The organism is Paracoccus tegillarcae (assembly GCF_002847305.1).
Lineage (GTDB): Bacteria > Pseudomonadota > Alphaproteobacteria > Rhodobacterales > Rhodobacteraceae > Paracoccus > Paracoccus tegillarcae.
In genome coordinates, this window is record NZ_CP025408.1 from 392,681 (window position 1) to 448,341 (window position 55,661).

At 60.8% G+C, this 55,661-nt stretch carries 54 protein-coding genes, 1 tRNA gene and 2 pseudogenes (2 of these 57 running past the window's edge); 30 read left to right on the plus strand and 27 right to left on the minus strand.

Going from position 1 to position 55,661, the window contains the following annotated elements; translation table 11 throughout:
• The 3 genes in view from CUV01_RS01965 to CUV01_RS01975 are tightly spaced (each overlapping or abutting the next) and all read left to right on the plus strand, a layout consistent with a single transcriptional unit that may run on beyond the window.
• A protein-coding gene (locus CUV01_RS01965) for an enoyl-ACP reductase FabI (protein WP_101458998.1) crosses the window boundary here: on the plus strand, positions 1-90 show its end. It extends 696 nt beyond the left edge of the window; 90 of the gene's 786 nt are visible here — the last part of the coding sequence; the start codon falls outside the window, past its left edge; the stop codon is at positions 88-90.
• Positions 87-728: a haloacid dehalogenase type II gene (locus CUV01_RS01970; protein WP_101458999.1), complete on the plus strand. Its 642-nt coding sequence runs from the start codon at positions 87-89 to the stop codon at positions 726-728. The genes CUV01_RS01965 and CUV01_RS01970 overlap by 4 nt, the downstream gene beginning before the upstream one ends.
• A complete protein-coding gene (locus tag CUV01_RS01975) occupies positions 728-1,555 on the plus strand; it encodes an alpha/beta fold hydrolase (protein WP_101459000.1) in 828 nt (275 codons plus the stop codon). Before CUV01_RS01970 ends, CUV01_RS01975 begins: the two co-directional genes overlap by 1 nt.
• Positions 1,556-1,586: 31 nt before the next feature.
• Here CUV01_RS01975 and nagA read toward each other — a convergent pair whose 3' ends face one another.
• The 3 genes from nagA to CUV01_RS01990 are packed head-to-tail and all read right to left on the minus strand — an operon-like array spanning position 1,587 to position 4,524.
• Positions 1,587-2,729 carry an N-acetylglucosamine-6-phosphate deacetylase gene (nagA, locus tag CUV01_RS01980; protein WP_101459001.1) on the minus strand — a complete coding sequence of 381 codons (1,143 nt, stop codon included), beginning with the start codon at positions 2,727-2,729 and terminating at the stop codon, positions 1,587-1,589.
• Positions 2,729-3,754 carry an SIS domain-containing protein gene (locus CUV01_RS01985; RefSeq protein WP_101459002.1) on the minus strand — a complete coding sequence of 342 codons (1,026 nt, stop codon included), beginning with the start codon at positions 3,752-3,754 and terminating at the stop codon, positions 2,729-2,731. The genes nagA and CUV01_RS01985 overlap by 1 nt, the downstream gene beginning before the upstream one ends.
• Positions 3,751-4,524, minus strand: a complete 774-nt coding sequence (locus CUV01_RS01990) for a GntR family transcriptional regulator (RefSeq protein WP_101459003.1) — start codon at positions 4,522-4,524, stop codon at positions 3,751-3,753. Before CUV01_RS01990 ends, CUV01_RS01985 begins: the two co-directional genes overlap by 4 nt.
• Positions 4,525-4,697: 173 nt before the next feature.
• On the opposite strand from CUV01_RS01990, the gene CUV01_RS01995 reads away from it, so the two are divergent.
• From CUV01_RS01995 to CUV01_RS02020, 6 genes are all read left to right on the plus strand, one after another.
• A complete protein-coding gene (locus CUV01_RS01995) occupies positions 4,698-5,576 on the plus strand; it encodes an N-acetylmuramic acid 6-phosphate etherase (RefSeq protein ID WP_101459004.1) in 879 nt (292 codons plus the stop codon).
• Between the two features lie 38 nt (positions 5,577-5,614).
• The gene (locus tag CUV01_RS02000) at positions 5,615-6,868 is read left to right on the plus strand and encodes an ABC transporter substrate-binding protein (protein WP_422385859.1); all 1,254 of its coding nucleotides are present in this window, start codon (positions 5,615-5,617) and stop codon (positions 6,866-6,868) included.
• Positions 6,869-7,026: 158 nt separating this feature from the next.
• Entirely contained in the window at positions 7,027-7,968 is a 942-nt protein-coding gene (locus tag CUV01_RS02005; RefSeq protein WP_101459005.1) for a carbohydrate ABC transporter permease, read from the plus strand.
• Positions 7,969-7,978: 10 nt separating this feature from the next.
• Positions 7,979-8,818, plus strand: coding sequence for a carbohydrate ABC transporter permease (locus tag CUV01_RS02010; RefSeq protein ID WP_101459006.1), 840 nt, complete (start codon positions 7,979-7,981; stop codon positions 8,816-8,818).
• Positions 8,815-9,852, plus strand: coding sequence for a Gfo/Idh/MocA family protein (locus CUV01_RS02015; protein ID WP_198731865.1), 1,038 nt, complete (start codon positions 8,815-8,817; stop codon positions 9,850-9,852). The genes CUV01_RS02010 and CUV01_RS02015 overlap by 4 nt, the downstream gene beginning before the upstream one ends.
• On the plus strand, positions 9,849-10,850 hold the full coding sequence (locus CUV01_RS02020; protein WP_101459007.1) for an ABC transporter ATP-binding protein: 1,002 nt from the start codon (positions 9,849-9,851) through the stop codon (positions 10,848-10,850). The genes CUV01_RS02015 and CUV01_RS02020 overlap by 4 nt, the downstream gene beginning before the upstream one ends.
• 83 nt (positions 10,851-10,933) lie before the next feature.
• Here CUV01_RS02020 and CUV01_RS02025 read toward each other — a convergent pair whose 3' ends face one another.
• Together CUV01_RS02025 and CUV01_RS02030 are read right to left on the minus strand one after the other, a co-directional pair.
• Entirely contained in the window at positions 10,934-12,148 is a 1,215-nt protein-coding gene (locus CUV01_RS02025; RefSeq protein ID WP_101459008.1) for a CaiB/BaiF CoA transferase family protein, read from the minus strand.
• The gene (locus CUV01_RS02030; protein WP_101459009.1) at positions 12,141-13,094 is read right to left on the minus strand and encodes a hydroxymethylglutaryl-CoA lyase; all 954 of its coding nucleotides are present in this window, start codon (positions 13,092-13,094) and stop codon (positions 12,141-12,143) included. The genes CUV01_RS02025 and CUV01_RS02030 overlap by 8 nt, the downstream gene beginning before the upstream one ends.
• A gap of 145 nt (positions 13,095-13,239) precedes the next feature.
• On the opposite strand from CUV01_RS02030, the gene CUV01_RS02035 reads away from it, so the two are divergent.
• From CUV01_RS02035 to CUV01_RS02045, 3 genes are read left to right on the plus strand one after another with little or no spacing between them, the layout of a single operon-like run.
• Entirely contained in the window at positions 13,240-14,205 is a 966-nt protein-coding gene (locus CUV01_RS02035; RefSeq protein WP_101461802.1) for a Bug family tripartite tricarboxylate transporter substrate binding protein, read from the plus strand.
• Positions 14,202-14,633: a tripartite tricarboxylate transporter TctB family protein gene (locus CUV01_RS02040; protein WP_157994756.1), complete on the plus strand. Its 432-nt coding sequence runs from the start codon at positions 14,202-14,204 to the stop codon at positions 14,631-14,633. Before CUV01_RS02035 ends, CUV01_RS02040 begins: the two co-directional genes overlap by 4 nt.
• A gap of 1 nt (position 14,634) precedes the next feature.
• A complete protein-coding gene (locus CUV01_RS02045) occupies positions 14,635-16,140 on the plus strand; it encodes a tripartite tricarboxylate transporter permease (protein WP_101459011.1) in 1,506 nt (501 codons plus the stop codon).
• A gap of 155 nt (positions 16,141-16,295) precedes the next feature.
• On the opposite strand, the gene CUV01_RS02050 is transcribed toward CUV01_RS02045, so the two are convergent.
• The 11 genes and pseudogenes from CUV01_RS02050 to CUV01_RS02100 all read right to left on the minus strand — a co-directional run bounded on the left by CUV01_RS02050 (position 16,296) and on the right by CUV01_RS02100 (position 25,230).
• Positions 16,296-16,371: transfer RNA gene (locus CUV01_RS02050), tRNA-Phe, on the minus strand.
• A gap of 72 nt (positions 16,372-16,443) precedes the next feature.
• Positions 16,444-16,614, minus strand: a complete 171-nt coding sequence (locus tag CUV01_RS02055) for a DNA gyrase inhibitor YacG (RefSeq protein WP_101459012.1) — start codon at positions 16,612-16,614, stop codon at positions 16,444-16,446.
• Entirely contained in the window at positions 16,614-17,678 is a 1,065-nt protein-coding gene (locus tag CUV01_RS02060) for a ribonuclease E/G (protein WP_101459013.1), read from the minus strand. The genes CUV01_RS02055 and CUV01_RS02060 overlap by 1 nt, the downstream gene beginning before the upstream one ends.
• Positions 17,675-18,295: a Maf family protein gene (locus tag CUV01_RS02065; protein WP_101459014.1), complete on the minus strand. Its 621-nt coding sequence runs from the start codon at positions 18,293-18,295 to the stop codon at positions 17,675-17,677. The genes CUV01_RS02060 and CUV01_RS02065 overlap by 4 nt, the downstream gene beginning before the upstream one ends.
• Before the next feature lie 7 nt (positions 18,296-18,302).
• The gene (gene infA / locus CUV01_RS02070) at positions 18,303-18,521 is read right to left on the minus strand and encodes a translation initiation factor IF-1 (protein ID WP_010397442.1); all 219 of its coding nucleotides are present in this window, start codon (positions 18,519-18,521) and stop codon (positions 18,303-18,305) included.
• 89 nt (positions 18,522-18,610) lie between these two features.
• A complete protein-coding gene (locus tag CUV01_RS02075; RefSeq protein WP_101459015.1) occupies positions 18,611-19,858 on the minus strand; it encodes a FliM/FliN family flagellar motor switch protein in 1,248 nt (415 codons plus the stop codon).
• Between the two features lie 88 nt (positions 19,859-19,946).
• Entirely contained in the window at positions 19,947-22,610 is a 2,664-nt protein-coding gene (locus CUV01_RS02080; protein ID WP_101459016.1) for an ATP-binding protein, read from the minus strand.
• On the minus strand, positions 22,600-22,869 hold the full coding sequence (locus tag CUV01_RS02085) for a hypothetical protein (RefSeq protein WP_198731866.1): 270 nt from the start codon (positions 22,867-22,869) through the stop codon (positions 22,600-22,602). The genes CUV01_RS02080 and CUV01_RS02085 overlap by 11 nt, the downstream gene beginning before the upstream one ends.
• Positions 22,870-22,896: 27 nt before the next feature.
• Positions 22,897-23,256, minus strand: coding sequence for a response regulator transcription factor (locus tag CUV01_RS02090; protein WP_232962429.1), 360 nt, complete (start codon positions 23,254-23,256; stop codon positions 22,897-22,899).
• Between the two features lie 254 nt (positions 23,257-23,510).
• A pseudogene (locus CUV01_RS02095) lies at positions 23,511-24,044 on the minus strand (LysE family translocator).
• A gap of 56 nt (positions 24,045-24,100) precedes the next feature.
• A protein-coding gene (locus CUV01_RS02100) for an IS3 family transposase (RefSeq protein WP_101458713.1) occupies positions 24,101-25,230 on the minus strand; the annotation gives its coding sequence in 2 pieces (ribosomal slippage) (positions 24,101-24,996 and positions 24,996-25,230; 1,131 coding nt in all).
• Positions 25,231-25,447: 217 nt separating this feature from the next.
• Between CUV01_RS02100 and CUV01_RS02105 the strand changes: the two genes are divergently transcribed.
• From CUV01_RS02105 to CUV01_RS02120, 5 genes and pseudogenes are all read left to right on the plus strand, one after another.
• Entirely contained in the window at positions 25,448-26,473 is a 1,026-nt protein-coding gene (locus tag CUV01_RS02105; RefSeq protein ID WP_157994757.1) for a type II restriction endonuclease, read from the plus strand.
• Between the two features lie 107 nt (positions 26,474-26,580).
• Positions 26,581-26,706: pseudogene (locus CUV01_RS20200) on the plus strand (transposase); the annotation flags it as partial.
• A 15-nt stretch (positions 26,707-26,721) separates the two neighbouring features.
• Entirely contained in the window at positions 26,722-27,069 is a 348-nt protein-coding gene (locus CUV01_RS02110) for a hypothetical protein (RefSeq protein ID WP_101459018.1), read from the plus strand.
• Between the two features lies 1 nt (position 27,070).
• Entirely contained in the window at positions 27,071-27,463 is a 393-nt protein-coding gene (locus tag CUV01_RS02115; RefSeq protein ID WP_101459019.1) for a hypothetical protein, read from the plus strand.
• Between the two features lies 1 nt (position 27,464).
• Positions 27,465-28,085: a hypothetical protein gene (locus CUV01_RS02120; protein WP_101459020.1), complete on the plus strand. Its 621-nt coding sequence runs from the start codon at positions 27,465-27,467 to the stop codon at positions 28,083-28,085.
• Between the two features lie 715 nt (positions 28,086-28,800).
• Here CUV01_RS02120 and CUV01_RS02125 read toward each other — a convergent pair.
• The 3 genes from CUV01_RS02125 to CUV01_RS02135 all read right to left on the minus strand — a co-directional run bounded on the left by CUV01_RS02125 (position 28,801) and on the right by CUV01_RS02135 (position 32,634).
• Positions 28,801-30,144: a radical SAM protein gene (locus CUV01_RS02125; RefSeq protein ID WP_101459021.1), complete on the minus strand. Its 1,344-nt coding sequence runs from the start codon at positions 30,142-30,144 to the stop codon at positions 28,801-28,803.
• Complete coding sequence (locus tag CUV01_RS19570) at positions 30,141-30,752, minus strand: hypothetical protein (RefSeq protein ID WP_157994758.1); 612 nt, start codon at positions 30,750-30,752, stop codon at positions 30,141-30,143. Before CUV01_RS19570 ends, CUV01_RS02125 begins: the two co-directional genes overlap by 4 nt.
• A gap of 532 nt (positions 30,753-31,284) precedes the next feature.
• Positions 31,285-32,634, minus strand: coding sequence for a DUF7986 domain-containing protein (locus tag CUV01_RS02135; protein ID WP_101459023.1), 1,350 nt, complete (start codon positions 32,632-32,634; stop codon positions 31,285-31,287).
• A 699-nt stretch (positions 32,635-33,333) separates the two neighbouring features.
• Here CUV01_RS02135 and CUV01_RS02140 point away from each other — a divergent pair.
• Positions 33,334-33,759: a hypothetical protein gene (locus CUV01_RS02140; RefSeq protein WP_232962431.1), complete on the plus strand. Its 426-nt coding sequence runs from the start codon at positions 33,334-33,336 to the stop codon at positions 33,757-33,759.
• 16 nt (positions 33,760-33,775) lie between these two features.
• Here the strand turns inward: CUV01_RS02140 and CUV01_RS02145 are convergent, their stop codons facing one another.
• Complete coding sequence (locus CUV01_RS02145; RefSeq protein WP_101459024.1) at positions 33,776-35,041, minus strand: tyrosine-type recombinase/integrase; 1,266 nt, start codon at positions 35,039-35,041, stop codon at positions 33,776-33,778.
• A 553-nt stretch (positions 35,042-35,594) separates the two neighbouring features.
• Between CUV01_RS02145 and CUV01_RS02150 the strand changes: the two genes are divergently transcribed.
• The 5 genes from CUV01_RS02150 to CUV01_RS02170 are packed head-to-tail and all read left to right on the plus strand — an operon-like array spanning position 35,595 to position 38,098.
• Positions 35,595-35,852: a helix-turn-helix transcriptional regulator gene (locus tag CUV01_RS02150; protein ID WP_101459025.1), complete on the plus strand. Its 258-nt coding sequence runs from the start codon at positions 35,595-35,597 to the stop codon at positions 35,850-35,852.
• Positions 35,852-36,088 carry a hypothetical protein gene (locus CUV01_RS02155; RefSeq protein WP_101459026.1) on the plus strand — a complete coding sequence of 79 codons (237 nt, stop codon included), beginning with the start codon at positions 35,852-35,854 and terminating at the stop codon, positions 36,086-36,088. The genes CUV01_RS02150 and CUV01_RS02155 overlap by 1 nt, the downstream gene beginning before the upstream one ends.
• Positions 36,085-36,480, plus strand: a complete 396-nt coding sequence (locus tag CUV01_RS02160; protein ID WP_101459027.1) for a VRR-NUC domain-containing protein — start codon at positions 36,085-36,087, stop codon at positions 36,478-36,480. Before CUV01_RS02155 ends, CUV01_RS02160 begins: the two co-directional genes overlap by 4 nt.
• Positions 36,477-37,427 (plus strand): helix-turn-helix domain-containing protein, encoded by a 951-nt coding sequence (locus CUV01_RS02165; protein WP_101459028.1) that lies wholly within the window; start codon positions 36,477-36,479, stop codon positions 37,425-37,427. The genes CUV01_RS02160 and CUV01_RS02165 overlap by 4 nt, the downstream gene beginning before the upstream one ends.
• The gene (locus CUV01_RS02170) at positions 37,424-38,098 is read left to right on the plus strand and encodes a hypothetical protein (protein WP_101459029.1); all 675 of its coding nucleotides are present in this window, start codon (positions 37,424-37,426) and stop codon (positions 38,096-38,098) included. The genes CUV01_RS02165 and CUV01_RS02170 overlap by 4 nt, the downstream gene beginning before the upstream one ends.
• Before the next feature lie 84 nt (positions 38,099-38,182).
• Here the strand turns inward: CUV01_RS02170 and CUV01_RS02175 are convergent, their stop codons facing one another.
• Genes CUV01_RS02175 through CUV01_RS02195 form a run of 5 tightly spaced genes read right to left on the minus strand, consistent with a single transcriptional unit; the run spans position 38,183 to position 45,329 of the window.
• Entirely contained in the window at positions 38,183-41,284 is a 3,102-nt protein-coding gene (locus CUV01_RS02175; protein ID WP_101459030.1) for an HsdR family type I site-specific deoxyribonuclease, read from the minus strand.
• The gene (locus CUV01_RS02180) at positions 41,277-42,455 is read right to left on the minus strand and encodes an AAA family ATPase (protein WP_101459031.1); all 1,179 of its coding nucleotides are present in this window, start codon (positions 42,453-42,455) and stop codon (positions 41,277-41,279) included. Before CUV01_RS02180 ends, CUV01_RS02175 begins: the two co-directional genes overlap by 8 nt.
• Complete coding sequence (locus tag CUV01_RS02185; protein WP_198731868.1) at positions 42,452-43,603, minus strand: restriction endonuclease subunit S; 1,152 nt, start codon at positions 43,601-43,603, stop codon at positions 42,452-42,454. Before CUV01_RS02185 ends, CUV01_RS02180 begins: the two co-directional genes overlap by 4 nt.
• Positions 43,600-45,144: a type I restriction-modification system subunit M gene (locus tag CUV01_RS02190; RefSeq protein ID WP_101459032.1), complete on the minus strand. Its 1,545-nt coding sequence runs from the start codon at positions 45,142-45,144 to the stop codon at positions 43,600-43,602. Before CUV01_RS02190 ends, CUV01_RS02185 begins: the two co-directional genes overlap by 4 nt.
• Complete coding sequence (locus CUV01_RS02195; RefSeq protein ID WP_074556260.1) at positions 45,141-45,329, minus strand: helix-turn-helix domain-containing protein; 189 nt, start codon at positions 45,327-45,329, stop codon at positions 45,141-45,143. The genes CUV01_RS02190 and CUV01_RS02195 overlap by 4 nt, the downstream gene beginning before the upstream one ends.
• 519 nt (positions 45,330-45,848) lie before the next feature.
• On the opposite strand from CUV01_RS02195, the gene CUV01_RS02200 reads away from it, so the two are divergent.
• A complete protein-coding gene (locus CUV01_RS02200; RefSeq protein WP_101459033.1) occupies positions 45,849-47,102 on the plus strand; it encodes a DNA methyltransferase in 1,254 nt (417 codons plus the stop codon).
• A 161-nt stretch (positions 47,103-47,263) separates the two neighbouring features.
• Entirely contained in the window at positions 47,264-49,057 is a 1,794-nt protein-coding gene (locus tag CUV01_RS02205) for a DUF262 domain-containing protein (RefSeq protein ID WP_101459034.1), read from the plus strand.
• A gap of 90 nt (positions 49,058-49,147) precedes the next feature.
• Here CUV01_RS02205 and CUV01_RS02210 read toward each other — a convergent pair whose 3' ends face one another.
• Together CUV01_RS02210 and CUV01_RS02215 are read right to left on the minus strand one after the other, a co-directional pair.
• Complete coding sequence (locus CUV01_RS02210; protein WP_101459035.1) at positions 49,148-49,681, minus strand: DUF3489 domain-containing protein; 534 nt, start codon at positions 49,679-49,681, stop codon at positions 49,148-49,150.
• A gap of 100 nt (positions 49,682-49,781) precedes the next feature.
• The gene (locus tag CUV01_RS02215) at positions 49,782-50,009 is read right to left on the minus strand and encodes a hypothetical protein (protein ID WP_101459036.1); all 228 of its coding nucleotides are present in this window, start codon (positions 50,007-50,009) and stop codon (positions 49,782-49,784) included.
• A gap of 122 nt (positions 50,010-50,131) precedes the next feature.
• Here CUV01_RS02215 and CUV01_RS02220 point away from each other — a divergent pair, with 122 nt between their 5' ends.
• The 5 genes in view from CUV01_RS02220 to CUV01_RS02240 are tightly spaced (at most 3 nt apart) and all read left to right on the plus strand, a layout consistent with a single transcriptional unit that may run on beyond the window.
• The gene (locus tag CUV01_RS02220) at positions 50,132-50,719 is read left to right on the plus strand and encodes a hypothetical protein (RefSeq protein WP_101459037.1); all 588 of its coding nucleotides are present in this window, start codon (positions 50,132-50,134) and stop codon (positions 50,717-50,719) included.
• Positions 50,667-52,709, plus strand: a complete 2,043-nt coding sequence (locus CUV01_RS02225) for a phage terminase large subunit family protein (RefSeq protein ID WP_101459038.1) — start codon at positions 50,667-50,669, stop codon at positions 52,707-52,709. The genes CUV01_RS02220 and CUV01_RS02225 overlap by 53 nt, the downstream gene beginning before the upstream one ends.
• Positions 52,710-52,712: 3 nt before the next feature.
• Positions 52,713-52,925 (plus strand): phage head-tail joining protein, encoded by a 213-nt coding sequence (locus CUV01_RS02230; RefSeq protein WP_101459039.1) that lies wholly within the window; start codon positions 52,713-52,715, stop codon positions 52,923-52,925.
• A gap of 3 nt (positions 52,926-52,928) precedes the next feature.
• A complete protein-coding gene (locus tag CUV01_RS02235; RefSeq protein WP_101459040.1) occupies positions 52,929-54,446 on the plus strand; it encodes a phage portal protein in 1,518 nt (505 codons plus the stop codon).
• A protein-coding gene (locus CUV01_RS02240; protein ID WP_101459041.1) for a S49 family peptidase crosses the window boundary here: on the plus strand, positions 54,446-55,661 show its 5' portion. It continues 194 nt past the right edge of the window; the window shows 1,216 of its 1,410 coding nt (coding positions 1-1,216); the start codon lies at positions 54,446-54,448; its stop codon lies beyond the right edge, outside the window. The genes CUV01_RS02235 and CUV01_RS02240 overlap by 1 nt, the downstream gene beginning before the upstream one ends.

The window sequence follows — 55,661 nt, forward strand, 5'->3', positions numbered from 1 at the left end:
AGCGATTGGGGCGCCAGCACCACGGGCGAGATCGTGATGGTCGATGGCGGCTATCACGTCCTGGGCATGCCGCAATCGGAAAACATATGATCTGGGTTTTTGACGCCTATGGCACGCTGTTCGACGTGGACGGCGCGGCGCGAGAGGCCGCAAGGGACGACCCCGCGCTGAAAGACATCTGGCCCGCCCTGTCCGCCGATTGGCGCAAAAAGCAGCTGGAATATTCGTGGATGCGCTGTGTCACCGGCGATCACACCGATTTCTGGCAGGTCACCTCCGACGCGCTTGATTGGGCCGCCGAACGTCACGGGCTGGCCGACAGCACCCGCCTGCTGGACCTTTATCGCAGCCTGCCCGCCTATCCCGAGGCGCGCGAGGTGCTGGCGGCTTTGCGCGAGCGCGGCCAGACGGCGATCTTTTCCAACGGCTCGCCGCAGATGCTGGCGGACGCGGCCGGCAGCGCCGGCCTTGCCTCGCATCTGGACGCGCTGCTGTCGGTGGAGACCGCAGGCCGCTTCAAACCCAGTGACGAGGCCTACCAGATCGTCACCAAGCATTTCGACTGCGCGCCGGGCGATATCACATTCGTGTCGTCCAACGGGTGGGACATCTATGGCGCCAGCCGCTTCGGCTTTGACACCGCATGGGTCAACCGCGCGGGCCAGCCCACAGAGCGCCTGCCCCACGGCCCGGCCCGGATCCTAAACGACCTGACAGGATTGCTGTAATGCCCCATTTCACCACCGAAGACGGTGCCCGCATCGCCTATTCCGATCACGGAACCGGCCTGCCGGTGCTGTGCCTTGCCGGGCTGACCCGCAATATGGCAGATTTCGACTATCTGGCCCCGCATCTTACCGATGTCCGCCTGATCCGCATGGATTACCGGGGGCGCGGCCAGTCCGATTTCACAGGTGCCGCGACCTATACCGTCCCGCAAGAGGGCAAGGACGCGCTGGCCCTGCTGGACCATCTGGGCATCGACAAGGCCGCCGTTCTGGGCACCTCGCGCGGCGGGTTGATCGGCTTGCTGCTTGCCGCCGTTGCCCATGATCGACTGCTGGGCCTTTGCCTGAACGATGTCGGTCCGGTGATCGAAAAAGACGGGCTGGACCGCATCAAGGATTATGTCGGGCGCAACCCGTCGGCGCGCGATTACGAGGCTCTCGCCGCGCGCATGGCCGAATTGAACCCCGGCTTTGCGAATGTCCCTGAGGGGCGCTGGCTGTCGGATGCGCAGAAATTCTACGCGCTGACCGATGACGGATTGCAAATCCGCTATGACGCGGCCCTGCGCGAAGCCTTTCTGGCAGCCTTCGAGGGCGAAGTGCCGGATCTCTGGCCGCTCTGGCAGGCCACGGCAGGCTTTCCCGTCGCGTTGATCCGTGGCGCGAATTCCGACCTGCTGTCGCATGAGATGTACCAAGAGATGAAAAACCGTCGCCCCGATGGCAACTATACCGAGGTGCCAGACCGCGCCCATGTGCCATGGCTTGACGAACCCGAAAGCCTCGCGGTCATCAAGGCGTGGCTGGGGTCGATGAACGGACCCTGATGTCACGCCTGTGGTTGTCGGCGGCGCGGCTCTAGCGCTCGCGCGCCTTGAACCACTCGCCGCCACGGCAGACCGATACGGGATGATAATCCGGGCTGAGCAACAGCAGATCGGCGCTGCGTCCGGGCGCGATCCGGCCATGGGTGGCACCCAGCCCGATCACATCTGCGGGGATCGAACTGGCCATCGCCAACGCGCGTTCAGCCGGGATGCCTACCTGTTCGATCAGGACACGAACGGCGCCGGGCAAGGTCAGATCGGCACCAGCCAGGGTGCCATCGATCAGCGTCAGCCGACCCTTTTCGCGCCGGATGATACGCCCGTGCAGCGCGATCTGTTGTGCATTGGTGCCGGCCAGCGCCATGCAGTCGGACACCAGAAAGATACCGTGCCTGCGCGCGGCCAGTGCCAGGCGCATGGTTGTCGGGTGCACGTGGATGCCGTCCGCGATCAGCCCCGCCGCGCAGTCAGAGGCCAGAACCGCCCCGGCCAAACCGGGTGCGCGGTTGCCGATCTGGCTCATGGCGTTGAACAGATGTGTGGCGCAGCGCGCGCCTGCATGCATCGCTGCCTGCGCCACTTCCTGACTGCAATCGCTGTGGCCGAGGCTGACGATCACACCGGCCCGCGCCAGCGCCGCGATCTGGTCATGGCGCACCGCCTCGGGGGCAAGGGTCACCATCAGCGCGGGCAAGGCGCGCGCCGCCGCGCAAAGGCGATCCAGATCCTCGTCTTGCATCGGCCGGATCAACGCCTCGTCATGGGCACCCTTGCGGCGCGGATCGAGATGCGGGCCCTCGATATGCAGGCCAAGGAAACCCGGCAATTTCCGCCGTGCAGCCTCGACCCCGGCGGCCAGCACACTGGTCGTGATCTCGGGGCTATCCGTGATCAGCGTGGGCAGGCAGCCGGTGCTGCCAAGGGTCATATGCGTCTCGCAGATCCGCCCGAGCGTTCCCGCAGTGGTGTTCGCGCCCACCCAGATCCCGCCGCCGCCGTTCACCTGAAGGTCGATCAGGCCCGGGACAATGACGCCATCATGCTTGCGTGCGTCGGCCGGCGCGTGGTTTGCCGGGATCAGATCGGCGATTTGCCCGTCCTCGATGACCAGCGCCACGTTCGGCAACAGCCGCGCGCCATCAAACACCGCCCGGCCAACGACTACCCGTTGCATCACACGGTCTCCGTCACCTTGCGCAAATGCGGCGGCGTGTCGGGATCAAAGCCCCGCCGCCGGGCCAGACCCTCGACGCAGTGATAGAAACTGGTGATCACAAGCAACGGATCAATCAACGGATGCAGCGGCGGCGCCGATGGCAGGCGCGTCACGCCGGGCACATCGGCATTGGTGACAAACACATCCGCGCCCTGCTCGGCCAGCCGTTCTGCCGTGGCGGATAGCTGTGGCAGGGCGGCATCCTTGATGCCCAGTGCCAGCACCGGAAAATGCGCCCGCACGATGGCCGCCGGGCCGTGCAGAACCTCTGCGGCGCTATAGCTTTCGGCATGCAAGCCACTGGTTTCCTTTAGCTTCAGCGCGGCCTCATTGGCCATGGCAACCGACGGCCCCCGGCCCAGAACGAATACTGAATTCGCGCGCGCCAACCGCGCCATCAGCGGTTCCCAATCCTGCGACAGCGCGCCCGACAGCGCCTCTGGCACAGCGGCCAGCGCGTCGGACAACGTCTTGTCCTCTTGCCACTCGGCCAGCATGGCCAGCCCGGCCAACGCCGAAGTCACAAAGGTCTTGGTCGCGGCCACGCTTTTCTCTTCGCCGGCATCCAGTGCAAGGCGATGCGTGGCAGCCTGTGCCATCGGACTGTCGGCGAAATTGGTGATCGCCACGGTCTCTGCGCCGCCCGCATCTGCGCCCTTCATCGCATCGACGATGTCAGGACTGCGGCCGGATTGCGAGATTCCGATGCAGACCGCGCGCGCCAGGCGCATGGGTCTGTGATAGATCGACGAGACCGACGGCCCGATCGAGGCAACGGGCAGTCCGGCCTGCAACTCGATCGCATATTTCAGAAATGTCGCCGCATGATCCGAAGAGCCGCGGGCCAGCGTCACGGCGATGTCAATCTCTCGGTTGCGCAGAGCGCGGCCCACCCCGGCCAGGGCGGGGCGCGCCGAGGTCAGAAAGCGCGCGGCGACCTCTGGGATTTCCGCGATCTCGCGGGCCATGTGGCTCTTGCTCATGTCTGTGTCCTTTCCTCAGAATCCGCCCATTTCAGTTCGACGGCAAAGTCATAGGCATCGCCGCGATAGATCGAGCGGGTCAATTCGACGGCCTTGCCCGAGGGCAGATGCGACACCCGCTCGATCCGCAAGACGGCGGCGCCTTCCGGGATCTGCAGCAGCGGCGCATCCGTGCGCGAAACGTTCGCGGCCGATATCCTTTGCACCGCGCTGACAGGCCGGTTGCCGGCTGTGGCCAGCCAGTCATACAGCGACGCCTCGACCGCCATCGGATCAGGCAGCAGCGATTCGGGGATCGAGGCGCGCTCGATCGCCAGCGGCATCCCCTCGACACTGCGCACCCGTTCCAGCCGCGATATCCGATCCTCGGATCGCAGGCCCAGTGCCATGATCTCATCGGGCGACGGAGTGGCAATGCTGCGCGAGATCCAACGGCTTTCAGCCGTCTGGCCGCGCCGCGCCATATCCTCGGTGAACGAGCTTAGCACCGACAGCGCCTGTTCCATCCGACCGATGGGCGCCGAGACAAAGGTTCCCGACCCGCGCCGCTGCACCAGATAGCCCGCACGCACCAGTTCATCTATGGCGCGGCGCACGGTGACACGCGACACCCCCGCCCGCGCCGCCAATTCACGTTCGGGCAGAATCGTGTCGCCTGCCTGCAAACGTCCGCCGGCAATGGCTTCTGCGATATGGCGATAAAGCCGCAGATACAGCGGGCCGACCCCATCCGCCTCCAGATCGCCAAGTTCGTCAAATGTGTCGCTCATCCGCTCGCACCCTCCCGGCGCCAAGATCTCGCCCATGTAACGGCAGTACCAAAGTAATGCCAAATCTTGAAGGCAGCGTCCATCACTTAATTCGTGGGCCATTTTTCGCCTGATTGAGATCACCGCTTTACATTTGGTATTTTTTTGGTATTGCTTGCCGTGGAGAGGAATCAATGGCACATTCGACCGAGAATCAGCACGAATCCGGACCGCGGCTTCATCGCTTGCCGCCCGAGGACATCGCCGCCCTGCTGATCGGCGCGCAGATCTTTTCGGCCTTTTCGCTGCACGAGACGCTGCCGGAATTGGCGGCCGCAGGAGAGGCATCGGCCGCAAGCCTGATCGCCGGTGGCAAGCTGGGTTTTGCCGGCGCGGGTTCCTCGGGCCTGATGGCGCTGGCTGAACGGCTGGAACTGGCGGGCACATTCGGCATTCCACCCGAAACGACGCCCATCTGCTTTGCTGGCGGCCCCGATGCGTTGCTGCGGCTGCAGGGGCAGAGCGAGGATCAGGTTGCGCTGGCCGAAGCCGATCTGGACGCCAGCGGGCTGACCAAGGGCGATACGATTATCGCCGTCTCGGCCTCGGGAACGACCCCTTACACGCTGTCCATCGCACGTCTGGCGCATCAGCGCGGCATCACGGTGATCGGGATCGCCAATGTCGAATATTCTGATCTGCTGAGCATCAGCGACCATGCCATTTATCTGGATACCGGCCCCGAAGTGCTGGCCGGATCGACGCGCATGGCCGCCGGAACCGCGCAAAAGATCGCGCTGAATACAATCGCCGTTCTGATCGGCATCCGGCTTGGCCATGTTCATGACGGCTATATGGTCAACCTGCAGGCCGAAAACGCCAAGCTTGTGCAGCGGGCAGCCGACATCGTCTCAAACGTCGCGCAGGTAAAGCGCGACGAGGCGCTGACCGCACTGGAACTTGCACAGGGCGAGGTCAAGACCGCCATCCTGGTCGCACGCGGGCGTTCCGCCGAGGGCGCGCGCATGGCGATCACACGCAATCACGGGCATCTAGAAGGGTTGCTCGATTAAGAGAGCCGGCAAGCCGGTCCAACAGAGGAGAGACGACGATGATGAAGACGACAACAGCGATTCTGGCGGCATGGGGGGCCTTGTCCGGCGCGGCCATGGCGCAGGACGTAACGCTGTCCATCGAAAGCTGGCGCACTGACGATCTGGCGCTGTGGCAGGACACCCTGATCCCCGCTTTCGAGGCTGCAAACCCCGGCATCAAGGTCCAGTTCGTGCCTTCGGCGCCACCGGAATACAACTCGGTGCTGAACTCGAAACTCGAGGCGGGCAGTGCCGGCGATCTGATCACCTGTCGTCCCTTCGATGCGTCGCTGGCGCTGTTCGATGGCGGCAAGCTGGCCGATCTGACCGACCTGGAGGCGATGGCGAATTTCTCGGACGTGGCCAAATCCGCCTGGCAGACCGATGACGGCGCGGCGACGTTCTGCGTGCCGATGGCCAGCGTGATCCACGGTTTTATCTATAACAAGGCCGCCTTCGACGAACTCGGGCTGGAACCGCCTGCGACCGAAGAGCAGTTCTTTGCCGTTCTGGACGCGATCAAGGAAGACGGCACCTATATCCCGATGGCGATGGGCACGACCGACCAGTGGGAAGCCGCCACCATGGGTTATCAGAACATCGGCCCGACCTATTGGAAGGGCGAGGAAGGCCGGCTGGCGCTGATCGATGGCAGCCAGAAACTGACCGATCCGCAATGGGTCGAACCCTATGCCACGCTGGCCAAATGGGCGCCCTATCTGGGCGATGGCTATGAGGCACAGACCTATGCGGACAGTCAGAACCTGTTCACACTGGGCCGCGCGGCCATCTATCCGGCGGGCAGCTGGGAAATCAGCATTTTCAACGAACAGGCTGATTTTGAAATGGGTGCCTTTCCGCCGCCGGTCAGGGCCGAAGGCGATACCTGCTATATCTCGGATCATACCGATATCGCACTTGGCCTGAACGCCGCCTCGCCCAATGCCGACGCCGCCCGCACCTTCCTGAACTGGGTCGGCTCGGAAGAATTCGCAGGCACCTATGCCAACGCGCTGCCGGGCTTTTTCTCGCTGTCGAATTTCGATGTCGAGATGGAAGATCCGCTTGCCCAGGAATTCGTCAGCTGGCGCGGCGATTGTGAACCCAGCATCCGCTCGACCTATCAGATCCTGTCGCGCGGCACGCCGAACCTGGAAAATGACACCTGGGGCGCCTCGGTCGCCGCGATCAAGGGCAGCGAGACGCCCGAAGAGATCGGCCAGCGTCTGCAGGACGGTCTTGCAAGCTGGTACGAGCCTCAGCAGCAGTAAGTCCTCCCCGAACTACTGTTGCTGACATGTCCCAGGCGGAAGAGCCGCCTGGGACACCCTGAAAAACCCGCAGATGCAGGATCGACGGATCACGCCACTTTCACAGTCGGCAGGCGATCCGTGGCTGCATCGCAACAGGCGAGATTTTGGCCAAGACCATGGACAACCCACCTGACAGCACAGCCCAGCACAAGCCGCGCATCCGATGGCATATCGTGCTTTTCCTGGCACCCGCGGTCCTCATCTACACGGCGGTGATGATCTATCCGCTGTTCAACACCTTGCGGCTGGCCCTTTACGATCAGGTCGATCAGCAGCGGGTTTTCGTCGGGCTGCAGAACTTTCGCGAATTGTTTGGTGATCCGCTGTGGTCCGATCAATTCTGGAACGCGCTTGGCAATAACTTCTGGTTCTTCGCGATCCATATGCTGATCCAGAACCCGCTTGGCATCGCGCTGGCCGCGCTGCTGTCGCACCCTCGGCTGAGATTTGCGGCGCTTTATCGCAGCGCCATTTTCCTGCCGACGATCCTGTCCTTCGTCATCGTCGGCTTTGCCTGGAAACTGATCCTGTCGCCGATCTGGGGAATTGCACCCGGGATGCTCGAGGCCGTTGGCCTGAAATGGCTCTATCAACCCTGGCTGGGCAAAGAGGAATATGCCCTGTCCGCGCTGTCGCTGATCTCGGTCTGGCAATGGGTCGGCATTCCGATGATGCTGATCTACGCTGCGCTGTTGTCGATCCCCGACGAGGTGATCGAGGCAGGCGAGATCGACGGCGTAACCGGCATGGCCGCCTTCTGGAAGATCAAGCTGCCGTTGATCATGCCCTCGATCGGTATCATCTCGATCCTGACCTTCGTCGCCAACTTCAATGCCTTTGACCTGATATACGCGGCGCAAGGCGCGCTGGCCGGGCCTGATTTCTCGACCGATATTCTGGGCACCTTTCTTTATCGCACGTTCTTCGGATTCCAACTGCAACTGGGCGATCCGCATATGGGGGCCGCTGTGGCCAGCGCCATGTTTGCGATCATCCTGATCGGCGTCTGTCTCTACCTGTTCGGAATCCAACGGCGCATCCGGCGCTATCAGCTGTGAGGGCGGAAACATGACAACGATACGCAACAAACCGCTAAGCACCGCAGCCATGCACGGCGCGCTGATCTTTTACACGCTGATCGCGCTGTTTCCGATCTTTGTGATCGTGCTCAACAGCTTCAAGACCCGGCGCGCGATCTTTTCCGAGCCGCTGTCCCTGCCCACGGCCGACAGTTTCTCGGCGGTGGGCTATCAGACGGTGACACAGCAGGGCGATTTCCTGCTGTATTTCCAGAACTCGATGATCGTGACCGTGAGTTCGCTGTTTCTGATCCTGCTCTTCGGCGCGATGGCGTCGTTTGCGCTGTCGGAATACAGGTTTCGGGGCAATATGCTGATGGGCCTTTATCTGGCGCTTGGCATCATGATCCCGATCCGCATCGGCACGGTCGGCATTCTGGAAATGATGGTGGCGACCGGGCTGGTCAACACGCTCTGGGCGCTGATCCTGGTCTATACGGCGCAGGGCCTGCCGCTGGCCGTGTTCATCCTGACAGAGTTCATGCGCCAGGTCTCTGATGACCTCAAGAATGCAGGTCGGATCGACGGGCTGTCGGAATATACGATCTTTTTCCGTCTGGTTCTGCCGCTCGTCCGGCCGGCCATGGCAACCGTTGCCGTGTTCAACATGATCCCGATCTGGAACGATCTTTGGTTCCCGCTGATCCTGGCGCCGTCCGAGGCCACCAAGACCCTGACACTGGGCAGCCAGGTGTTCATCGGCCAGTTCCTGACCGACTGGAATGCGGTTCTGTCGGCCCTGTCGCTGGCGATCCTGCCGGTGCTGGTCCTGTATGTCATCTTCTCGCGCCAGCTGATCCGCGGCATCACCTCGGGGGCGGTGAAATGATCCGCGTCCTGATTGCCGGGCTGGGAAACATGGGGCGCAGCCACGCACTGGCCCATCACCATCACCCCGACGCGCAGATCGTCGGGCTGGTCAACCGCTCGGGCGCGACCGATATCAAAGACCTGCAAGCCTATCCGGTCTTTGACGATTTCCAGACGGCGCTGACCGAGACCCGGCCCGATCTGGTCGTGGTGGCAACCTATTCCGACAGCCATGCGGATTACGCCGTCGCCGCGATGGAAGCGGGCGCCCATGTATTCGTGGAAAAACCGCTGGCCACCACCGTCGCCGATGCGCGCCGCGTGGTCGATGCGGCAATGCGGCTTAATCGCAAGCTGGTCGTCGGCTATATCCTGCGCCATCACCCCAGTTGGCAGCGTCTGATCGCCGAGGCCCGCAACCTTGGCGGCCCCTATGTCTTTCGGCTGAACCTGAACCAGCAATCCACCGGCGAGAGCTGGGACACCCACAAGGCGCTGATGGAAACCACCCCGCCCATCGTCGATTGCGGCGTGCATTACGTCGACGTCATGTGCCAGATCACCGACGCGGCCCCGGTGCGCGTCAACGGCATGGGCCTGCGCCTGACAGATGAGATCGCGCCGCGGATGTACAATTATGGCCAGTTTCAGGTGACCTTCGCCGATGGCTCGATCGGCTGGTACGAGGCTGGCTGGGGCCCGATGATGTCCGAGGTCGCGCATTTCGTGAAAGACGTGATCTCGCCCAATGGCGCGGTCTCGATCCTGTCGGGAATGCACCCTGCCTCGGACAGCGTCGAGGGCCACACCCAGGTCGGCGCACTACGCATTCACCGCACAGGCGGCGCCGATCAGGATATCGATTTTCCGCAAGAGCCCGGTCATCAGCAGCTTTGCGATGCCGAGCAAGCCCACGTCCTGCACGCGATCATCAGCGACATGGACCTCACCCGACACATGAATGACGCGGTGCAGTCGCTGGCCGTCTGCCTGGCCGCCGATGAAAGCATTCGCACCGGCCGCAGCGTCGACCTAATGGAGACAACCGCATGACCGCCCTCGCGCTGAATAAAATCTGCAAGTCCTTTGGCTCGGTCGATGTCCTGAAGGATATCGACCTCAGCGTCGATGAGGGCGAATTCGTGGTCTTCGTCGGCCCCTCTGGCTGTGGCAAATCCACGCTGCTGCGGGTGATCGCCGGGCTGGAGGATGCGACCTCGGGCGAGGTCCGCATCGGCGGCAATCTGGTCAACGCGACCCCGCCGGCCAAACGCGGCATCGCCATGGTGTTCCAGTCCTACGCGCTCTATCCGCACCTGACCGTGCACGGCAATATGGCGCTGGCGCTGAAGCAAGAGGGCCATTCCCGCGAGGTGATCGACGATCGCATCGGCGAGGCGGCGCGGATGCTGAACCTTGACCCCTATCTGACGCGCCGCCCGGCAGAATTGTCAGGCGGCCAGCGTCAACGTGTGGCCATTGGCCGCGCCATCGTCCGGCAACCGCGGCTGTTTTTGTTCGACGAGCCGCTGTCGAACCTCGATGCCGCGCTGCGCATCAACACACGTCTGGAGATCGCCCGGCTGCACCGCGCCCTGAAAGGCGCGATGATCTATGTCACCCATGACCAGACCGAGGCGATGACGCTGGCCGACAAGATCGTTGTTCTGAACGGCGGTGGCGTCGCGCAAGTCGGCAGCCCGATGCAGCTGTATAACGACCCCGACAACCGCTTTGTCGCAGGCTTCCTGGGCGCGCCGGCAATGAACTTTATCGACGCCGCGCGCGTTGGCGGCCCCGAAGGCCACGAAGTTGGCCTGCGCCCCGAATATCTTGAGATCAGCGATGGCGGCCCGATTTCAGGTACCGTCAGCCATGTCGAGAGGCTGGGTGGTGACACCAATGTCTTCGTCGATATCGGCAGTGATGATCCGATGACCATGCGCCTGTTCGGCCAGCACGAAATCGCCATCGGCTCACAGCTTGACCTGAACTATGACCCATCGCGCGCACTGCTGTTCGACAGCGAAGGCCAGCGGCGGCGGGGATGATGCACATCGGGCCAGCGGCCCGGGTCAGGATCATCGGCCCCGCTGCGCTTTGTCGGCAGGCTGACCTGGCCCGGCAGTTGCGATCAGGGATCGTCGCCCGGCCCGACCGCACCAGCCTGCACCAACGCCGCGATCTGATCCGGCGCAAACCCCACCTCGGCCAGGATTTCAGCCGTGTGGCCGCCAAGCCGTGGCACGGGCCGGTGCACGGTGCAGGGCGTGGTGCCCAGCTTGACCGGAAATCCGGGCATTTTCAGCGACGGGCCATCCTGCCAATCGGCCTCGATCACCATGTCCTGCGCCGCGATTTGCGGGTCGGCAAAGACCTGCGCCAGATCCTTGACCTCGCCGCAAGGGACGCCAGCTGCATTCAGCACCTGCAGCCAGTGGGCGCGCGGCTGACCGGCCATCCGGGAATTGATCAGCTCTCGCAGCTCCTCGCGCCGGGCCATGCGCCCGGCATTGGTCTCATAGCGCGGGTCCGACATGATCCAGCCCAGATCCAGCCGGTCCAGAAAACGGCGCAAGATCTCGTCATGCGAATTGGCCACGGCGATCTGGCCGTCTGCGCAATCAAACAACCCGTAGGGGTAGACCAGCGGATGATCGTTGCCGGTCCGCTGCGGCACCCTGCCGGTGGCGAAATATTCGGATGCCAGATAGGCCATCATGCTGACAAGGCTGTTGACCATGGCGACCTCGACCGTCTGGCCCTGTCCTGTCCGCTGTCGCCCGACAACGGCAGCCACCACCCCCAGTGCCGCATATAGCCCGGCCACCAGATCGCTGATCGGCGGGGCCGCGCGCATGGGCGCGCCATCGGCTGCACCGTTTACCCCCATGAAACCACTCATTGCCTGCGCGATGAAGTCAAAGGCCGGACGACCGGCATGGGGGCCGCTGCTGCCATAGCCATTGACGCTGGCAACGATCAGGCGCGGGTTCAGCGCCTGCAGGACCTCGGCAGACAGGCCCAGCTTGTCCAGTGTGCCGGGGCGAAAGTTCTCGACCAGCACATCGGCATCGGACAGCAGGCGGCGCAGCGCGGTCTTGCCACCCTCGCTGTAAAGATCAAGCACGACAGATCGCTTGTTGCGATTGAACCCGGCGAAATAGCCCGAGACCCCGTCGGTCATCGTCCCCTGCCCGCGCACCGGGTCGCCCCTAGGCGTCTCGACCTTGATCACATCCGCACCCAGATCGCCCAGGATCATGGTGCAGAACGGCCCCGACAGCACACGCGTCAGGTCAATCACACGCAGCCCGTGCAGCGCGCCTTTGGCAGCCTCATCAGCCATTTGCAGTCCTTACACTGTCCATCGATGCGGTCTTCAGTCGCGGGCCGGCCTTCATCACCTGCCCCGGCAATTCGCGCCCGATGATCCGCTCGGCCTGCGCGGCAGAGGCGATCAGCGCGTCCAGATCGGTCCCGGTCTCGACCCCGCTTTCATGCAGCAGATAGACCAGATCCTCGGTCGGCACATTGCCCGTGGCGCGCGGCACGAAGGGGCAGCCCCCCAGCCCGCCGATGCTGGCCTCGTAATGCCGTACGCCCTGCGACAGCCCGGCATAGGCGCAGGCCAGACCGACCCCGCGCGTATTGTGAAAATGCAGCGCGATTTCGACATCGGGCACCGCAGCGGCCAGCGCCTGTACCCGCTCGATCACCAAGGCGGGGGTGGCCATGCCGGTGGTGTCACCCAGAGTGATGTGACGCATCCCCAGATCCGCATAGGCGCGTGCCTGATCGACCACGGCCTGCAGGGCGACCGGTCCCTCGAACGGGCAGCCAAAGGCAGTCGCGATGGCACCTTGCAGGGCGACGCCTGTGCCGTCGGCCATCTGCGCGATCTCGCCAAATCCCTGAAACGACGCGGCGCGCGCGCGGTTCACGTTCTTCTGGTTGTGGCTTTCCGAGGCCGAGGCGAACAGCACCATCGCATCCACCCCCGCCTCGATCGCGGCCGCAGCGCCGCGCGCGTTGGGAACCAGCGCCGTCAGATGGGCATCGCGCCGATCACGGAACGCCGCCATCACCTGCGCTGCATCCTGCATCTGGGGCACGGCGCGGGGCGAGACGAAAGAGGTGACCTCGAACCGGCGCAAACCTGCATCCAAAAGCGACTGCACCAGTGCGATCTTGTCATCCGTGGCCACGAAGACCGGTTCGGATTGCAGCCCGTCGCGCGGTCCGACCTCGGTGATCACGGCACGCGCGGGAAATCCCGGTATCTTGCTGGTCATCCTGCCCCCCACACAAAGCCCCGATCAAAATCGGCTTTGCAAACATATGCAGGTTTGGGATACCAAAATCAAAGGGGGCGTCAATGACGGCAACGAAAGCAGCGTCAGCAGCGCAGCCGGAGATAAGTCATCAGGGAGGAACAAGATGATCTGGAACTTGAACGGGCTGCGCGCAGCCGGCGTGGCGGCGACGATGCTGTTTGCCCTACCCGCAACGGCAGCCGAGTGCATCGCGCCCGCCGATCCCGGCGGCGGATGGGATTTCACCTGCCGAGAGGTCGGTCGCCTGTTGGCCGAAGAAGGTCTGGTTGACGGCAATGTTCAGGTCACCAACATGCCCGGCGGCGTGGGCGCGGTGGCCTTTGCCAATGTCGCCAGCAAGCGTGCCGATGATGCGGAACTGCTGGTGGCGACCTCGACGGTGGGCATCACACAGATCGCACAGGGCAAATATCCGGCGGGCACCGACACCATGCGCTGGATCGCGATGCTGGGTGCGGATGTCGGCGTGATCGCAGTGGCGGCAGACAGCCACTATCAAACGCTGGACGATCTGCTGGCCGCGCTGAAGGAAGATGCGACCTCGGTTGTCACCTCGGGTTCTTCGGGGGCCGGTGGCTGGGACCACATCCGGTTGCTGCTGCTGGCGCAAGCTGCGGGCATCGAAGGGCTGGACCAGATCCGTTGGGTGCAGTTCGACGGCGGCAGCCCGGCGGTGACGCAGATGATGGGCGGCCAGGTCGGGTTGGTTTCAACCGATCTGGGTGAGATCAAGGGTTTCGTCGATTCCGGCGATATCCGGGTGCTGGCGGTGCTGTCGGATGAGCCCATCTCGGCCTTCCCGGACCTGCCGACGGCCAAATCGCAGGGCTATGACGTGACCGGCTATAACTGGCGCGGTTTTTATACCGGCGGCGAGGTCAGCGACGAAGGCTATAACGCCTGGGTCGAGCGGCTGAAGACGCTATATGACAGCGAGGCATGGCAGGAAACGGCCAAAGCCAGCGGTCTGGAACCAATCTGGCGTGGCGGCGAAGAGTTCATCGCCTATGTCGCCGAGCAAGAGGCACAAATGGCCGAGATCTCGCGGCAGATCGGCGTCATTCAGTGACCGACCGGCTTTCCGGTCTGTTCTTCTTTCTGCTGGCAACCGGCTATGTCTGGTTGTCGGCAGGATACACCGCAGGCTTTGGCGACCCGTTGGGGCCTGCGATCTTTCCGCGCGTGGTGGGCATACCCGCGATCATCCTGTCGCTGTCGCTGATGATCTGGCCGCGCCACAACGCCACCTGGGCGGGCCGCGACGGGCTGTTACGGCAGGCTGCGGCAGTGGCGATCCTGATCGGCTATGCCCTGCTGCTGGAGCCGGTGGGTTTCGTGCCAACCACATTCGCCGCTATCCTTGGGCTGGCTCTGCTGATGGGCGCGCCGCCGATCAAGGGGCTGCTGACGGCTGCACTGGCGGCACCGGGGCTGTATCTGCTGTTTGATCGCGCGATGGGCCTGCCCCTGCCGCTGCTCGGGACATGGTTTAGCTGACATGGATATCCTTTCATCGCTGATGACCGGCTTTGCCACCGCCGCCATGCCGATCAACCTGCTGCTGATCGTCGGCGGCTGCTTTGCGGGCACGCTGATCGGCGCGCTGCCGGGGCTGGGGCCGGTCAATGGCGTGGCGATCCTGATCCCGCTGACTTTCGCCTTCGGGCTGGACGCGACCTCGTCCATGATCCTGCTGGCGGCCGTTTATTACGGCTGCATGTATGGCGGGCGGATCAGCGCGATCCTGCTGAACATTCCGGGCGATGAGCCGGCCATCATGACCACGCTGGACGGCTATCCCATGGCCAGGAAGGGCCAGGCGGCAGATGCGTTGGCGATCTCGGGCGTGGCCTCGTTCATCGGCGCAACCTTCGCGACCATCGGTCTGACGCTGTTCGCACCGATGCTGGCGAAGGCGGCAATCTATTTCGGGCCGGCGGATTATTTCGCGCTGTATGTGATGGCGTTTGCCACCATCGGCGGCATCACCGGCACCGACCCGCGCAAGACGCTGCTGGCGGCATTGCTGGGGCTGATGCTGGGCACCGTCGGGCTGGACCCCTCGACCGGCGTGGCGCGCTATACCTTTGGCAGTTTCAACCTTTATGACGGGTTCGATCCGATCGTCGCGCTGGTCGGGCTGTTCGCCCTGTCCGAGATCCTGTTCTTTCTGGAAGAAAAGGCCAAGAGCGGCAGCCTGGTGCCGCCGGGCCGCGTTTTCCCTCGGCTGACACGGGTCAAAGAGGGGCTGGGCGCCTCTGCCCGCGGCTCTGTCATCGGCTTTATCGCGGGCATCCTGCCGGGGGCGGGCGCCTCGCTAGGGGCCGTGATGTCCTATAGTTTCGAGAAACGCATCAGCGACAAGGACGGCACGTTCGGCACCGGTGATCCACGCGGCGTCGCCGCCCCCGAGGCCGGAAACAACGCAGCCAGCGGCGGCGCACTCATCCCGATGCTGACGCTTGGCGTGCCGGGATCAGGCACGACGGCGGTGATGCTGGCCATGCTGATATCGCTGAACATCCAGCCGGGGCCTCTGCTGTTTCAGAACAGCCCCGATCTGGTCTGGGGCCTGGTCGCGGCACTCTATCTGGCCAATCTGGTGCTGCTGATCCTGAACCTGCCGCTGATCGGGATGTTCACCCGCGTGCTGGGTCTGCCGGTCTGGGGCCTGATGCCGCTGGTCGTGGCGATCAGCTATCTGGGCGTCTACGCCATCACCCACGCGGCCTTTGACCTGATGATCATGGTCGGCTTTGGCGTGCTTGGCTTTGTCCTTCGCAAACTGGAATTTTCGCTGGTCCCGGTCGTCCTGGGCCTGCTGCTGGGCATGGATATGGAGAACAACCTGCGCCGGGCGCTGTCGATCTCGGGCGGGGATTTTGTTGTGCTGGTTCAAAGCCCGATTGCCCTGGTGATCTATGCGCTGACGGCGGCATTCCTTGGATTGTCGCTGTGGCTGTCACGGCGCCCCGGTGCGATCCCGATGCCGCCAGAAGACTAGTCGCCGACAACGATTCGCAGCGTTGCGGGCAAGGCGCGGCCGGACATGCGTCCTGATCTGGCGAAGTAGAGAAAAGCTGGGGCGCAGTAGGCCAAGAAACGTCATGCCATATTCCGCCCAGAGGAGGTGAGGTAATCGCGACTTTTCTGAAATAATGGTGCCCGGAGGCGGACTCGAACCACCGACACGCGGATTTTCAATCCGCTGCTCTACCAACTGAGCTATCCGGGCCAATAGGCCTTACGACCTTGGGCTGTTTACGGTCGCGGCGCGGCGCTGTCCAGTCCCGAAATCGACAAATCTTCAGTTGCGGCCCTGATCGTCATCGGCATCATCGGATCGATCTGCGGGCGGTCCCGGAATGACGTAATCACCCCGCAGCCAGCGCGCCAGATCGACATCGGCACAGCGACGCGAACAGAAGGGGCGATAGGCGGGAACGCTTGGCTTGTCGCAGATTGGGCAACCGGCCATCAGGACCTCCTCTTTGCCGCGAGCGCGAGTGCTGACAGGGCCGCGCGGTCGCGTTTCCTGCTGATTTCATAGAGGCCCATCTTGGTCCAGCCGACCAGCACGGTTTCCGCCGCCTCGCCCTTGAATGCGGACTTCAGAACCTGATCCAGCGTGGCCCGGTCGCGTTTGGGCATGGGGGCGAAATCGACGATCACCTGCCCCCCAAGCCCGCGCAACCGCAACTGTCGCGGCAGCTCGCGCGCCAGTGCGATATTGGCCTTGAGGCCGGCTGCAGGCGAGGTGTCACCGCCCGTATTCACGTCAATGGCCAGCAGCGCGCGCGTCGGCTGGATTGCGGCAGATGCCCCCGACGGCAGCGCGACATCAGGGGCCAGCAAGTCCTCGATCATTTCGGTCACGCCCAACTGCTCAAAGGCACCCTCGGCATCGTCCACCTGATCGGGCGCGGGCTCTGCCCAGTCGATCCAGGCGGCGTCATGCGGGCCGGGCGCATCCAGCAACAGTTCGGGCGGACCATCGGTCTCGGCCAGCATATCACCGACCATGGCGATCAGGGGTGCAAGCTCGGCCCTGATCTCTTCCGCATCGGCACCCGCGGCGGCGCTGCGCAGGATCAGCCCGCACTGGGGATCGGCCTTTGCCATCAGATTGGCGCCCAAGGCCTGTAATTCTGCACGCAACTCATCATCGCGAATGCTGCGCGAGACATTCACGCCCGGACGCCCCGGCGTCACGATGCCATGGCGACCCCGAAACAACAGCCGCGCCGTGACGGGCGTCGCCTTGTTTTCGTCCGCCACGCCACTGATCTGGACCAGCAATCGCTGGCCTTCACTCAGGCCGTTGCGGTCTCGCAGATAGCCCCGCGCACCGTTTGGCAGACGCAGAAAGACCCCGCCCTGCCCCTTGACCAGCCGGTCGACAACCCCCCTGCAGATCGCGCCGGGCGCAAGCGGAGTCAGAGTCGAATAATCGGTGAAAAGATCGATCAGTTGGCCGTCCTGCACCAGGGCTGCAGCCTTGGCCCCGAACAACTGACCCAGGATGATCTGGCGACCCTTCATGCTGTCTCTCCGGTAATGCCCGCGCTGGCCAACATCGCGGCGGTTTCGGCCAATGGCAGCCCGACGACGGCGGAATAACTGCCCTGTATCCACGGGATGAATGCGGCGGCAGGTCCCTGAATGGCGTATCCGCCAGCCTTGCCCCGCCAGTCTTCGCTGATGATATATCGCTGCAGCGCCGCCGGGTCGATCAGTGACATCCTGACCACCGTTTCGACCAGTCTCACGCGACAGGCGGTGGTGCTGCGTATTGCGATGGCCGTCAGTACGCGATGCCGACGCCCCGCCATCAGTCGCATGAATGCAGCAGCCTCGGCCGCATCGTCGGGTTTTCCCAGAATGCGCCGCCCGACAGCCACTGTGGTATCTGCGCAAAGCACGACTTCGCCCGGCTTTAGCGTCACCGCCTCGGCCTTTTCAGCAGCCATGCGGCGAACATAGTCGCGCGGCGTCTCACGATCATGAGGCGTTTCATCAATATCCGCAGGTCGGATATCTGACGGACGGATGCCGATCTGCGCCAGCAGTTCCAGCCGTCGCGGGCTGGCAGAGCCGAGGATCAGACGCGGCTGGTCGGGGCGCGCCAGTGCGTGTCCCGAATGCGGCGAAACAGGCATTGCGTGCCTATTTGAACCGATAGTTGATGCGCCCTTTAGTCAGGTCATAGGTGTTCATTTCCACCTGAACCTTGTCGCCGGCCAGAACACGGATGCGGTTCTTGCGCATCTTTCCTGCCATATGTGCGATGATCTCATGGCCATTTTCCAGCTCGACCCTGAACGTCGCATTAGGCAGGAGTTCCTTCACGACGCCGGGAAATTCGAGCATTTCTTCCTTGGCCATGGTCACTCCATCTTAATGTCCTCCCCGCATCTGCGAGGCCGCTGTTACATGCGGCGGAACAGGGGATATTTCAAGAGGGAAGCGTACCGTCAGCCAGTATTGGCGCTTTTCTGTGGCGCGTCTGCCGTGGTTGGGGCCGGTGCGACCGTCGTTCCGCTGTTTTGGGGCGGCGGCTGCTTGGCATCCCCTGGAACCGCTGTGCCGGTGCGAAAACGGTCGGGAAGCGACAGGTCCGCCATCGGCGGTTCCGGCGCGAGCGCGGGATGGGTGCCGTTTGCGATCACATCATGGGCCGTCAGGCCCGATGCGGTCGATGCAGCCTGATCGTTCGTCTTGCCGGCCTGCTGGTCATCGCCGCCGGTCAGCTTCTGCTCGCCCTCACGGCGCAAACGGATCGCATGATAGCCCTCGGACTCGCCCAGCTTGCCCGTGGCCAGCAACTGACCCAGTCTTGTCTCCAGGCGCGTATGCGACAGATCAACACGCGGCAAAGGCAGCACCTGCCCCGCGCGCAAATCGCGCAAGTCACCCAATCGCATCGAGCGGCGGCACAGAACGCCCACCACCTCGATCGGCGCTTGCGCCATCGGTGCGGTCAGATCCGGTGCAGGGCGATCACTTTCATCGGTCGCAGGCGCGGCCATAACCGCCTCAGCAGGGCTTGGCGGCGCCAGCGCTGCGACTGCAGTTTTCTGAGGCAGGGCAACGAATATCTTGCCTTCGCGCCCCGGTTCACCACCTACCTTCACGGTATAGGCCAGACTGCGATAGGGGCAGTCTTCCAGCATCAGCAACAGCGGCCGCTGGTCTTCGAGAAAGCTGGCATAACGAAAGCCGCCGAAATTCTCGAACCCGTCGATCCTGGTGATCTCGCCCCCCAGTTCGCTGAGCAGCGCATTGACGAAATCGGCACAGATGATCGCATCACTGCGGGTTGAGCGGCGCGTTTCGACCGGGCGCGACGTGATCCGCCCGATCGTCTGCATCTCTATCAGAGCGGTCATCAAGCTGGGGCAGATTGCCACCACGCCAATTGCCTCGCCCGCCCCTTCGACCACGGATAGCAGCGCGGGCTGGGGCAGCAGTTCGGCCATCTCGGCCAAGGTGATTGCCGCAGGCGACAGTTCCAGCGGGCTGGCCGGCAGTTTATACAACCGCTCAAATGCGCGGCCGATGGCATTCAGTGCCGCGCGCTTGACGGTTGCGGGTTGCGGATGGGGCAGCGAGGGCGCGGCGCCATCGGCCAGCCGCGCCTGGTCGCGTGCCTTCAACAGGCCAGACAACACCCGCTGCCCGGATGTTTCGCCCTGCCCCTGACCTGCATCCAAATCAGCCATCACCCGTCCGAATCGCCCATTGCCTTTCGAGCAAGATCACCGAGACAGGTTTAGATTTCGTTTATGTCGGCCCTTTACCTGCGCCGCTCTACCCGGCTTCCTCGGCCTCCTCGGTACGGTTTTGGCCGGGCGGGCGCGCTGGCAGCGTGACGCGAAACGCGGCACCGCCCTGCCCCGGCAGATAGGTCACATCCCCGCCAAGCGCGTTCATGATCTCAAGGCAGATGGCCAGCCCCAGCCCCGCGCCGCCTGCCCGCATGGGGTCATTCAGCCGCGAGAACTTCTCAAAGATCAGCGCCTGACGGTCCAGATCAATGCCCGAACCATTGTCGATCACGTCGATGACAGTCGATCGATCAGACAGGCGGCGCGCCCGGATGCGCAGTTCGGGACGCTCGGCGTCGCAATATTTGCGGGCATTGCTGATGATATTGATCAAGACCTGCAAGAGACGATCGGTATCGGTGATCACTGGCACATGTTCGGACGGCAGATCCCGGTCGATGGTGAAATTGCGTTCCGGCCCACTGGCCGACGCAGCCTCCAGCGCCCGATCAATCAGATCATGCAGATTTGCGACCGAGACATTCAGGGCGGCGCGCCCGCTTTCCAATACCGACAGGTCCAGCAAATCATCGAGCAACCGCGTCAGGCGGCCGGCTTCATCATGGATGATCCCGGCAAAGCGGGTGCGGTCCTGATCGGGCAAATCGGGCAGTTTGAGCAATTCGGAAAAAGCCCTCAACGAGGTCATGGGGGTGCGAAGTTCATGGCTGACCTGACCCAGAAATTCGTCCTTTTGCACCGAAAGTTCGGTCAGCTTCTCATTGGCTTCGCGCAACTGGCGCGCCGTGCGATCCAGTTCGTCACGTGCGGTTTCCAGCCGCCTTGCCTCTTCCTTGGCGCGGCTGGCCTCGCCCGCGACCTCCATCAGATCAGAGACGCTGAGGCCCGCGCCGCCGCCCACGCGCCCAATCATCGCATGCGCCGTGGCCGCACCCACCGACCCTGCCAGCCGCCGTTCGAGGCGGGTCAGAAAGCGCGGGGTCAGATCGGGCAAGAACCCGGTTTTCCCCTGCGCCACGGCCTCGGCCTGGAAAAACCGCAAGGCCGGATCTGCACCCCAGATGCGGCGGGCCATGGCCATCAGCGATTCTGCGCCGCGCACGTTTCCATCGGTCGGCGCGCCGGGGCCCTCTGGCTCTACGGCGTGGACGAAAGACAGGCCCTGCAGTCGTTCGACAGGGTCGGGAAAGCTGAGCAGCGACAGCGTTAGAAACGCCAGAGTGTTCACCCCAAGCGACAGTCCGATCGAACCGGCCAGTTGATCGACGCCTGCGGGGAAAACCGGCCCCGTGCCGATACCGACCGAGGGCAGAAAGATCAGCACCAGCCACATCACCAGCCCCGTGCCGACGCCGGCATAGGCGCCGACCCGCGTTGCACCCCGCCACAACAACCCGCCCAGCATCGCCGGAAAGACCTGCGCCATGCCCGTGAACGCCACCAGACCCATCGCCGCCAGCGCCGCCGAGCCGCCCGATGCCTGATGATAAACCCAACCACCGCCAACGACTGCCAGAATGGCCAACCGCCGCGCGTTCAGGACAAAGCGGCCCAGATCATCGGGATCCTGGCCATCCGGCTTGCGCAGCAGCCACAACCAGACCGGCACAAGCCAGTGGTTCGAGACCATCGTCGCCAGCGCGATGGCGCTCATGACAACCATCGAGGTGGCCGCGGAGAAGCCGCCCAGAAAAACCAGCAACGCCAATGCGTTCTGGTTCTGCGACAACGGCAAGGTCAGGACGAACAGATCGGGGTTGGACCCCTCGGGCAGCAATTCGCGCCCGACGATGGCGATGGGCAGGACAAACAGCGACATGGCGAAAAGATAGGCGGGAAACGCCCAGCCAGCGACGCGCAACCGCTCGGCATCGGCGGCCTCGACCACCATGACCTGAAACATGCGCGGCAGTGTCACCACCGCGATCCCCGACACCATGATCAGAGCAGTCCAGCGATCAGGCTTGAGCAGCCAGCCTTCGGACAATTGCTTATCTGCGGCCGTGGCCCGCGCGATCCGGGCGATGACATCAGCGGGGCCGTCGGCCAGCCCCCAGACCACGAATATTCCCAACAGCAGAAAGGAAACCAGCTTGACCACCGCCTCCAGCGCGATGGCCGTGACGACGCCGTGGTGGCGCTCATCCGCGGCCAGGTTGCGCGTGCCGAAGATGATGGTGAACACAGCCAAGCCGCCTGCCACCCACAGCGCGGTATTGCCCTGAACGGCGTCGGCGCTGTCAATGGTGAAGGCGCGAAAGGACAGGCTGACAGACTGCAATTGCAGGGCGATATACGGGGTCGAGGCGATCACCGCGATCAGCGTGACCAGCGCCGCCAGCGGGTTCGACTTGCCAAACCGCGCCGAGATCAGGTCAGCGATCGAGGTGACGTGATGCATCCGCGCCACGCGGACCAACCGGCGCAGCCCCCACCACGCCCCTGCAAATACGATGGTCGGGCCCAGATAAATCGTCGCAAATTCCAGACCTGATCGGGTCGCATAGCCAACCCCGCCAAAGAAGGTCCAGGCAGAGCAATAGACCGACAGCGACAGCGTATAGACCACCGGATGGTCCAGCCACCTGATCTTGCCCCGCACCGCCGCGCGATCAGCGGCAAAGGCCACCAGAAACATCAGCGCGACATAGGTCAGGCAGGCGCCGACCAGCAGATCAACGCTCATCCTCGCCCCCCGACTGGCTGTCATCCTCGCCGCGCGCCCATGCGGCGCGATCAGAAGCATGAAGGGCAATATGCAGTGCAGCCGTCAGCACGATCAGTGCGGCCCACAGCCCGAACAACCACAGCGCGCCGCCGGTCAGACTGACGGCCTCTGGCACCCACCAGACCGGAACAAGGATCAACAACAGCGCGAGAACGGGCAGGATTCGCGCCGCATCGCCAAGGCGCCTGCGCCGGTAGGATGACCGTTCCAGAAACAATGGCTGTCGCAGCGCCGTACCCTCGCCCTAGTTTATCATGCGCCGCACCAGCGCCCGAAGATCGTCATTGGCAAAGGGTTTTGCCAGGATCGCATCGGCCAGTTCGGTAGCGGGCCGCCCTTGCGCCGTCAGCAGCAGCACCGGTGTCGCGGCCAGTGCCGCATCGCCGTCCGCGCGCAATTCGGTCAGGATTTCATCACCCGAGCGGTTGGGCAGCATCACGTCCAACACCACCAGCCTGGGCATGCGCTCGCGCAAGGAACGCATCGCCTCGGCCCCATCGCTGACTGTCGCCACCCGCCAACCATCGCGCACCAGGATAAAGCACACGGCTTCGGCAATATTCGGCTCGTCCTCAATCAGCAGGATATCGGTTCCATCCTCCACGCCAAACGCCTCTGCCGCCCCTACACCCTGGCCGCATCATGCGCGGGCGCAGCGCCCGCTGTCAAAACGATTGTCACCGAGGGTCACGCGGCGGTTAAAACCGAAACCGAGCGCCTGGCGCGGGGGATGCGGTTGAATGGCAACCGGCGGTCTGCCGCTATGGTCCGATAAGTTAGCCCGACCTTCTCATATCGTGGTAGGGCGGCCCTCTCGCTGCATCGCACCTTGACGTCAGCAATGCGGACGAAGCAGACCTACGGTGATTGCACCTTTGCCGTCAGTATCTTGAAGCTCGCCGCGCCAAATCCAATCGCGAACGCAGCTTCAAACCAGCGCCGCAACTTCAAATAGAACCTTGTCATGGCTTGTGACGAAAAGAGCAGTGCGTAGCCGTGGAATACCAAAAAGCTCTGCAACCCGACGGCCGCGATAACAACTGCAAGCTGTTCCACTCCCGTTCCGGATGGAATGCCGAGCGAGAACAGGGAGCCAAAGAACAGGATTGCCTTCGGGTTGGTCAGATGCAGAGCTAGCCCTTTTGCGTAAAGCGAACGCTTACCGCCTGTGAAAGACTTTGTTGCTAAATCCTTCTGAGACAACGCTGATCGCGCTGCCTTTTAGGCAAGAAACATCAGGTAGGCCACGCCGAAGTAGCGGATTAGCTCAAAAACCCATGCGTTTGCGAGCATAACGGCTCCGAGACCCAAAGCAGCAGCGATTGACCACATGAGCGAGCCAGTCGTGATCCCGGACGCAAGCGCCAAGCCTGACGTGCGGCCTGAAGACATGGACGTTCCGGCGAGGACTGGACCTGTCACGTATTTGTGCCGCTCCGAGTGCTCGTTTAAGCCACCTTCCGTTCAAAAGCGACCGGGCTTTTCCAGCCCAGTGCTGAGTGCCGTCGACGCGGATTGTAGAACCCATTGATGTATTCGAAGATCGCCATCTCAGCGTGCCGCCGGGTTACCCATGACCGCCGCCAGATCAGCTCGGCCTTGATGGTTTTGAAGAATGTCTCGACGGCCGCATTGTCATAACAATTACCTTTGCCGCTCATCGAGACTTTGAAGCCATGCTGGCGCAGGATCTTCTGGTAGTCATGCGAACAGTATTGGCTGCCCCTGTCGCTGTGGAAGATGCAGCCTTTGGGTGGCGACCTGAAGGCAATCGCCATCTTCAAGGCCCGGATCGCCAGATCGCGCTTCATCCGGTTGCTGACAGCCCAGCCGATCACGCGGCGGGAGTGCAGGTCCAGGATGACTGCCAGATATAGCCAGCCCTCGCGGGTCCAGATGTAGCTGATGTCGCCCGCCCATTTCTGGTTGGGCCCGGCTGCACTAAAGTCGCGATCCAGCAGGTTCGGGGCGATGTTGAACGTATGGGCGCTGTCGGTCGTGGCTTTGAACTTACGCGTTCTTTCAACGATGATCCTGTTTTCGCGCATCAGGCGACCGACGCGTCGATGCCCGACATCGACACCAACCTCTTTCAGCTCCTCTGTCATCCTCGGCCGACCATAGCTGCCCAAGCTCAGACGCGACTGTTCCTTGATATGCGCCAGAACGACCATGTCCATGCGCTGCCTGTGGCTGGCTGGGAGGCTGCGGAAGGCCCGTAATCCACGCGGGCTGACATTCATCACCTGGCAAAGCCGGTCGATCGGGAAGGCCCCGCGCTGTTCTTCGATGAACCTGAACCTCACGGCTTTTGGCCCGCGAAGAACTGGGTGGCTTTTTTTAGGATGTCCCTCTCCTCCTTGAGGATACGGTTCTCGCGCCGAAGCCGTTCGTTCTCACGCGCCAACTCGCGATCCTCGGCTGAGACTACGTCCGTGTCCCGGTGTGCGTTCACCCACTTATTGAGGGTCGACAAGCCGACCCCAAGATCATCCGCAACTTGACGCCGCGAAAGCCCGCTGGTCAGCGCAATCCGCACTGCATCCTTGCGAAATTCATCCGTCCTGACTGTGCCCATGGTTCATCTCCTTTGCTGCACATTACGTGGTCAAAGGAGCGGCACCAAACCGCGACAGGTCCACTTTCCGCCTCTCGGGACCAAGGCACGCAAAGATGCCAACGCCGCCCCGATCCGGGAGGCCTGGTTCGACACATATTGGCCACAGGCTTCTGGCGACGAGCGTAGCAAACACACCCGGATCGTGCATTACACGAGCAAGGGCCCCGAAACACATATGACCCGCCTGCCGAAGGAATGCTTCGGTTACCTTTCACCGGCGTCATTCCTCGTTATGGGCCGATACCGAAAGGGAGAAGATACGGCCTACGAGTGCCTGACCATCGATTCGACCAGTGATGACGCCGAACTGCTTCTGGCACAGCTCGACATCACGCCCGATTTCCTGATCGGTGAGTTCGAGACCGCCGAAATCCGTGCGCGGGAGCAAGATCGCGTGCTGGATTTCGTCGAAGAGCTCATCGCAGCCTGGCATGCCGGAACGATTGTCGACTTCGCACGCGCCCGCGCGGCAATGCCGAAGACCGAAGAACTGGCCGGGCTGGCGCGTGGCCGATACCTCCAGATGCACGGTCTGGAACGTCTCGATCCCTTTGTGATCAAGCGCCCGGGGGATGCCCTGCGCGAAATCAGTCGCATCATCGAATGGGACATGTTTCGGGAGTTCCAGCGCCGCGAGCGGGCTGTTGAGCTTGTCCGCATCGTCATGGGCGACGATCCGCGTGACATGACAGTCGCGGAGGTCATCCGGCAGTTGGTCAACGAACTGCCGCGGGTCGATGCGCTTATGCTGTCGGCAAGCCAGCAACGGAAATCACGGGCGGGTTATTCCTACGAACACCATATCGAAGCGATGCTGGTGGGTGGAGGAATCCCCTTCGAAAAGCAGGTCGTCATCGAAGCGAAGAAGCGGCCGGACTTCATCCTGCCATCTCTGCGGTTCATCCGGAGCGGGGACGCTGCTGCCGCATCGGGGCTTATCCTGAGCGCCAAAACCACCCTGCGCGAGCGCTGGAAGCAGGTCGAGCGCGAGAAGGGCGAACACAGGCTCTACCTGACCACGGTCGACGAGAACATCGCGGGGAACGCGATTGAGGACATGGCGTCCTTCGGCGTACATCTTGTGATTCCGGAAAGCCTTATGGACGCGAGGGAGACCGAATACAGTGGTCATAAGAACGTTCTGACATTCGAACAGTTCTGCAGTGGTGTCATTCGTCCGGCGATGAACCAGTGGGCATAGCGATGGCGTCAGCGAGAATCCATAGTTTGAGCTACTCCCCGAAATTCGGACACTGACATAAGCTAGGATTTGCCGTCTGCTGATCTTCGGCGAGAAGGAGATCAGAAATGTCGAAACGCAAACAGCACGCGCCTGAGTTCAAGGCGAGGGTCGCGCTGGAAGCCCTGAAGGGCGAGGAGACGGCGGCCGAGTTGGCGAGCCGGTTCGGGGTGCATCCCACGATGATCCATCAATGAACGGTAACTCAGATGACCTTTCAGACCACGACCGGCGGCATAAAGGATGAAAAATTGCCGCGCCGGCGGCGAGACGCCGACCAACGAACCGAAGCATACCACGTCGCTGGGAAAGAGGCTGTTGAGGCTATCGCGATCTATCGTATCACCGTCGAATGGGGCTTTTCTGAGGACAACATCGTCTATACGCCTTCTATCAACTTGTCCGCTTCCGGGCCTGCCGGCAACAGCAATACTGGTGATCCCGTCATCACTGGCGCGCTGATCGAGAACTGCGTACGTGCGGTGGACTATGAATTTGTGATCGATCGTCTTGGCAGAAAGGCTAAACTCGACGAGCAAGATGTGCCACACTCGTGAGATGGACATCGCGGAATTCAGAAACAGGCTTGCGGATTCGCGGCTTGAGCCGCGAATCTTGTCTGCGTGTCTGGCGATCACGGATATCCTCGCGAAACTAAGGCCTGGCGATGGCCAGCATCTTGGCCTTCCCTTCTTTTACGAACGCCTCGGCGAGTCGCCTGACCGCGATAGCTTGCTTCCGGCGCTAAGCATTTTGAGCTCTAAAGACGGCGCTATTCTCGAGGTGCATGGCTACCTTGATGATGCAGAAGAAGGACAGCTCCATTTATCCAATGAGGATTTTCGTGAGCTTTTGCACAACGGCAAGTTGGCGCATCCTACATCGGGCGAGCTCGTTTCAAACCCGCTAGAACAGGTCCGGATCTTTTATTCGCTTCGGGGTGAGTTTTGACGTGAACCCGAAGGATATTTCAGTAGCAGAATATCTAAAATTCTTTGGTAATCGGCCTGGTGGAATTGTCCTGAGGTGGCAATTCGCTGGTGATCATGGCGAGCGCCTGAGCATTTTAGAAGAAGCGCTGGATCGTTGCTATAGCAGGCTCGTCGATACGCGCGGATTAAACGAGGATCGCAGCGAGGACGAACTTAGCATGCAGATCGCCAACATGCTCAGCGCGTCTGGAATTTCAGCCAGACATGATCGCCATATTAATGGCCATTGCGATATTGTTGTCGATGCGGAAGACGGCTTCATGTGGCTCGGTGAGGCAAAAATCCACAGCGACTATAATTGGCTCGCAGACGGATTCCTTCAGTTGTCTACCCGTTATGGGACCGCGATGGATGGCAGGGATCATGGCGAACTCATTATCTACCACCGGACCGGAAATTCTTTAAATGTACTCACGACTTGGCGAGATCGTCTTTTCGCCAATCATCCCGAAGCCAAGCTTTCTTTCGACATCGCTCAGCCCAAGTTGTTCTTTCGGACAATTCATAAATGCCCGAATTCGGGCTGCGATTTTCATGTTCGTCACACGATCATTCCACTGATGCATGCTCCGGAAAAGTAGGCGCCGGCAGCCTATCGCTGATGGCCTCCCAAAACGTTGATGTGGCGTTGATGTAAAACGCCGATGCGGATTCCCGACTATTTCAGTCAGCATGTAAGCGTTTGATCTTAGGTGCTTTTTTTGGTTGCGGGGGTAGGATTTGAACCTACGACCTTCAGGTTATGAGCCCATAGCCCTTAAATTTCAATAAGTTAGCAATATCAATCAGTTACGGCGCAAGCCTTTGATTTGGAACGATTTGCGCTCCTGCATCGACCGACATTGGCACGGATTCGCGCGCAAGACAGGTGCGAATCCCGCAGTCGCAGGTTGATGTGGCGTTGATGTAACCAGCCGCCCAGCCTCACCTGTATGATCAGAAACTAGCAAAAGAATGTGTAGCGAGTGTCAGCATGTAGACGCCGACCAAGATATCTACTTGGGTGCAGACGTTTACGGCACGACACACGAACTGGAAAGCTGCGGACAAACTGGTCATTCAGTAGGTAGGCTGAAGGGTCTCGGTTGGTCTAGCCTCCACATGACGGGCGAAAAGCAATCCAATCGTGGCGCGGGATGGTAAGCTCCGAAATGTACCAAGCGGTCACTCGCAGAATGTGTTCATGTCCATGCCATCGGACGCAAAACCCCAAAGCAGCCAATAGACGCTTCTATCTGATTCTACGGCGGAGCACTCAAGAAATATTACGAGCTAAGACATGTTGCTCACTGCAATCTAGCTGCTTCCGATTTCTGCGCTCCTGGCATATTTTCCAACCTCTATCATAAGGTTATCTCGAAGCAACTCACGAGTTACAATGCAACGACTTGTATAAGTCGAATTTTGTATTTCTCCTTGCTCGGCAAGAGTTTTTGCGTAGCAGTCGCCGGCGCAGTTGTACTTCGCGAAACACCCCTCACATTTTCTCATATTGTGGACTTTTAGGTTCGCCAACGCCGATACTTTATCCTGGTCGATTGTCAACTCCTGCTTATCTTTGCTCCATGCTCCATATTGAAACAAACCGGCCCGCCTATCATCTGCACGAAGTACCTCATTGCAGCTAGTAACGATCCCCTTGGATGTAATAATTAAATTGCGCGCGTCACTTGCACCGCAGAAACTATCCTTCAATTCAAGATCAGAAGATGAAAAGTACAGCGACACTCCGTACTTTGCACCAATCTGTCGCGCCTTACGGAAGGCCGATACAAACGCTTCCGCGGGTGGAGACTTTACCGGATCTATTGTTAATGCGAAAGAAGAGACATCAAAGACAGGCTCGACATGAATTTCTCTTACCTGAAGATTACTTCCAATAAATTCAACAAATGCAGGCAACTGGTGAGTCGCCTCGACGGTCGCGGTCGACCTGATGTCGTAGTTCAATGATCTTCGGTCAAACTCCTTCATCGTCGCCAAAACGAGATCAAACGACCCCGCTCCACTCGGAAGAACCCTACCCTTATCGTGGCTTGAAGAAAGTCCATCTACGGAAAATGTAGTTCTATCAACATTAGCAGCAATGTAATCAATATATTTATGATTAAATACCCCGTTCGTGCTTAGGTCAACGTGGCCGACTAGGTTTGAACGGGAGCAGGATTCTTTAAAGTAATCTATTATCGAAACGAAGGTTTTCCAGTCAGAAGTCGCCTCGCCTTCTCCTAGGAAGTTGATCCCCGGCTTCTCCGAGCCTTCACAATTCGAGATAATCAAATCGATCGCAGACTTTGCAATACTAAGATCTATTACCGCGTCATCAAGTCGTCCACCATCAGCATAACAGTACTTGCATCGGAGCGTGCACTTCTGCGTGTTTGAGAACGTAGCTTGGGTTGGCTTCCACTTTTTCTTTGTTGTCGTCAGCGCCGGCTTGGGGGACTTTTCGGAACTTAGCTCAGCAAACGCAATCTTTAATGCAGAAACTTCGTCATCGTTCAAAACAGCAATTCTACTACCCAAAGGATCGTAGAAAATTGTTTTGTCCATAGCGGGAATCAGAAAAGCATCTGCGTTTGACGAAACTCGATCATCTACCTTTGATCCATTCAGCGGGACATCAAGAGGCTTGATCATTTTTCAACCCCAAATTGCCTAAGGATGAATTTTTCCGATACGTCGCTCCCATTCAAACTCTTCTCAGAAAAGAACCGTTCCTGCAGTTGTAGGGGAGTGTACGTCCCCGGGGCGATCTGAGAACTTGTATCGCTTACTCCGAAGCCAGGACCGCCATATTTTTCTGACTGGATGACCCCGATTATTGCATTCTCAAAGGTGTCAACTTGTTCTGGATTAAAGTCCCGAACAATATCTTCAAACTCCGGAGACGTGATAATAAGACTAGAATCGTATCCGAGCATTGCCGACTTAGAATGGCATGCGCATTTATTCTCGCAGCAAGAATTGTTGTCGCTGTTGCATGTGCATGCCGCATTACACCCACAATTACCTGAATCGGAAAAATTATTATCTAAAAATTGCTGCCCGATACTTTCGGCAACTACTTTGGAGAGATTCTGAATTTTTTCTTTGTCAATGTCAGGAAGGGTAGAAAGATCATATACTTTATTGACAGTTAGCTGTAGATTTTCTGCTGCCTCTTGCGCAGATAATGCTTTTGCATTGACACTTGCGGCAAGAGAGCCTAGCGAAAGCGATACTATGAATTTGCGCCTGGAATTCATTGCTAGCTCCACTTAAAGTAAACAGATTTTCCGTATCACCTAGCGTCAAGCAAGTTGATTTAGTGGGAGTTACATCTGGTTGGTGGCCTTTCAAACCTGACTGAAACTCTCGCCTTCTTAGCATCGATATGCGTGTCCCTCGACCACACAGCAATTTTCTCTCGAGAGAATCTGCGCTATGAACGAGCGGGTCTTTTCTGAATAGTTACGCACTTTAGATGCCCTTGAGTCAAATGGTTCTTTATGGGATTGCTAAAGGCTGGGATGGCAAATTTTTGTTTGCTGCCTGCGGGCATAGGCCGCCTGCCGGAAAGCCATACGCGATTTGGCAAGGATTCGCTAAAAGATGCAAGGGCAGCCTTGCCCCAGCATGATCTGCTCGGTGCAGTTTGCAGCTGCATGGTCGAACCTCCGATTACGTACGGTCTAGTGGCGGACACTGGCCGAGGCAATGCGGCGAGCCGGCCGTGATTGACCGATTTGGAGTGTTCATCGCCAAACGCAGGCGTAATGCGGTCAAACAGCCAGCCCCCTATGCCCGCCAACCCCGCAGCTCCCGCAACCCCAGTTCATCCCATATCCATCCGAAATCGTATTCCGCAATCGGGCCATCCGCCGGCCGGGCGCTGCCGTTCTCTAGATATTTCAGCCACTCGACGACCTTCTTCCGCCCCGATGCCGTTCGCACCGCCTGCCGCGGTGACTTGCCGCCCAGTGCTGGGATCGGCGCGTCCAGCGTTTCACGGTAGTGCTTGTCCAAGTGATCCTGCATCAGTTGGCGCGCGATCTCGGGCGGAATCTCATCGGCGCCTTCGCGTGGGCCGACATGGCTTTGGTCGGCCCGCATCTGATCAACCGTCCGGACCGTGGTCAGCGGCGATTTCAACAGATCCCCGGCAACCGAGCGGATCAACGCCTCGACCTTGACCGCTCGCTCGGCCGAATTGACGGTCACGAGCAGGGTCTTCCCCTTCAGTTCCAAAGAGCCCAGGACGGTGGCCCCCTCCATCTCCGCGTCCAGCATGATGCCGCCACTCGCTTTGCTGCCCCGCTTCTTCCTCGCTGCCAGCCAGTTCCAGAACTTCGCTCCCTCGGGGAAAAAATCCCTCACCCGGTCCAGCTGCTCCGCCACCTTCCTCTGCGTCACGCCGCTGGTGAGCGAGAAACGCATGTCGTGGAACAGAACATCGTCGCCGTCCGAATTGGTGAACTGCGGTTCGGCTGGGGTGAGGGCGCGGTCGATCTCGATGAACAGCCAAGCGGTGGTGAAGATGGGCGCGGAGCCCATCAGCTGCTCACAGGTCAGCCGCAGCGCGTCGCGCTTCTTTAGTTTCAGGGCATCGCGTAGCCCCGCTAACAGGAAATCAACAGCCTCGGCGCGGAAGGGCAACAACGCCCCCGAGATGATGTGGTGATCGCGCTCGGCCATCACCCGCACGGCGATCCGGTCCCATTGCTTCAACGTGCGCGTGGCGGATTTCTCTCGCACCGTGACCGGCGGGGCATCCGACAGAAGATCGCGCAACACCATCGACGCGCCGGGCTGGACATCGCTGACCTCGTAGAGGCTGACCGGCCCATCCCGCAGCGCGGCGAAATACTCCCGATTGAGGGCGGTTTCCTTCCAGCCGCGGCGTTTCAGGTACAGGTCGACGATATTGCCGTCCTCATAGCGCTGGCTGAGGAAATCCTCGAACCCACAGCCCCACAGCACGCCCGACCACTGCTCGCCCAGCAGGTCGGCTAGGCCGTCCTGGTCGATCTCAAATTCCTCAAGTGCGGGCATCAGGTGCTCCGCGACCACCTCCTGCAGCCGTTCCCGCCAGTGGCCCTCCCGGCCGATGAAAGCCAGAAGGTCCGATATGTCGTTGCGTTCGGCCATGCTCTTTTCCTCTGCCCGTCTCAAGCTCTAGCCGCAGAACTTTGGTGTGAACCACCGTGCTCTGCGCCCTTCCGTTGCTCCCTATGACCCGCGGCGCGGAAGAGCCAACCGATAACTGCGAAGAGCGATCTCATCGACTAACACCATATGGCCAGCGCGCACACTGCTAACTCAGGACCAGCGCCTCAGCTCAACCCGAGCATAGCGGAAGGCTTCAAGGGCTATCAGATGATTGCCCCGCCACACTCAACAATCAGGCGCGCTCGCACAAGATACCCACGTACCGCCGAACAACCTCATGTTCCTGTCTTGTTCCCGCCAGCGGGAACGTGCAAAACGGCGCGTAAGAGGAGAATCGAACTCAACCACAAGAAGTCTCATCGGAATAACGCTCACTGCCAGGAACTCGGGCGCGAGGATGCGCCCTGCCCTCATTGCCGCCAATTCCACTTCTCCCGCACCGGCTAGGCGCGGGCTACGTTGGGTTTGAGCAGACGCTCCTCTGATCACGAGAGGAGAGTTTCATGGCCCTGCCACCCCGCACGCATTACACCCTGCACGAAGTCACTGCCCGCTGGGGCTGCAATATAGCGGATGTTGCCGGTTGGGCGGACGCGGGACGGTTCAGAATCCTGACTGGCATCGCCTTGGTGCAATGCGGCACCGAGACCGTGGCGGGCAAGGTGGTGCTTTCACCCGATGGAAGTGCTGCCGTTGTTCCGACGGTGCGGCACAGGTCCCACCGAGGGGTCTGTCCGCCGCATTCAGATGCTGGATAGGTCGGACTGGCTGCTGATTACTGATCCGGCTGCCGGAGTGACCGTGACCATAGCCGACATGCTGGTGCTGGCCGAGGATGTGCATGCCTTCGAGGACGAAAACGACATGGTGCGACGGGTGACTTCCGGTCCAGGCGCTACGACGCCCTATGATTGGGAAGGGATGAACGTCGCTCTGATCCGGCGCATCCATGATGACGGCCTGCCGGCAACGCAGGCGGAGCTGATAGCGGAGATGCAGGATTGGTTTGCGGATCAGTCAGACGGCGAGAGGATCCCTGACAGCCGAACCATCCGACGTCGGATCACGCCCGTCTGGAAGGCGCTGCGACGTGAGGGGGAGTAGTCCACCCAACGCGATGTCAGGCCGACTTGCGGTCGCCGCGATCCTCGGCGTCGTGGACCAGCCGCGGCTTCGGCCGCAACGCAATGGCCACAGCGTCGACGCCGGCGCGCAGGGGTGAATCCATCAGGTGGGCATAGCGCAGGGTGGTCTGCATCTGGCTGTGCCCCAGCAGCTTCCCGATCATCTCCAAGGATGCACCGCCGCTGACCAGGAGCGAAGCGAATGTATGACGCAGGTCGTGGATGCGGACATCCTGCAACCCGCATCGCTTCTGCACCTGTGCCCAGAACCGGCGCACTTCCTGCACCGGCTGACCGGGCGTGTCGCCGGGGAAAAGCCACGGCGTGCCCCGTGGGACGTGAAGCATGCGTTGACGCACGACAGCGGCGGTCTCGTCCGAGATCGGCACGCGATGCGCGCGGCGCTGTTTCGTCATGGTGGGCGGTTTCGACCAGCTCATGTGCTCAAGGTTGAACTGTTCAAATCGAGCCTGTCGCACCTCGCCCAGCCGGGCGCCGGTCAGCATGCACATCCGGATGATGTCGGCCGCGCGCCGGTCTTCGGCGGCATCCAGCGCCTCGCCGAGGCTGGCGATTTCTTCCTTTGACAAGAACCGCTCACGCGGGGTTTCCGTGCGGCGGTGAAAGCGCTGGGCGGGATTGTCCTCGCACCAGCCCCACTGGACCGCCAGCGTGAACATCTTGCGCAGGATTTCCCCCACGCGGTTGGCACGCACGGGCGTCGGCCTCGCTCCCTGCAACTTGCGGGCCCTGTTGTTCGGCTTTTCCTTGTGTGGCCGCGCCCGGCCCTCGGCCACACGGGTGAGGAATTTGTCGACATCGCTCGCGGTGATTTCCGTCACCAGCTTGCGGCCCCACACTGGCGCTACCATCTTGGCCATCACCGATCGCTGGTCGGCCGCGCTCCGTTCCGACAATTTCGGCAGGTGCTCGGCACAGTAACGCTCGATCAGGTCATTCACCCGTGGCGCATCGCGCTTCGCTTCGCGCAGGGCAAGCGGGTCGGCCCCGGCATCGATCTCGCGCCTCAGTTCCTTTGCCCGTTCCCGCGCCGCCGCTACGGACCATTCCGGCCAGCGCCCGAAGGTCATTCGACGCTGTCGACCCGCATGCCGGTAGTCGATCGTAAAAGCCCGACCGCCGCCGCGATAGATGCATACGGCAAAACCCCGCAGGTCGGTATCGAAGATCTGGTAGTCCCGCCCGGGCACGGGCTCGGCGTCGCGCAGCACTTTTTCTGTCAGTTTGATGCGTTCGGGCATGAGTTGGATCCTTCTTGCATCCGACATGAGGCGTGGTTTCGCCTGGACATCAAGACAAGCATGAAGGCTCGGGTGGCGCCGAGGCGGAGGGTGGCGGGGCCAACGCCAGAGTGATGCCACCCCTTGTTTTGTTGAGCTTCCTGCGATGGGCAGCTGAATGGCGTTGTCGTCGCTGCCGCGCGGACGGGAACGCTGAGCCAAGAATTCCCTCTGCAAGGAACAGCGGATCAGCAAATCACCAACGAATCCGATGGTGGCGCTGCTGCCGTGTCGGGTGCCACCCCCTCTTTGCCTATCTGCGCCAGTCAAACCCGGCCTATCCGGATGTTTGCAGGTGTTTGCGGCCATGGCGTCTGTTTCACCCATCCGCTCGCCCACGCTCTCTTCACCCTGTTCAAAGCCGGCCGGCCCCGAAAATCCTAGCAAAACAAGGGGTGGCGCTAAGGCGGCGTTCTTTCCGCCACCCTCCGCCTCGCCGCCACTCCTTCGGGTCTGCGCTCACTGGTTCCTGCAAGTTACCCCCGATCACCGGGGCCAAGACCAGGAGACCCCGATGCTGCATCTCGGATCGATGCCAGACACCATGGAAAAACCCCGCACGCTGCTGGTCGGCTGGATCAGCCGCCTCGACCTCGCGCTGGAGCTCGGCCTTTCGGTCGACACCCTCCGGCGCTGGGAGGCGATGCGGACCGGACCGCCCTGCGTGCGCGCCGGGCGCAAGGTCTATTACCGCCGCGCTGCCGTCGAGGAATGGCTGGAAGAGCAGGAGCAAGACGCCCCGCGCCGCCGCCATGCCGGAGGACGCCGGTGATGCAGAAGCCTCCCCACTCCGACTGGCCGGGCGACCGCGTCACCGAGGCGCGCGCCGTCATCGCGGATGTCGTGCATCACAGCGACCAAATGCTCCGGCTCGCCTGCATTGTGCTCGTCCGACACGGCGAAACCGCTGAAGAACGCGCTGACGCCCAGCGCCTACTCTTGGTGGTTGACGCGCGACGCCCGGTTCAGCGCGCCCAGCGCGAGGATCAGGGGAGGACCGAGCGATGAAACGCCGTGGCACCCCCGAGGCCGATCTACAGCGCGTCGTGGTACAGGCGCTGCGCTTCGCCCTGCCCCGTGCCGCGATCATCCATCATTGTGCCAATGAGGTGACCGAACCCGGCCCCCGCGGGTCAAAACGCCAAGCGATCCTCGTCGGCATGGGCGTCCACGCTGGATTCGCCGATCTGATGATCCTCTGCGATGGCCGCATCCTCTTCCTCGAGCTGAAAGCGCCCAAGGGGCGACTACGGCCGGCGCAGGAGGCGTTCAGGGATGCGGTTTTGGCACAGGGCTTCTGCTGGGCACTGGTGCGCAGCCTCGACGACGCGCTGGGTGCGCTGGCCCATCACGGCTTCACCACGCGTATTGCGCCCGCCACGCGGAGGCTTGCCCCATGAGCCATCGTGCAACCATCTGGGCCATACAGCAGCGCGGTTTGAAACCGGCGACCAAGATCGTGCTCTGGTTCCTCTGCGACCGGCACAACCCGGATTTCGGCTGCTTTCCGACGCAGGCCAGGCTGGCTGAGGATGTGGAAATGTCGGTCTCAGCACTGAACGAACATCTCGCCCGGCTCGAGGAGCTACGGTTGATCCGGCGCGTTCGCAGCCATGATCCTCGCACGCACAAGCGCCAGGCAACTCGCTACATCCTGGGGTTCGAAGAGGGTTTCTCGCAAAAGCCAATTCCGGAAACCGAAGAAGGCTTTGAGAGAACAGAAAGCGAACCACCGGATAACCCAACTCCGGAATCTGGACTTGGAGCCATCTCCGGATTTCCGGCGAACCCATCTCCGGATTTTCCCGATATCCATCTCCGGAATCCGGAGACTAACCTTGTAAGAGAACCTCTAAGGGAACCAGTAAAGGAGGAGGAGGACACGCAGGCGCGCGTGCCCATTTCCGATGAGATGTTCCTTGATCTCCTCGGCACGCTGGGCCTCGATCCCGCCGCCCTGCCCGGTTGGTGGCAAGGCTGGCCGCCCCGGCAGCATGTCCAACGCTGGCGCGACGAGCTGGGCCTGACCGAGGCGGAAATCATCGCCACGGCCAAGGCCTCCCGCAAGGACCACCCCCAGCCTCCCGATGGACCAAAAGCGCTCGACCGGGGGATGCAACGGGCAGCCACGCGCAAGGTTGAGGATGCTGGCCGGAAGCGGCGGAAGCCGAGGCCAGTTTCTGACCCTGCCGCCGCGCCAATCACCGATCTCCCTGCCTTCTACGCCGACCTCGTCAATTCCGACCGTTTCCTGCCAACCAGCATGATTTCCAACACCATGCGCGACGCCATGCTGGCCCGCGGACTTGTCACGGCCGAACGCCTCAGAAAACGGGGCGTGCAATGACCCTGCATCGACCGATCAGCCGCGCCGGTGGCACGAAAGTCAAACGGGCGCTGGGCGTTCAGGCAGCACTGGAATGGGCGTTCCGGGTCGAGAAGGCCCAACTCGAACTCCCACCGCCCCAGAACGTGAGCGAGGAAGGGTTTGGCTTCGGCCTGGAATATGTTCTGCTGCAACGCGCCGCACTGGGCTGCAAGATCGACGGCGGGCAGCACAAGATTGGCGGATACACCCACGAGGACGCCGAGGTGATCGCCGCCACTGTAGCCGGACTCCCCGACAGCCTCGGCGGCAAGCGAATGGCAATCCGTGTGGCGGAACTGGCACGAGCCGGGCTAACCCCGGACTGGATGCCCGGCGCCGTCCCGCGCTGCGTTCCGACCATCGTCAAGAAGAACCAGCACGGCACACATGCGGGCACCGTCGTCGTAGCGGTCGAGCGCATCCGGGTGCGTGGCGCGGGCTCCCGTGCCACATGGAAGAGCGTTGACATTCTGGCCTGCCCGGTGACTTTCTCCCCCTATCCGCAGCAGATCGAGGCTGCCCGGCGCAGCTATGACGACTGGTGGCAGGCGCTTAGCTGGGTTCGCGAGGGCCTAATCGCGGGCGGGATGCTGCGGGACGTCGAAGTGACGACGGCGATGCCGAAGCCGCGGCCTTGGAACATGGGGTGAAATCGATCTTGAGGGCGGGGAGTTGTCACTCGCTGCATGTGGGATGAACGGTGGCGATGCTCATCAGTGTGCAGACCGCCGCACTCACATTTCACCACCGACACCCTTGAACTTATCGACAAAGTCGGAAATCCTCTCGAATACTCTCGCCTTCTTGCCCCGAAATTTAGGATTCAACGGGCTCATTTTGGGCAGTATGGCATTTAGGTCAGCCCCATTTTCAGACGCGAACTCTCGTTTGACCGAAATCTCGATATAACGTTTTGCCGCCTCGGGATTCAGATCTTCGGAGGTGATGATCTCGCCCACTTCGCGGCGTTGCTCTTCCCGTGCAAAGGCGAAGAACGCGCCGATCAGGCTTGACTTGTCGTCGAGGCGATCAAGGTCTGTCAGGTTAATGAAGTCGACGATTAGGCTCTCCTTCGCCCGGTTGCCGAGGCTGGCACGAATTGCGCGGCGGGCCTCCTCGATCAGCCCCACCTTGTCTTTAAACTTCTTGTTCTTCTCAAAGATCAGTTCGAGGATATATTCGAGGTTGATCTCCTGCGATTTGAGCAGATCGACCTCAAACACCACATCATCCCAGTCGATACCAGATTTATCGTTGTCGGCCGCGCTCTTTTCTTGCCGCAGCCAGTCTCGGATGTCGTTGTAGGTGGACCTGTAATCTTGGGTTTTGCGCTCAGAAGGCAGATGAGTTTTCTGCATTTCATGCAGCACGTCGTCATTCAGATAGTGCTTCGCCTTGAAGCATTCCATGGCCTCTGGATTACGGGCATCCACGTCCTGAAGAGCTTTCAGTGCCGCGAATTCATCGTAGTTCCGCAGGGTATTTTCGGCCTTGAGATACTCGCCGAATAATTTTACAAAATCCTTTTTATCGGATTCTTTTTCGATCGCTGAAGGGTTCGGAAACCGGCTTTCTAGTTCACTCACGATATCGATGAAACCGCGTCGGGTGTTCCCGTTTTCCTGATCCCGAAAGCCATTCATGTATTCGTCGTAGCTTTTCTCCAAGACAACATTCTTGGTGTTCTTGTCCCCGAAAAGCGTGATCGCGTCGACGGTCGCCTGTTCGAGATTACGGAAGGCGATGATATTGCCAAAGGTCTTGGTCGCGTCGTAAATGCGGTTCGTTCTGGAAAATGCCTGTATCAAGCCGTGGAAGCGAAGGTTCTTGTCAACGAATAAGGTGTTCAGAGCCGGGGCGTCGAAGCCGGTCAGAAACATGCCGACAACGATCAGCAGATCGACTTCTCTGGATTTTACGCGCTTCGCCAAGTCTCGGTAATAGTTTTGAAAACCCAGCCCATCGACGCCGAAACTCGTCTTGAAATACGCGTTGTAGTCCCGGATCGCCGCATTCAGAAATTCTTTGGCGCTGCTGTTCATCGCCGAAACGTCAAAACTCTCGTCCTGGATGTCCCCGACGGCGTCTTGTTCTTCGTTCGCGGCGAAGGAGAAGATCGTCGCGATCTTCAGGGGCTTGTCGTTGTTGGCCTGCAGCGCGTTCAGCGTCTCGTAATATAGCTTGGCAGCATCCACGCTGCTGACCGCGAACATGGCGTTGAAGCCGCCGCTTCCCGCCTTTAGCCGGTGCGTCTTCTGGCGAAAATTGTTAAGGATATACTGCGAAACTTCCTTGATCCGTTCGGGATGCTGCAGGGCCTGCTTGTTTTCCGCGGCGCTTAGCTTTTTCTCGTCTTGCTCGCTCTCGATGGCTTTGAACTGCGGCCGCACGTCGTTGTAATCGACCTTGAACTTCAGCACCTTCTCGTCACGGATGGCATCCGTGATCACGTAGGAATGCAACTCGCGCCCGAACACGCTGGCGGTGGTTTCCGCGCCCGCAGCATTCTCCGGAAAAATCGGCGTGCCGGTGAAGCCGAACTGGTAGAACCTTTTGAATCTCTTCCTCAGGTTCTTCTGCGCCTCACCGAATTGACTGCGATGGCACTCGTCGAAGATGAAGACGACCTGCCTGCCATAGATGGGCAGATCAGCTTCGGCCTTCATCAAGTTGTTCAGCTTCTGGATAGTGGTGACGATGATCCTGTTGTCATCCTTCTCCAGATTACGTTTCAACCCTGCGGTGCTGTCAGAACCGTTAACGCTTTCGGGCGAAAACCGCTGATATTCTTTCATCGTCTGGTAGTCGAGATCCTTCCGGTCGACGACGAAGAACACCTTGTCGATGAAGTCGAGTTCGGTTGCCAGCCTGGCAGCTTTGAAGCTCGTCAGAGTCTTACCTGACCCTGTCGTGTGCCAAATGAAGCCACCGCTTTCGGGCTTGCACCAGGTTTTGGCCAGATAAGAGCTGCGGATTTTCCAAAGGATGCGCTCTGTCGCCGCGATCTGGTAGGGGCGCATGATCAACAGGGTGTCGCTGACATCGAAAACAGAATACTGCAGCAAGACATCCAGCAGCGTGCGTTTCTGCAGGAAGGTTGAGGTAAAGTCTTTCAGATCCTTGATCAATCCGTTGTCGGATTGTGCCCAGTTCATCGTGAAGTCGAAGCTGTTCTTGTTGCGCTTCGTGGTGTTGGCGAAATAACGGGTATCGGTGCCGTTCGAGATTATGAACATCTGCAGGAACCGAAAGAGCGAGTTCTCGCTGTTAAAGCTCTCCTTGCTGTAGCGATGGATCTGGTTGAAGGCCTCGCGAATTGCAACACCGCGCCGTTTCAGCTCAATCTGCACCATGGGCAGACCGTTCACCAAAATCGTCACATCATAGCGGTTGGCATGAGAGCCAGTTTGCTCGAACTGCTTGATAACCTGCAGCTTGTTGCGGGTCTTGTTGCGTTTGTCGACCAAATGGATGTTCTGAATGCGGCCATCATCAAAGACAAAATCATGGATGTGGTCATCTTGGATCTTGCGGGTTTTGTCGATGATGCCTTCGCTGGGCCTGTCCAGATAGGTCTCGACGAAGCGCACCCACTCGACATCTGAAAAGACGACGCTATTCAGATTCTGCAACTGAACGCGGATGTTGGCAAGCATCGCCTGAGCCGAGGTGATGTCGGGACGGAATTCATAGCCCTGATCGACCAGATCCCGCACCAGTTCACGCTCCAGATCGTCTTCCCTCTGGTAACCCTTGGCGGCACTTTCGATGCGCTTGTATGCATCTAGAACGATGAAAGTCTTGCTCTCGGCGATCGGCGTCAGAGTCTCAGACATTCTGCGCTTCCTGTTTCCAATAGCCGTAGTTGTCAATCAGGTTATCGAGCAAGTGTTTGACTGTCTGCTTCTGTTGCGGGGTCGGGTCGGCGATCTGTTCGGTTGACAGAGACGAGTGGCTGAAGGTGTTGATCAAGCGCACATAGGCTTCTTTGTTACCCTCGGCGGTGTTCAACAAATCGCCCCATTTGTCATGCCCCAAGAACCCTGCGGTCTTCTCATAAAGGTTGCGAAGCAAGGTAAAGTGATACCGTTCTACCTTATCTTTTTCGAGGGCCTCTTCCAACATGTGCCGCAAATGCAGATGATAGGTGAAACTCTTGTTGGCATCACCGTATTTGGTATTGAGCGTAAAGCTCCCGTCTGCATGGCGCTCCAGCAAATAGCAGCCGTCATTCGCGGGCTTCTTTTTCAAATCCAACTCGTTATGCAGCACGTTATAGAACAGCGGGTTGTGCGTGGTGATTACAAACCTCAGTTGAGCGGGGGCCTTCTTGATCAGGTTCGCGAGGTTCACCGCCAGTTCGATCAGGTGGTTTTCGTCCAGCGAGCTGACAGGGTCGTCAACGAACACATATTCCAGCGCGTTGAACTGATCAGTCCCGCGCTGATCCGGTTCGCCGATACTTAGTTCGGCCACCACCGTTTCCAGCAGCGTGTAGAAGATGCTCCAGATGAAATTGCTCTCTTCGCCCTTTGAGATCTTGAACGCATCTGTCCTCGCGTCATCGCCTGCCTCGATGGTGAAGGTCACTTCGGAAAAGGCCTTCACCGAGGTCTTGCTGCCGTCCTCGTTGTCGAGGGTATAGGCCTGATTGAAGGTCGGAGTCAGAGCTGCCTTGGAATAGTGTTGAAACACGCGGGTGATGTTCACCTCTTGGCCTTGATCAACCAAAATCCAGTCGGTGAAGCTGTTGGGCTGGATCACCAGCTTGGGCAGGCCATCCCCCTTCAAGTCATTGTCCCAGTAGAACAGGTCCTCGGTGAAGGCGCTGTAGTAGAGGATCTTGTTACGGGCGGGGGTGTCGTCGCCCTCGATCCTGGGGGCAATCAGGTTCTTCATGGCGCGGGACAGACGGGTTTTGCCGGTGCCGTTGAAAGCGTAGATCAGTTGGACCTTTTTGTTCGAGTCGCGCAGCTGCGCGGCGATCTCTTCAAGGGTTTTGGTCATGCCTGATCCCCTTTGGGAAAGCTCAGCAGCAGATTGCGGTAGTATTCGTACTGCTTTTGCCGCAGCGCGATTTCGCGCGGCAGGCCTGTGGTAAGCGAAGCGGTGATCGTGTCGAACTTGTCGAGGATCGAGACGATGCGGGCTTGCTCGGCTAGGGCGGGCCATGGAAGTCGAATGCTGTTTAAGTTTTTCTGGTTCAACTTTGGTTGGGCAGCGCCCGATATATAAGGTGTTAAATCTATGTTATTCAGGTAATATTCGACGAATTTTCGCTCTGCGTAAGTGTCGAACTTCAACACATGGGCATGATTGTTGACCCAAGACTTACCGCTGACGCTGAATGCGATTGGTGTGCTTCGCGCAAGCAGATTCGCACCATCCTCAGAGATCAGAAGAAAATCGCCGTCAAAGATAAAGTCTTTCACGTAATCGACGACTCCTGATGCGCCATAATAGGGAATGTTGCCTGGCTGCCTCAGACCGCTTGTGATTGGAACGCGGCGTGAGTCTAGGTTCTCAGCCACCTCCCCCAACGTCTTCCACTCCACATCCCCGCCCTCAAAACTGAGGAGTTGGTTGCGGTAGTGGTTGTATTGGGTTTTGCGGGCGGTAAGCTCTGCGGTAAGCTCTGCGGTGAGCGCGGTGAATGCGTCCAATATCCGAACAATCTCGGCCTGAATCACCAAAGACTTCTGCGGGTTCTCTGGACAGGGGATAGGAATGGTCTTGTTGCAAAAGTTACTGATCCAATGACGTTTGTGGTCGCCATCAGTTTGCTCACTCGGCAGGGTGTTCAACCAATGATACACATACTTCAAAGAGAAACGCCCCTCGTCGCGCGACTTGATCATCTTCATCGCGGAGGACTTCGCCTTGAAATCAAAATCAACCCACTTATTGGCTGTAGTAAAATCGTCGAATATAATTGTAGGTGATGATTGCGCAGGATAAATCCCGTGCATTTCGTCAGTGTAGCCAAGGACGAAAGTCTTGCCAGCAGTAAGCACCGGCGTAGCAAATTCATCGCTATAGTTTGACGATTCAACTAGGTAATTAGTGGGCTGCTCATATTGCGTAACCTCTCCCAACGGCATCCACTCCACCACCGCCCCATTCAAAAGGCGCTCAAGATACCCGAAACCGCTCACGCCTCGATCTCCGCTACGATCGCGTCAATCTGCGCGCGCAGATCTGTGATCCGCTTCACCGTGTCCGAGATATCCCTATTGAGGGTGACAATATCCGTCACCTCGCGGGTGTCCTTCGGCTCCACATAGGCGCTGACCGAGAGGTTATAGTCATTGTCCATTATCTTTTGCTGCGCCACGTTCTGCGCCACATGTGGCACCGCCTCTTTGGTGGCAAACAGGCGCAGAACCTGGGCGATGTGGGGATCGTCCATTAGGTTGGTGCTGGTGCTTTTGCGGAAGAACGCATCCCCGCTGGCATCAATGAACTGCACATCGGAGTTTTGCTTGTTCTTGGCCAGCACAAGGATCGTCACCGCGATGGTGGTGCCGAAAAACAGGTTCGGCGCCAGCGCGATGACGGTTTCGACATAGTTGTTGTCGACAAGATACTGGCGGATTTTCTGCTCTGCCCCGCCGCGATAGAAGATGCCAGGGAAGCAGACAATCGCCGCGCGGCCACGGGACGAAAGGTAATGCAGCGCGTGCAGGACGAAGGCGAAGTCCGCCTTGGATTTCGGGGCCAAGACGCCTGCGGGGGCAAAGCGCTCGTCATTGATCAGGGTGGGGTCGTCCGACCCCTTCCATTTCACCGAGTAAGGCGGGTTCGAGACAATTGCGTCAAAGGGCACGTCATCCAGGAAATGCGGATCTTCCAGTGTGTTCCCGTGCTGGATGTTGAACTTGTCGTAGTTCACGTTATGCAAGAACATGTTCATGCGGGCGAGGTTGTAGGTGGTGTAGTTGATTTCCTGCCCGAAGAAGCCGCCTTCGATGATGTGATCGTCGAAGTGTTTCTTGGCCTGCAACAGCAGTGAGCCAGAGCCACAGGCGGGGTCGTAGATCTTGTTGACGCGGGTTTGGCCGTGCATCGCGAGTTGCGCGATCAGCTTGGACACGTGCTCCGGGGTGAAGAACTCGCCGCCCGACTTGCCCGCGTTGGCGGCATAGTTGGAGATCAGGAATTCATAGGCATCGCCGAAGGGGTCGCCCTGCGCATCTGCGAAGTCGAGCTTGAGCCCCTCGACGCCTTTGAGAACCTTGGCCAGGCGGTCGTTCTTTTGGGCCACAGTGTTGCCAAGGCGGTTGCTGGTGGTGTCGAAATCGGAGAACAGGCCCTTGATGTCTTGCTCGGACGGGTAGCCATTGGCCGAGCCTTCGATTGCCTTGAAGACGGCGGCAAGGTCCGTGTTTAGGCTTTCGTTGGTGTTGGCGGATTTGGCCACGTTCCTGAACAGCTGCGACGGGTAGATGAAGTAGCCCTTGGTCTTCACCGCATCATCGACGACCTCGGCGGGGATGTCAGCATCACGCATGGCGGCGTAGTTGACGCCCGGATCGCCGCCTTCGATGTAGGTAGTGAAGTTCTCGCTGATGAAACGATAGAAGAGCGCGCCCAAGACGAATTGCTTGAAGTCCCAGCCATCGACTGCTCCGCGTACATCGTTTGCGATGGCCCAGATCTGGCGGTGAAGTTCGTCGCGCTGTTGTTGCCCGGTCATTTCTGTTTACCCTCTTGTTCCTGCTGGGCGATCCAGCGATCGATCTCGCCCTTACGAAATCGCCACGCACTGCCAACTTTGAAGCCAGGAACCTTGCCCTCGGAGGCAAACCGATAGGCCGTCTTCTCCGCGATTCTGAGATAATCGGCGAGTTCCTTCGTGGTCATGATGTCATCGTTGGGCATTCGGAAATGTCCTTTCAGATGGACCTGGGTTGAAACTAGAGGAACCTGAGGACGGCGGCAAGCTAGGCAATCAGAACGCCTGCGCGTGGCGCTTGGCATATCTGTTACGCTTGGCACGAAAGTCCTCAATGGGCTGGCACTGGTCACGCTGTGCGGCATTTCCGAATGTTAGCAGAGGGCCGACTGCGTCACTCAAGGACTACGCGCTCCCCCCCCACGGCATGGTTCCTCCCCGGTCCTGAACGTATGCGGGGGGGCGCAGCGCGGAAGTCTTCTAGCGACAGCCGATTTCACCGGGGAAGCCACCCGGAATCCAGGCAGCCAGCCTGAGAGCCGTTTCGGTCAATAAAACAATACCTTGAGCACCCCACGAGGGTGGCTTCCTGCTGGATTCCGGCAGAATCCAGGAAGCCATCTTTAGGATCCACTTTGCGGAAGCCAGCGCCACCGGAAGCCACCGGGATCCAGTCGGGATCCACCCCGCCAGAAGCCACCCAAACCACAGGACTACCCCGCCCCATGGACCTCGCCTTTGCGCCGCGCCAGATCGAGTTCTGGCCGATCGAGCACCTGCGCCCCTATGCCCGGAACGCCAAGATGCACGGGCCCGATCAGGTGGCCCGCATCGCCGCCAGCATGGCCCGCTTCGGCTGGACGGTGCCCTGCATGGTCGGGGACGACGGCGAGTTGATCGCCGGTCATGGACGGGTGCTGGCGGCGACGGAACTGGGGCTTTCGGAGGTGCCGGTGATCCGGCTCGGCCATCTCGATGAGGCGGAACGCCGGGCCTACCGGATCGCAGACAACAAGCTGACGGAACTCGGTGACTGGGACGAAGCGCTGCTGCGCGACGAGGTCGCGGGTCTGCTGGCCGAGGATTTCGACCTGTCACTGCTGGGCTTTGCCGAGGATGAGCTGGAGGCGCTGCTGCAGGATCCGGAGTTCGGCGAGAATGTCGGGGCGGAGGGTGAAGACGAGGTGCCCGAGCCGCCCGCCGATCCGGTCTCGGTGCCGGGCGATCTCTGGCGGCTCGGGCCCCACCGGCTGATCTGCGGCGACAGCACCTCAGCGGATGTCGTCGGCAAGCTTTTGGGCGATGTCCGCCCACTGCTGATGGTCACCGATCCGCCCTATGGGGTGGAATACGACCCGAACTGGCGCAATGCCACGGGCGCGGCCAAGACCAAACGCACCGGCAAGGTGCTGAATGACGACCGCGCCGACTGGCGCGAGGCCTGGGCGCTGTTTCCGGGCGATGTGGCCTATGTCTGGCACGGCGCGCTGCATGCGACCACGGTCGCCGACAGCCTGATCGCGGCCGGCTTCGACATCCGCTCGCAGATCATCTGGGCCAAGGACCGGCTGGTCCTCAGCCGGGGCGATTATCACTGGCAACACGAGCCCTGCTGGTACGCGGTGAAGAAGCGCGGCAAGGGTCATTGGGCCGGGGACCGCAAGCAGACCACCTTGTGGCAAATCGCCAACAAGGATCAGGACGCGGAAACGGTTCACGGCACGCAGAAGCCGGTCGAGTGCATGCGCCGGCCGATCCTAAACAATTCCAGCCCTGGACAGGCGATCTACGAGCCTTTCATGGGCTCGGGCACCACGCTGATCGCGGCCCAGACCACCGGCCGGGTCTGCTACGGGATCGAGTTGAACCCCGCCTATGTGGATGTCGCCATCGCCCGTTGGCAGAACCTGGCGGGTAAGCCCGCCGTGCTGGACGGTACTGGCCAAACCTTTGCAGATCTGACAACCTCCCGACGCTGAGACCAGAACTCTCGCAATCTTCGCCATATCGTGAGGACTGCGACCTCCCGAACTGTTGCACCGATGCGGGTCTACGAAATTTGGTCATCTGGGCGATAAGCTTGACACTCAATCGCTTCATGACAAGGTGCTCGTAACAAAATCGAACAATCGGAACTCCTATGACAGTGCAGCGTATTGAGAGCAAAGATTGCTCGATTAAAGACCTTTTCCACCAATTCTACGCTGTTCCCGACTACCAGCGTGAGTATGTTTGGGGTCCAGAGGAGGTGGAGCAGCTTCTGTCAGATATACGCGGTGAAATGGGCGAAGCATCAAATCCCGAAGCTCCAGAATACTTCATCGGCAGCATTGTCGTCTGTCCCAGCAATAACATCGACGATGTCCTCGATCTGATCGATGGACAACAGCGGATGACAACACTCTATATTTTGCTTTGCGCTATCCGTGATCGATTGAAAGACTTGGGAGCTGCCGAGTTAACGACGCTAAAGTCCCAAATCGCAGATTCAACTGTCGACGACATCGGTAACGAGACCTTCCGGCACCGTCTCGAACTGCAATACGAAGATAGCGGAGATGCCTTGACTCATATTGCGACGGGCAGGCCCATCGGCAACGCTACGACCACCTCAATGAACAATATGGCCGTTGCCCACCATGTCGCGAAAAAGTTCCTTGCCGCCGAGTTCGATGAGGATCCTAACGCGCTACGCGCCTTTTACGGCTATCTTACCAACAAAGTTAAATTAATCCGGATTCAAACCGAGGATGTCGCAAAAGCGCTAAAGATCTTCGAAACGATCAATGATCGCGGCGTCGGCCTCAATTCTATGGACCTGTTGAAGAATCTACTGTTCATGAAAACCGCGCCCGACAAGTTCGACAAGCTGAAAGCTAGCTGGAAAGAACTTCAGGATGTTATCTACGACATGCGCGAGAAACCCCTTCGATTTCTACGATATTTCATAGTCAGCCGATACAACGTAGATATCATTCGTGAAGACGAGATTTATGGCTGGTTTTCCAGCAGGGATTCCGAGATTGGGTACTCCAAGGACCCGAACGCTTTCGTTAGAGAGTTGATATCGGCGGCACGCGCATATAGCAACTTCAGGTCTGGCAACGATCAAAATGGCAAACGCAATCGCTACCTAGACAATATGCGCCTTTTGGGCGGCTCTGCAGCGCGGCAGCATTTGATCTTGCTTCTTGCCGGACGGCATCTGGAACCAGAACTTTTTGATCGGCTGGCGGCGGAGGTCGAGAATCTCTTCTTCTGCTATGTCATCACGCGTGAGCCGACGCGAACATTTGAACGCAATTTTGCTCGTTGGGCAACCGAGCTTCGGAAAGTAAATTCCTTGGAGCAGTTCGACACCTTCATTTCAGAGCGCTTCGACAAGGAGAAAGCAACACTGGCAAACCGCTTCGATGATGCGATAGGGCGACTCGAGCTGGGCAAACTCCAACTGTACAGAATGGTATACATCCTTGGAAAGCTGTCCCAGCAGGTCGATATCAATGCTTATGGCGAAACACCCGGCACCGCTTGGCTCGATCACTATATGAGCAGCGGATTCGAAATCGAACATATCTACCCGCAGAATCCGACGCCCGACGCTTTGGAGGAGTTTGGAGAAATAAGCGATCCGACCATCGTGCAGAGGCTCGGCAATCTAGTGCTGGCCGAAAAATCTATAAATGCTTCGCTTGGCAACCGCCCCTACTCCGAAAAGAGACCGGTTTATCAGCAATCAAAGCTTCTGTTGACCCGCGCACTTAGTGAAAGGCCGAAAGTCGGAGCGAATACACGCATTGACCGTGCCGTAGCAAAAATAGAACCTTACCCAAATTGGAACGAGGGCTCCATTAACGACCGGCAAAAAGCACTTGGAACATTATCGCGGGCGATTTGGGGCATGCCGGAACGCCAGCAAGCGTTCGGCACCTGAGAAAATAGCGGCCAGCATCACTGTTTCGACCTGCGAACCCCCCGCAAAAGTGGGGTCGTTCAGTCGGATAACGCCTTTACACGGATTTCACTATTCGCTGAGTGCCAGCCTGTAGATCCTTCCTCGACCGTCCACCTTTTCGGAGGTCACGGTCAGCCCCAGCTTTTTCTTCAGCGAACCGGAAATGGCCCCACGAATCGAATGATGCTGCCATCCCGTCGCCTCGGCGATCTCGGCGATGGTCGCGCCGCCCTCCGCCTGCAGCATCGCGATCAGCCGCGCCTGCTTGGTGCCGGGGCGCTGGGAGGCGGCGATGGCCTCAGGCTTCGCGTCCCGCAGGCCCGCCATGGTTTTCACCACGACCGGGTCGATCCCGACTGCCGCAAGGCCCTCGGGCGTCGCGATCAACGTGGTGCCATGCCCGTCGCCGGTCTCGCGCCAGAGCGGTTCCTTGTGCCGGAGATTGGCTTCGACCTCTTCGATGAGGCCGAGCTTGATCATCCGGCCGATGGCCATCTTCGCCGCCGCACCATGCAGCCCGTCGGGCAGCGGCAGGGCGAGACTGCCCGGCCGGGCGCTGGCGCGGGTCAGGATCAGGGTCTGGGTGTCGGTGAGTTTGGTCATTGCTCGCTCCGTGCATCGCCGCCGCAGGTCACGGTCGGCTTCTACGGAGCCGGGCCCCGCTCTCGGCGGGGCGTGACAGTCGTCTTTATCGGCCCGCGCGTCAGGCGGCGTGTTCACCCTCGCCGAATGTAAAATCGCTGATCTGCTTCAGCAGGTGGGCCTGATATTCGAGGCTGCCGACATCGCCCCAGTTCAACCGCTCCGGGTCTGCCCCGAAATGATCCTCGCTGAAGTCCTGCAGCCGGGCCAGCATCGCGTCGATTTCGGTCTTCTTCGCGATAAAGGCGGCAAGGGCGGCGTCATTGGTGCGGGCGGTTTGGCGGGTCATTTCGGTCTCCGGGAGTTGCGTTTCGTTGATGCAGCATCGCTCCGGGGCCTCCTGAAGTGTAGAGAATTCGGAGCAATAACAGTGCTTTCTGATGCACATCACCATCATCTTCGGTGGCACCTATGAAGGGCATGAGCGAGCGGGCCTATGCGGCCCATGCCGGACTGTCGCGCGGGGCGATCCAGAAGGCGCGGAAGAGCGGCAGGCTGGTGCTCTTCGCCGATGGCTCCATCGACGCGGCGGCGTCGGACGCAAGGCGCGCGGCCACAACCGATCCTGATCAGCAGCAGCGGGCGAAGGGCGGCACCGCGCGACAGTCAACGGCAGCGCAACGCACGCCGGATGCCAACCTCGCCGCCCCGTCGATCTCCGGCCCGGGCGACTCGTCCTCTTATCTGAAAGCCCGGACGGCGCTAACGGTCTATCAGGCGCAGGAGCGCCAGATCGCCATCCAGAAGAAGAAGGGCGTGCTGGTCGACCGCGCAAGGGCCGAGACGCTGGTCTTCCGCCTCGCCCGGCAGGAGCGGGATGCCTGGGTGACCTGGCCCGCGCGCGTCGCCGCGATCATGGCGGCGGAGCTCTCGGCCGAGATGGAAAAGACCACCGGGGAAGCGATCAGCATCGGCACCGGGGTGCTGCAGAGGGTGCTGGAAACCCATGTCCGAGACCAGCTTGCCGCCCTCGCCGACCTCAAGGTTTCTCTTGAATGATGAGGATGGGACAGACGGTGACGCGCCCGACCTGAGCTTCGATGGCGCCGAGGACATGTTGCGTGCCTGGTCGCGCGGCATCCGGCCTGATCCGGACCTGACGGTCTCCGAATGGGCGGACAAACACCGCTGGCTGTCCTCGCGCGCCGCCGCCGAGCCGGGGCGCTATCGCACCGCGCGGACGCCCTATCTGCGCGAGATCATGGATGCGCTCTCGCCGGGCCATCCGGCGCAGCGGATCAGCTTCATGAAGGCCGCGCAGGTCGGTGCGACCGAAGCGGGCAACAACTGGATCGGCTTTGTGATCCATCACGCGCCGGGCCCGATGCTGGCGGTACTGCCGACGGTCGAGATGGCGAAACGCGCCTCGCGCGGCCGGCTCGACCCGCTGATTACGGATTCGCCGGCCCTGCGCGAACGGGTCAGCCCGGCGCGGTCGCGCGATGCCGGGAATTCGATGCTCTCAAAAGAGTTTCCGGGCGGCATTCTGGTGCTGACCGGCGCCAACAGCGCGACCGGCCTGCGTTCCATGCCTGCACGCTATCTGTTTCTGGACGAGATCGACGCCTATCCGCCCTCGGCCGACGAGGAGGGCGATCCGGTGACACTGGCGGAGGCCCGCAGCACCACCTTCGCCCATCGCCGAAAGGTTTTTCTGGTTTCGACGCCGACGATCCGGGGGCTGAGCCGGATCGAGCAGGAATTCGAGGCGTCCGACCAGCGACGCTATTTCGTGCCCTGCCCGCATTGCGGTGCGATGCAATGGCTGGAATTCGAGCGCCTGCGTTGGGACAAGGGCAAGCCCGAGACCGCTGCCTATGTCTGCAACGCCTGCGATACCCTGATCGCCGAGCATCACAAGACGGCCATGCTGGAAGCGGGCGAATGGCGCGCGACGGCGGTCGCAACTGACCCGTATCATGTCGGCTATCACCTCTCGGCGCTTTATTCGCCCATCGGCTGGAAGAGCTGGGAACAGATCGCCCGGGAATGGCTGGCCGCTCAGGGCAATGACGAGATGCTGCGCGCGGCGCGCAACACGCTTCTGGGCGAGACCTGGGTCGAACGCGGCGAGGCACCGGAATGGCAGCGGCTGGCCGACCGGCGCGAGGTCTTCGCGGCGCAGATCCCCGAAGGCGGACTGTTCCTGACCGCCGGGGCCGACATTCAGAAGGACCGCATCGAGGTCGATATCTGGGCCTGGGGACGGGGCCTACAAAGCTGGCTTGTCGATCACATCGTCATCCCCGGCGGGCCGGACAGCCCGGCAGCCTGGGCAGAATTGACCAGGCTTCTCGGCCAGACATGGCTGCATGCGCATGGCGCGGTGATGCCGATTGCAAAGCTGGCCATCGATACCGGCTATGAGGCAGCGACGGTCTATGCCTGGGCGCGGGCGCAGGGGTTCGAACAGGTCGCGCCGGTCAAGGGTCTCGAAGGCTTCAACCGGGCGACGCCGGTCTCGGGGCCAACCTTCGTCGATGCCACAGTGGGCGGCAAACGCCTGCGCCGCGGCGCCCGGCTCTGGTCGGTCGCCACGGCCACCTTCAAGATCGAGACCTATCGGTTTCTGCGACTGGAACGGCCCGAAGATGATCAACCCGATCCGCCGGGGATGATCCATCTGCCGAACTGGGCCGACAGCGAATGGCTGAAGCAGCTGGTCGCCGAACAGCTGGTCACGGTCCGCAACAAGCGCGGCTATGCCCGGCACGAATGGCAGAAGCTGCGCGAACGCAACGAGGCGCTGGACACCCGGGTCTATGCCCGCGCCGCCGCCTGGATCATGGGTGCGGATCGCTGGGACGAGCGGATGTGGCGGCAGCTTGAGGATCAGGCGGGTGTCGCGCCGCCGGTACCGGATGCGGGCGCAGCCCATTCAACCGATACCGCCGAGCCTGCTGCAGACCCGCCTGCCCGTCAGGCGGGCGCCCCGCCCACAACACCACGCCGCAAGCGGCGAACCTACACACCGCGTTTCATGAGGTGAGAAATGGAGATCGACCGTATGCAGGCGCTTTTGACCGCGCTGCAGGAAGCGCGCTTCAGCGGGCTGCGCAGCGTCAGCTATGACGGCAAGACCCTGACCTATGGCTCGGACGCCGAACTGGCAGCTGCGATCAGCGATCTGGAAGCCCGGATTGCGCGTGTATCTGGCACCGCGCGCCATCGCCGCTGGGGCACTGTCGCGACCAAGGGGCTCTGAGCCATGGCATTCGACGGCATCCGTCAGCGGCTGGGCGCGATCATCGGCGGGTTCGACGCCGCACAGTCGCATCGACGCCTGCGCGGCTTTCGGGCCTCCCGCGCGCATGTGAACACGCTGATCGCGGGCGCGGGCGAGACCATCACCGCGCGGGCCCGCTGGCTTGCGCGCAACAATGGCTACGCCAGCGGCGCGGTCGAGGCCTTCGCCAGCAATGTCGTCGGTGATGGGATCAAACCGTCCTCGTCGATTGCGAATGCGGCGCAGAAGGAGGCGCTGCAGAAACTCTGGCTTGGCTGGACCGACGAGGCCGATGCCGAGGGGCTGACGGACTTTTATGGCCTTCAGCGCCGCGCCGTGCGCGAACTGTTTCTGGCAGGCGAAGTGTTTCTGCGGCTGCGCCCGCGCCGCCCCGAGGACGGGCTCTCGGTGCCGCTGCAGCTGCAGATGCTGCCCTCCGAGATGCTGCCGATGGACATGAACCGGGAATTGCCGGGCGGCGGGAGCATCCGTCAGGGCATCGAATTCGACGGCATCGGGCGGCGCGCGGCCTATCACCTGCTGCGCCGCCATCCGGGTGACATGACCGATCCGGGGCTCGTCGGCGAAACGGTCCGCGTGTCGGCCTCGGAGATCGTTCATGTGCTGGATCCTGTAGAGGCCGGTCAGCTGCGCGGCGTCTCGCGCTTTGCCCCGGCGATTGTGAAGCTGTTCACGCTGGATCTCTATGACGATGCCGAGCTGGAGCGGAAAAAGACAGCAGCGATGTTCGCGATGTTCATCACCTCGCCCGCTCCGGAAACACCGCTGGAACCGGCGGAAGAGGATCTGGAAGTCGAGCCCGGTCAGGTGGTCCGCCTCGATCCGGGCGAGGATGTCTCGACCCCCGCCACGCCGGATTCCGGATCGACCTATGAGCCGTTTCAATACCGGACCTTGCTGCAGATCGCAGCGGCGCTGGGCATTCCCTACCCGTACCTGACCGGCGATGCCGCGCGGGGGAACTTTTCCAATACCCGCGTCGCGCTGCTAGACTTCCGCCGTCGGGTCTCGGCGATCCAGCACAGCGTCATCGTGCATCAGCTCTGCCGTCCGGTCTGGCAGCGCTGGATGGATCTGGCGGTGTTGTCGGGCGCCATCGACCTGCCCGGCTATGACCGCGACCGCCGCAGCTTTCAGGCGGTCAGCTGGCTGCCGACCCGCTGGGACTGGGTCGATCCGATGAAGGACGCCTCGGCCGAGATTCTGCAGATCGAGGCCGGTCTCAAATCCCGCAGCCAGGCGATTTCCGAGCGCGGCTATGACGCCGAACAGGTCGACCGCGAGATCGCGGCGGAACGCAAGCGCGAGACGGCGCTGGGCCTCGATTTCCGCCGCCCCGGCTCGCCCGCGCAGGGGTCCAAGGGCAATGCAGCTGGCGATGGCACGGACGTCAGCAATAGCAAGGACGATGACGAAGACCGTGTCGCCGACCCTGATAACGACGACACCGACGATGACGATGCCAGAAAGGACCGCTGATGCATCATGCCCAGATCGCCCAGCGCGCCTTCGACACCCCGCTGATGATCGCCCCCGCCAAGGCACTGGCCTTTCTCAGCGGTCTCGGGCCCCGTATCGCCGGACAGGAGATCAGGTTTGATGGGGCAGCCGTACCCGAACCCGATCTGATCATCGCGCGGCAGACGGCCCGCGCGTCGCTGATCGGCGGCGATCTGGTTGGGAGGCGCGGCGCTGATGCCGACGCGCCTTTCCCCATCATCGATGGCGTGGCGGTGATCGCCATTGCCGGAACGCTGGTCCATCGCGGCGCCTGGATCGGGCAGAGCTCCGGGCTGACCTCCTATGAGGGGCTCGCCGCCCAGATCGACGCGGCGGTTCATGACCCCGCCATTCGCGGCATCGCGCTGGAGATCGACAGTTTCGGTGGCGAAGTCGCCGGAGCTTTTGACCTCGCCGACCGCATCCGCGCGGCGCGGGCCAAAAAACCGGTTCATGCCTTTCTGGCCGAACATGCGCTCTCGGCCGGTTACGCGCTTGCCTCACAGGCGACCCGCATCACCCTGCCCCGCACCGGGGCGGCAGGCAGCATCGGGGTCATCACCATGCACACCGACATGTCCGGCATGCTGGCCCAGAAGGGTGTGGCGGTTACGCTGATCCATGCCGGGGCCCAAAAGGCCGATGGCAATCCCTATGCCGCGCTGCCCGAAGGCATCCGCGACCGGCTGCAATCCGAACTGGAGGATCTGCGCATCCTCTTCGCGGAAACGGTGGCGGCAGGTCGCGGTGCCAGAATGACCAGAGACGCGGCGCTCGCCACCGAAGCGGCAGTGTTTCGCGGCGCTGCGGCCATTGAGGCCGGTCTCGCCGATGCCGTGGCCGATCCCCGTGCCGCGTTCCGCGCCTTTGCCGACAGTTTCGGCCGCCCGGCATTGCCGGTCGGACGACCGACGAAATCCCCGACCCTTTCACCACCCCACCCCAAACAGGAGATGATCATGAGTGATCAGTCGGATACCGATGCCCGGACGCCGGACCAGCAAAACCCGCAAGCCGCCGCCCCAAGCGCGGCCCACGCGCCGACGCAACCCGTCGCGCCGACGGCAGAGCAAGCGGCAGCGGAACCGCCCGCGCCCGGCACCGCAGCGGCTGCGGCCCCGCATGATGCCACCGCCGATGCCATCCGCGCCGAAGCTGCCGAAGTGGCCGCGATCTGCGCGCAGGCGGCAAAGC

Bases quoted from the DNA above. Each gene is read 5' to 3' on its own strand.
- CUV01_RS01970 (WP_101458999.1), top strand. From the start codon at position 87: ATGATCTGGGTTTTTGACGCCTATGGCACGCTGTTCGACGTGGACGGC.
- CUV01_RS01975 (WP_101459000.1), top strand. From the start codon at position 728: ATGCCCCATTTCACCACCGAAGACGGTGCCCGCATCGCCTATTCCGAT.
- nagA (WP_101459001.1), bottom strand. From the start codon at position 2,729: ATGCAACGGGTAGTCGTTGGCCGGGCGGTGTTTGATGGCGCGCGGCTG.
- CUV01_RS01985 (WP_101459002.1), bottom strand. From the start codon at position 3,754: ATGAGCAAGAGCCACATGGCCCGCGAGATCGCGGAAATCCCAGAGGTC.
- CUV01_RS01990 (WP_101459003.1), bottom strand. From the start codon at position 4,524: ATGAGCGACACATTTGACGAACTTGGCGATCTGGAGGCGGATGGGGTC.
- CUV01_RS01995 (WP_101459004.1), top strand. From the start codon at position 4,698: ATGGCACATTCGACCGAGAATCAGCACGAATCCGGACCGCGGCTTCAT.
- CUV01_RS02000 (WP_422385859.1), top strand. From the start codon at position 5,615: ATGATGAAGACGACAACAGCGATTCTGGCGGCATGGGGGGCCTTGTCC.
- CUV01_RS02005 (WP_101459005.1), top strand. From the start codon at position 7,027: ATGGACAACCCACCTGACAGCACAGCCCAGCACAAGCCGCGCATCCGA.
- CUV01_RS02010 (WP_101459006.1), top strand. From the start codon at position 7,979: ATGACAACGATACGCAACAAACCGCTAAGCACCGCAGCCATGCACGGC.
- CUV01_RS02015 (WP_198731865.1), top strand. From the start codon at position 8,815: ATGATCCGCGTCCTGATTGCCGGGCTGGGAAACATGGGGCGCAGCCAC.
- CUV01_RS02020 (WP_101459007.1), top strand. From the start codon at position 9,849: ATGACCGCCCTCGCGCTGAATAAAATCTGCAAGTCCTTTGGCTCGGTC.
- CUV01_RS02025 (WP_101459008.1), bottom strand. From the start codon at position 12,148: ATGGCTGATGAGGCTGCCAAAGGCGCGCTGCACGGGCTGCGTGTGATT.
- CUV01_RS02030 (WP_101459009.1), bottom strand. From the start codon at position 13,094: ATGACCAGCAAGATACCGGGATTTCCCGCGCGTGCCGTGATCACCGAG.
- CUV01_RS02035 (WP_101461802.1), top strand. From the start codon at position 13,240: ATGATCTGGAACTTGAACGGGCTGCGCGCAGCCGGCGTGGCGGCGACG.
- CUV01_RS02045 (WP_101459011.1), top strand. From the start codon at position 14,635: ATGGATATCCTTTCATCGCTGATGACCGGCTTTGCCACCGCCGCCATG.
- CUV01_RS02055 (WP_101459012.1), bottom strand. From the start codon at position 16,614: ATGGCCGGTTGCCCAATCTGCGACAAGCCAAGCGTTCCCGCCTATCGC.
- CUV01_RS02060 (WP_101459013.1), bottom strand. From the start codon at position 17,678: ATGAAGGGTCGCCAGATCATCCTGGGTCAGTTGTTCGGGGCCAAGGCT.
- CUV01_RS02065 (WP_101459014.1), bottom strand. From the start codon at position 18,295: ATGCCTGTTTCGCCGCATTCGGGACACGCACTGGCGCGCCCCGACCAG.
- infA (WP_010397442.1), bottom strand. From the start codon at position 18,521: ATGGCCAAGGAAGAAATGCTCGAATTTCCCGGCGTCGTGAAGGAACTC.
- CUV01_RS02075 (WP_101459015.1), bottom strand. From the start codon at position 19,858: ATGGCTGATTTGGATGCAGGTCAGGGGCAGGGCGAAACATCCGGGCAG.
- CUV01_RS02080 (WP_101459016.1), bottom strand. From the start codon at position 22,610: ATGAGCGTTGATCTGCTGGTCGGCGCCTGCCTGACCTATGTCGCGCTG.
- CUV01_RS02105 (WP_157994757.1), top strand. From the start codon at position 25,448: ATGACCCGCCTGCCGAAGGAATGCTTCGGTTACCTTTCACCGGCGTCA.
- CUV01_RS02110 (WP_101459018.1), top strand. From the start codon at position 26,722: ATGACCTTTCAGACCACGACCGGCGGCATAAAGGATGAAAAATTGCCG.
- CUV01_RS02115 (WP_101459019.1), top strand. From the start codon at position 27,071: ATGGACATCGCGGAATTCAGAAACAGGCTTGCGGATTCGCGGCTTGAG.
- CUV01_RS02125 (WP_101459021.1), bottom strand. From the start codon at position 30,144: ATGATCAAGCCTCTTGATGTCCCGCTGAATGGATCAAAGGTAGATGAT.
- CUV01_RS19570 (WP_157994758.1), bottom strand. From the start codon at position 30,752: ATGAATTCCAGGCGCAAATTCATAGTATCGCTTTCGCTAGGCTCTCTT.
- CUV01_RS02135 (WP_101459023.1), bottom strand. From the start codon at position 32,634: ATGGCCGAACGCAACGACATATCGGACCTTCTGGCTTTCATCGGCCGG.
- CUV01_RS02140 (WP_232962431.1), top strand. From the start codon at position 33,334: ATGGAAGTGCTGCCGTTGTTCCGACGGTGCGGCACAGGTCCCACCGAG.
- CUV01_RS02145 (WP_101459024.1), bottom strand. From the start codon at position 35,041: ATGCCCGAACGCATCAAACTGACAGAAAAAGTGCTGCGCGACGCCGAG.
- CUV01_RS02150 (WP_101459025.1), top strand. From the start codon at position 35,595: ATGCTGCATCTCGGATCGATGCCAGACACCATGGAAAAACCCCGCACG.
- CUV01_RS02155 (WP_101459026.1), top strand. From the start codon at position 35,852: ATGCAGAAGCCTCCCCACTCCGACTGGCCGGGCGACCGCGTCACCGAG.
- CUV01_RS02160 (WP_101459027.1), top strand. From the start codon at position 36,085: ATGAAACGCCGTGGCACCCCCGAGGCCGATCTACAGCGCGTCGTGGTA.
- CUV01_RS02165 (WP_101459028.1), top strand. From the start codon at position 36,477: ATGAGCCATCGTGCAACCATCTGGGCCATACAGCAGCGCGGTTTGAAA.
- CUV01_RS02170 (WP_101459029.1), top strand. From the start codon at position 37,424: ATGACCCTGCATCGACCGATCAGCCGCGCCGGTGGCACGAAAGTCAAA.
- CUV01_RS02175 (WP_101459030.1), bottom strand. From the start codon at position 41,284: ATGTCTGAGACTCTGACGCCGATCGCCGAGAGCAAGACTTTCATCGTT.
- CUV01_RS02180 (WP_101459031.1), bottom strand. From the start codon at position 42,455: ATGACCAAAACCCTTGAAGAGATCGCCGCGCAGCTGCGCGACTCGAAC.
- CUV01_RS02190 (WP_101459032.1), bottom strand. From the start codon at position 45,144: ATGACCGGGCAACAACAGCGCGACGAACTTCACCGCCAGATCTGGGCC.
- CUV01_RS02195 (WP_074556260.1), bottom strand. From the start codon at position 45,329: ATGCCCAACGATGACATCATGACCACGAAGGAACTCGCCGATTATCTC.
- CUV01_RS02200 (WP_101459033.1), top strand. From the start codon at position 45,849: ATGGACCTCGCCTTTGCGCCGCGCCAGATCGAGTTCTGGCCGATCGAG.
- CUV01_RS02205 (WP_101459034.1), top strand. From the start codon at position 47,264: ATGACAGTGCAGCGTATTGAGAGCAAAGATTGCTCGATTAAAGACCTT.
- CUV01_RS02210 (WP_101459035.1), bottom strand. From the start codon at position 49,681: ATGACCAAACTCACCGACACCCAGACCCTGATCCTGACCCGCGCCAGC.
- CUV01_RS02215 (WP_101459036.1), bottom strand. From the start codon at position 50,009: ATGACCCGCCAAACCGCCCGCACCAATGACGCCGCCCTTGCCGCCTTT.
- CUV01_RS02220 (WP_101459037.1), top strand. From the start codon at position 50,132: ATGAAGGGCATGAGCGAGCGGGCCTATGCGGCCCATGCCGGACTGTCG.
- CUV01_RS02225 (WP_101459038.1), top strand. From the start codon at position 50,667: ATGTCCGAGACCAGCTTGCCGCCCTCGCCGACCTCAAGGTTTCTCTTG.
- CUV01_RS02230 (WP_101459039.1), top strand. From the start codon at position 52,713: ATGGAGATCGACCGTATGCAGGCGCTTTTGACCGCGCTGCAGGAAGCG.
- CUV01_RS02235 (WP_101459040.1), top strand. From the start codon at position 52,929: ATGGCATTCGACGGCATCCGTCAGCGGCTGGGCGCGATCATCGGCGGG.